At 44.1% G+C, this 57,671-nt stretch carries 51 protein-coding genes and 1 tRNA gene (1 of these 52 running past the window's edge); 31 read left to right on the forward strand and 21 right to left on the reverse strand.

Annotated elements, in window-relative coordinates:
• Positions 1 to 33: 33 nt before the first annotated feature.
• The 3 genes from QO189_RS05810 to QO189_RS05820 all read left to right on the forward strand — a co-directional run bounded on the left by QO189_RS05810 (position 34) and on the right by QO189_RS05820 (position 2,420).
• Positions 34 to 870, forward strand: coding sequence for an amino acid ABC transporter substrate-binding protein (locus QO189_RS05810; protein ID WP_075106829.1), 837 nt, complete (start codon positions 34 to 36; stop codon positions 868 to 870).
• 53 nt (positions 871 to 923) lie between these two features.
• Entirely contained in the window at positions 924 to 1,607 is a 684-nt protein-coding gene (locus tag QO189_RS05815; protein WP_178379265.1) for an amino acid ABC transporter permease, read from the forward strand.
• Positions 1,608 to 1,676: 69 nt separating this feature from the next.
• A complete protein-coding gene (locus QO189_RS05820) occupies positions 1,677 to 2,420 on the forward strand; it encodes an amino acid ABC transporter ATP-binding protein (RefSeq protein ID WP_371531927.1) in 744 nt (247 codons plus the stop codon).
• Positions 2,421 to 2,642: 222 nt separating this feature from the next.
• Here QO189_RS05820 and QO189_RS05825 read toward each other — a convergent pair whose 3' ends face one another.
• The 4 genes from QO189_RS05825 to QO189_RS05840 all read right to left on the reverse strand — a co-directional run bounded on the left by QO189_RS05825 (position 2,643) and on the right by QO189_RS05840 (position 6,281).
• Positions 2,643 to 3,596, reverse strand: a complete 954-nt coding sequence (locus tag QO189_RS05825) for a DMT family transporter (RefSeq protein WP_371531928.1) — start codon at positions 3,594 to 3,596, stop codon at positions 2,643 to 2,645.
• Between the two features lie 222 nt (positions 3,597 to 3,818).
• Positions 3,819 to 4,466: an aminodeoxychorismate/anthranilate synthase component II gene (locus tag QO189_RS05830; protein ID WP_371531929.1), complete on the reverse strand. Its 648-nt coding sequence runs from the start codon at positions 4,464 to 4,466 to the stop codon at positions 3,819 to 3,821.
• Between the two features lie 33 nt (positions 4,467 to 4,499).
• Positions 4,500 to 5,918, reverse strand: a complete 1,419-nt coding sequence (locus tag QO189_RS05835; RefSeq protein WP_371531930.1) for an anthranilate synthase component I family protein — start codon at positions 5,916 to 5,918, stop codon at positions 4,500 to 4,502.
• A gap of 87 nt (positions 5,919 to 6,005) precedes the next feature.
• Positions 6,006 to 6,281, reverse strand: coding sequence for a Trp family transcriptional regulator (locus QO189_RS05840; protein WP_371531931.1), 276 nt, complete (start codon positions 6,279 to 6,281; stop codon positions 6,006 to 6,008).
• A 489-nt stretch (positions 6,282 to 6,770) separates the two neighbouring features.
• On the opposite strand from QO189_RS05840, the gene QO189_RS05845 reads away from it, so the two are divergent.
• Both QO189_RS05845 and QO189_RS05850 read left to right on the forward strand, forming a co-directional pair.
• On the forward strand, positions 6,771 to 8,858 hold the full coding sequence (locus tag QO189_RS05845; RefSeq protein ID WP_371531932.1) for a TonB-dependent receptor domain-containing protein: 2,088 nt from the start codon (positions 6,771 to 6,773) through the stop codon (positions 8,856 to 8,858).
• A 163-nt stretch (positions 8,859 to 9,021) separates the two neighbouring features.
• Entirely contained in the window at positions 9,022 to 10,362 is a 1,341-nt protein-coding gene (locus tag QO189_RS05850; RefSeq protein ID WP_371531933.1) for a PepSY-associated TM helix domain-containing protein, read from the forward strand.
• Positions 10,363 to 10,455: 93 nt separating this feature from the next.
• On the opposite strand, the gene QO189_RS05855 is transcribed toward QO189_RS05850, so the two are convergent.
• The 4 genes from QO189_RS05855 to QO189_RS05870 all read right to left on the reverse strand — a co-directional run bounded on the left by QO189_RS05855 (position 10,456) and on the right by QO189_RS05870 (position 14,728).
• On the reverse strand, positions 10,456 to 11,226 hold the full coding sequence (locus tag QO189_RS05855; protein ID WP_371531934.1) for an ABC transporter ATP-binding protein: 771 nt from the start codon (positions 11,224 to 11,226) through the stop codon (positions 10,456 to 10,458).
• Positions 11,227 to 11,284: 58 nt separating this feature from the next.
• Positions 11,285 to 12,355 carry an iron chelate uptake ABC transporter family permease subunit gene (locus QO189_RS05860; RefSeq protein WP_371531935.1) on the reverse strand — a complete coding sequence of 357 codons (1,071 nt, stop codon included), beginning with the start codon at positions 12,353 to 12,355 and terminating at the stop codon, positions 11,285 to 11,287.
• A 113-nt stretch (positions 12,356 to 12,468) separates the two neighbouring features.
• Positions 12,469 to 13,563: an ABC transporter permease gene (locus QO189_RS05865; RefSeq protein ID WP_371531936.1), complete on the reverse strand. Its 1,095-nt coding sequence runs from the start codon at positions 13,561 to 13,563 to the stop codon at positions 12,469 to 12,471.
• A gap of 112 nt (positions 13,564 to 13,675) precedes the next feature.
• Complete coding sequence (locus QO189_RS05870; protein ID WP_371531937.1) at positions 13,676 to 14,728, reverse strand: siderophore ABC transporter substrate-binding protein; 1,053 nt, start codon at positions 14,726 to 14,728, stop codon at positions 13,676 to 13,678.
• A gap of 560 nt (positions 14,729 to 15,288) precedes the next feature.
• Between QO189_RS05870 and QO189_RS05875 the strand changes: the two genes are divergently transcribed.
• The 3 genes from QO189_RS05875 to QO189_RS05885 all read left to right on the forward strand — a co-directional run bounded on the left by QO189_RS05875 (position 15,289) and on the right by QO189_RS05885 (position 17,528).
• Positions 15,289 to 16,281: a TonB family protein gene (locus QO189_RS05875; protein ID WP_371531938.1), complete on the forward strand. Its 993-nt coding sequence runs from the start codon at positions 15,289 to 15,291 to the stop codon at positions 16,279 to 16,281.
• A 108-nt stretch (positions 16,282 to 16,389) separates the two neighbouring features.
• Positions 16,390 to 17,076 carry a MotA/TolQ/ExbB proton channel family protein gene (locus tag QO189_RS05880; RefSeq protein WP_371531939.1) on the forward strand — a complete coding sequence of 229 codons (687 nt, stop codon included), beginning with the start codon at positions 16,390 to 16,392 and terminating at the stop codon, positions 17,074 to 17,076.
• Positions 17,077 to 17,126: 50 nt separating this feature from the next.
• On the forward strand, positions 17,127 to 17,528 hold the full coding sequence (locus tag QO189_RS05885; protein WP_071002155.1) for a biopolymer transporter ExbD: 402 nt from the start codon (positions 17,127 to 17,129) through the stop codon (positions 17,526 to 17,528).
• 207 nt (positions 17,529 to 17,735) lie between these two features.
• Here QO189_RS05885 and QO189_RS05890 read toward each other — a convergent pair whose 3' ends face one another.
• The gene (locus QO189_RS05890; protein WP_371531940.1) at positions 17,736 to 18,269 is read right to left on the reverse strand and encodes a DUF2799 domain-containing protein; all 534 of its coding nucleotides are present in this window, start codon (positions 18,267 to 18,269) and stop codon (positions 17,736 to 17,738) included.
• 397 nt (positions 18,270 to 18,666) lie between these two features.
• Between QO189_RS05890 and QO189_RS05895 the strand changes: the two genes are divergently transcribed.
• Complete coding sequence (locus tag QO189_RS05895; RefSeq protein ID WP_371531941.1) at positions 18,667 to 19,266, forward strand: hypothetical protein; 600 nt, start codon at positions 18,667 to 18,669, stop codon at positions 19,264 to 19,266.
• A 253-nt stretch (positions 19,267 to 19,519) separates the two neighbouring features.
• Entirely contained in the window at positions 19,520 to 22,186 is a 2,667-nt protein-coding gene (topA, locus tag QO189_RS05900; protein WP_371531942.1) for a type I DNA topoisomerase, read from the forward strand.
• 84 nt (positions 22,187 to 22,270) lie between these two features.
• On the opposite strand, the gene QO189_RS05905 is transcribed toward topA, so the two are convergent.
• On the reverse strand, positions 22,271 to 22,828 hold the full coding sequence (locus QO189_RS05905) for a superoxide dismutase family protein (protein WP_201599544.1): 558 nt from the start codon (positions 22,826 to 22,828) through the stop codon (positions 22,271 to 22,273).
• A 339-nt stretch (positions 22,829 to 23,167) separates the two neighbouring features.
• Positions 23,168 to 25,768 carry an endopeptidase La gene (gene lon / locus QO189_RS05910; protein WP_371531943.1) on the reverse strand — a complete coding sequence of 867 codons (2,601 nt, stop codon included), beginning with the start codon at positions 25,766 to 25,768 and terminating at the stop codon, positions 23,168 to 23,170.
• 408 nt (positions 25,769 to 26,176) lie between these two features.
• Here lon and QO189_RS05915 point away from each other — a divergent pair, with 408 nt between their 5' ends.
• Positions 26,177 to 27,538 carry a Na+/H+ antiporter family protein gene (locus QO189_RS05915; protein WP_238038142.1) on the forward strand — a complete coding sequence of 454 codons (1,362 nt, stop codon included), beginning with the start codon at positions 26,177 to 26,179 and terminating at the stop codon, positions 27,536 to 27,538.
• Between the two features lie 127 nt (positions 27,539 to 27,665).
• Entirely contained in the window at positions 27,666 to 27,881 is a 216-nt protein-coding gene (locus QO189_RS05920; RefSeq protein ID WP_371531944.1) for a hypothetical protein, read from the forward strand.
• 35 nt (positions 27,882 to 27,916) lie between these two features.
• Here the strand turns inward: QO189_RS05920 and QO189_RS05925 are convergent, their stop codons facing one another.
• Both QO189_RS05925 and QO189_RS05930 read right to left on the reverse strand, forming a co-directional pair.
• Positions 27,917 to 28,165, reverse strand: coding sequence for a hypothetical protein (locus tag QO189_RS05925; RefSeq protein WP_371531945.1), 249 nt, complete (start codon positions 28,163 to 28,165; stop codon positions 27,917 to 27,919).
• Positions 28,165 to 28,815, reverse strand: coding sequence for a 5-formyltetrahydrofolate cyclo-ligase (locus QO189_RS05930; protein ID WP_371531946.1), 651 nt, complete (start codon positions 28,813 to 28,815; stop codon positions 28,165 to 28,167). Before QO189_RS05930 ends, QO189_RS05925 begins: the two co-directional genes overlap by 1 nt.
• A gap of 207 nt (positions 28,816 to 29,022) precedes the next feature.
• Between QO189_RS05930 and fumC the strand changes: the two genes are divergently transcribed.
• Positions 29,023 to 30,426 (forward strand): class II fumarate hydratase, encoded by a 1,404-nt coding sequence (fumC, locus tag QO189_RS05935; RefSeq protein WP_371531947.1) that lies wholly within the window; start codon positions 29,023 to 29,025, stop codon positions 30,424 to 30,426.
• Positions 30,427 to 30,661: 235 nt separating this feature from the next.
• Positions 30,662 to 31,186, forward strand: a complete 525-nt coding sequence (locus QO189_RS05940) for a hypothetical protein (protein ID WP_371531948.1) — start codon at positions 30,662 to 30,664, stop codon at positions 31,184 to 31,186.
• A 207-nt stretch (positions 31,187 to 31,393) separates the two neighbouring features.
• Here the strand turns inward: QO189_RS05940 and QO189_RS05945 are convergent, their stop codons facing one another.
• From QO189_RS05945 to QO189_RS05960, 4 genes are all read right to left on the reverse strand, one after another.
• Entirely contained in the window at positions 31,394 to 32,209 is an 816-nt protein-coding gene (locus tag QO189_RS05945) for a MipA/OmpV family protein (protein WP_371531949.1), read from the reverse strand.
• A 134-nt stretch (positions 32,210 to 32,343) separates the two neighbouring features.
• A complete protein-coding gene (locus tag QO189_RS05950; RefSeq protein WP_371531950.1) occupies positions 32,344 to 33,402 on the reverse strand; it encodes a rhomboid family intramembrane serine protease in 1,059 nt (352 codons plus the stop codon).
• A 106-nt stretch (positions 33,403 to 33,508) separates the two neighbouring features.
• A complete protein-coding gene (locus tag QO189_RS05955) occupies positions 33,509 to 34,696 on the reverse strand; it encodes an L-lactate dehydrogenase (protein ID WP_371531951.1) in 1,188 nt (395 codons plus the stop codon).
• 38 nt (positions 34,697 to 34,734) lie between these two features.
• Complete coding sequence (locus QO189_RS05960; RefSeq protein WP_371531952.1) at positions 34,735 to 35,046, reverse strand: glutaredoxin family protein; 312 nt, start codon at positions 35,044 to 35,046, stop codon at positions 34,735 to 34,737.
• 289 nt (positions 35,047 to 35,335) lie between these two features.
• Here QO189_RS05960 and mtgA point away from each other — a divergent pair, with 289 nt between their 5' ends.
• The 6 genes from mtgA (at position 35,336) to QO189_RS05990 (ending at position 39,917) form a co-directional block, all read left to right on the forward strand.
• Entirely contained in the window at positions 35,336 to 36,022 is a 687-nt protein-coding gene (mtgA, locus tag QO189_RS05965) for a monofunctional biosynthetic peptidoglycan transglycosylase (RefSeq protein WP_371531953.1), read from the forward strand.
• Between the two features lie 156 nt (positions 36,023 to 36,178).
• The gene (gene ppk1, locus QO189_RS05970) at positions 36,179 to 38,377 is read left to right on the forward strand and encodes a polyphosphate kinase 1 (RefSeq protein WP_371532052.1); all 2,199 of its coding nucleotides are present in this window, start codon (positions 36,179 to 36,181) and stop codon (positions 38,375 to 38,377) included.
• A gap of 318 nt (positions 38,378 to 38,695) precedes the next feature.
• Positions 38,696 to 38,866 carry a hypothetical protein gene (locus QO189_RS05975; protein WP_371531954.1) on the forward strand — a complete coding sequence of 57 codons (171 nt, stop codon included), beginning with the start codon at positions 38,696 to 38,698 and terminating at the stop codon, positions 38,864 to 38,866.
• A gap of 82 nt (positions 38,867 to 38,948) precedes the next feature.
• Positions 38,949 to 39,197 (forward strand): hypothetical protein, encoded by a 249-nt coding sequence (locus QO189_RS05980; RefSeq protein WP_371531955.1) that lies wholly within the window; start codon positions 38,949 to 38,951, stop codon positions 39,195 to 39,197.
• 81 nt (positions 39,198 to 39,278) lie between these two features.
• Complete coding sequence (locus QO189_RS05985; protein ID WP_371531956.1) at positions 39,279 to 39,638, forward strand: hypothetical protein; 360 nt, start codon at positions 39,279 to 39,281, stop codon at positions 39,636 to 39,638.
• A 78-nt stretch (positions 39,639 to 39,716) separates the two neighbouring features.
• Positions 39,717 to 39,917, forward strand: coding sequence for a hypothetical protein (locus QO189_RS05990; protein WP_371531957.1), 201 nt, complete (start codon positions 39,717 to 39,719; stop codon positions 39,915 to 39,917).
• Positions 39,918 to 40,112: 195 nt separating this feature from the next.
• On the opposite strand, the gene QO189_RS05995 is transcribed toward QO189_RS05990, so the two are convergent.
• Entirely contained in the window at positions 40,113 to 40,769 is a 657-nt protein-coding gene (locus tag QO189_RS05995) for a tRNA-(ms[2]io[6]A)-hydroxylase (RefSeq protein WP_371532053.1), read from the reverse strand.
• 727 nt (positions 40,770 to 41,496) lie between these two features.
• Here QO189_RS05995 and QO189_RS06000 point away from each other — a divergent pair.
• The 11 genes from QO189_RS06000 (at position 41,497) to QO189_RS06050 (ending at position 55,683) form a co-directional block, all read left to right on the forward strand.
• Positions 41,497 to 43,695 (forward strand): malate synthase G, encoded by a 2,199-nt coding sequence (locus tag QO189_RS06000; protein WP_371531958.1) that lies wholly within the window; start codon positions 41,497 to 41,499, stop codon positions 43,693 to 43,695.
• A gap of 611 nt (positions 43,696 to 44,306) precedes the next feature.
• Entirely contained in the window at positions 44,307 to 45,383 is a 1,077-nt protein-coding gene (locus QO189_RS06005; RefSeq protein WP_371531959.1) for a porin, read from the forward strand.
• Between the two features lie 192 nt (positions 45,384 to 45,575).
• On the forward strand, positions 45,576 to 47,210 hold the full coding sequence (locus tag QO189_RS06010) for a CTP synthase (protein WP_371531960.1): 1,635 nt from the start codon (positions 45,576 to 45,578) through the stop codon (positions 47,208 to 47,210).
• 214 nt (positions 47,211 to 47,424) lie between these two features.
• Complete coding sequence (kdsA, locus tag QO189_RS06015) at positions 47,425 to 48,300, forward strand: 3-deoxy-8-phosphooctulonate synthase (protein ID WP_371531961.1); 876 nt, start codon at positions 47,425 to 47,427, stop codon at positions 48,298 to 48,300.
• A gap of 27 nt (positions 48,301 to 48,327) precedes the next feature.
• Complete coding sequence (locus QO189_RS06020; protein ID WP_371531962.1) at positions 48,328 to 48,582, forward strand: heavy-metal-associated domain-containing protein; 255 nt, start codon at positions 48,328 to 48,330, stop codon at positions 48,580 to 48,582.
• 232 nt (positions 48,583 to 48,814) lie between these two features.
• Positions 48,815 to 49,039, forward strand: coding sequence for a heavy-metal-associated domain-containing protein (locus tag QO189_RS06025; protein ID WP_371531963.1), 225 nt, complete (start codon positions 48,815 to 48,817; stop codon positions 49,037 to 49,039).
• Between the two features lie 344 nt (positions 49,040 to 49,383).
• Positions 49,384 to 51,741: a heavy metal translocating P-type ATPase gene (locus QO189_RS06030; protein ID WP_371531964.1), complete on the forward strand. Its 2,358-nt coding sequence runs from the start codon at positions 49,384 to 49,386 to the stop codon at positions 51,739 to 51,741.
• A 325-nt stretch (positions 51,742 to 52,066) separates the two neighbouring features.
• Positions 52,067 to 53,383, forward strand: a complete 1,317-nt coding sequence (gene eno, locus QO189_RS06035) for a phosphopyruvate hydratase (protein WP_371531965.1) — start codon at positions 52,067 to 52,069, stop codon at positions 53,381 to 53,383.
• Between the two features lie 160 nt (positions 53,384 to 53,543).
• Positions 53,544 to 53,852, forward strand: a complete 309-nt coding sequence (locus tag QO189_RS06040; protein WP_058024088.1) for a septum formation initiator family protein — start codon at positions 53,544 to 53,546, stop codon at positions 53,850 to 53,852.
• Positions 53,853 to 53,982: 130 nt separating this feature from the next.
• Positions 53,983 to 54,717, forward strand: coding sequence for a 2-C-methyl-D-erythritol 4-phosphate cytidylyltransferase (gene ispD / locus QO189_RS06045; protein WP_371531966.1), 735 nt, complete (start codon positions 53,983 to 53,985; stop codon positions 54,715 to 54,717).
• A gap of 357 nt (positions 54,718 to 55,074) precedes the next feature.
• Positions 55,075 to 55,683, forward strand: a complete 609-nt coding sequence (locus QO189_RS06050; protein WP_201599519.1) for a BLUF domain-containing protein — start codon at positions 55,075 to 55,077, stop codon at positions 55,681 to 55,683.
• A 289-nt stretch (positions 55,684 to 55,972) separates the two neighbouring features.
• Here the strand turns inward: QO189_RS06050 and QO189_RS06055 are convergent.
• The 3 genes from QO189_RS06055 to pyrC form a co-directional block, all read right to left on the reverse strand.
• Positions 55,973 to 56,048 (reverse strand) — tRNA-Glu (locus tag QO189_RS06055).
• Between the two features lie 531 nt (positions 56,049 to 56,579).
• Positions 56,580 to 57,359: a ribonuclease T gene (gene rnt, locus QO189_RS06060; RefSeq protein WP_371531967.1), complete on the reverse strand. Its 780-nt coding sequence runs from the start codon at positions 57,357 to 57,359 to the stop codon at positions 56,580 to 56,582.
• A 164-nt stretch (positions 57,360 to 57,523) separates the two neighbouring features.
• Positions 57,524 to 57,671, reverse strand: the 3' end of a protein-coding gene (gene pyrC / locus QO189_RS06065; RefSeq protein WP_371531968.1) for a dihydroorotase. Its footprint extends 923 nt past the window's final position; 148 of the gene's 1,071 nt are visible here — the last part of the coding sequence; the start codon falls outside the window, past its right edge — the gene reads right to left on this strand; its stop codon occupies positions 57,524 to 57,526.

Below are 57,671 nucleotides of genomic sequence, written 5' to 3' on the forward strand. Positions count from 1 at the left end.
TCACTTATTCATTTACTCTTATAAGGACGTCTTATGAAACGTCGTACGCTTTTAGCCCTTGCTGCTAGTACTGTTTTGCTTGCTGCTTGTGGTCAGTCTAATACTAATGAAGCCGATACTACTGCCACTGACACTGCGTCGACAGGCGGTTCTGATTTGCTGCAACGTATCAATAACGGCGGCACGATTAACGTCGGTACAGAGGGTACGTATCCTCCGTTCACGTATCATGATGAGAGTGGCAAGCTGACAGGCTATGACGTCGAAGTGACGCGTGCGGTCGCGGACAAACTGGGCGTTGATGTTGAGTTTAAAGAGACTCAGTGGGATGCGATGCTAGCAGGTTTGGATTCAAAACGCTTTGATATGGTGGCCAACCAAGTCAGCTTAACGACGCCTGAGCGTCAAGCTAAATATGACAAATCTATGGCTTATAGCTGGTCGGGCGCGGTTGCACTGGCACCGACTGATGACAACCGTTATAGCTCTTGGGATAACCTAAAAGGCTTACGTACGGCGCAATCACTCAGCAGTAACTACGGTGAGCTGGCAGAAAAATACGGCGCAGAAATCGTCCCTGTCGATGGTATGGCACAAGCGATCCAATTGGTGAAGCAAGATCGTGCTGACTTCACGATGAATGACAATCTAGCGGTACTCGATTATCTCAAAAAATTCCCAGATTCTGATCTTGAGATCAAACTGACAGCCCCACCAAGTGAGCAAACAGGCTCAGGTCTCGTGCTTATCAAAGGTAACGATGAAGTTGTGGCAAAATTGGATGAAGCAATGGCAGCACTCGCCGCTGATGGTACACTCACCAAACTTAGTGAAGAGTTCTTTGGTGCTGATGTAAGTCAACAAAAATAATGTTAGCTTCTATCACATCTGTGCTCGCTGAATTATTGGCATTATTGCCATTCATGAGTCCTGATCGAGCACAGATTGTCATCTCGTCGTTTTGGCCAATGCTCAAAGGCGGTATCTATTATTCGATACCGCTGGCATTGATCTCATTTGCTATCGGTATGGCGATTGCTTTGACCGTCGCATTGATTCGGATTGTACCGCGTGCTGGTTGGTTCCATGAGATCATTTATCGCTTGGCTCGTATCTATGTATCCGCGATTCGTGGTACACCGATGCTGGTTCAGCTGTTTATTATTTTCTACGGTTTACCAAGTGTAGGCGTCAAGCTCGATCCGTTTCCTTCAGCGATCATTGCATTCTCGCTCAATATTGGTGCGTATGCATCAGAGACGGTGCGCGCCTCGATTTTGTCTATTCCAAAAGGGCAATGGGAGGCGGGTTCAACCGTTGGTTTGACGTATTTGCAGACTTTCCGTCATGTGATTTTACCGCAAGCGCTGCGCGTATCGGTGCCGCCACTATCTAACACTTTTATCAGCTTGGTAAAAGATACTTCACTTGCTTCACTGGTATTGGTCACTGAGCTATTTAAACAAGCGCAGATCATCACGGCTCGTAACTATGAATTCATGCTGGTGTATACCGAAGCGGCGATTATTTATTGGGGTATCTGTCTGTTCTTGACCTTTATCCAAGGCAAGCTTGAAACCAGATTGGATCGTTATGTAGCAAAATGAGCTACGTAGTAAAGTAAGTTATGGCTCAATAGACACTCGCAAATATAGACCAGCACAACAGGAATTTTTATGATCAAAGTCACTAATATTCATAAAGCCTTTGGTGGCAATCAAGTGCTAAAAGGCATCGACTTGACCATTAATAAAGGTAAAGTGGTCGTCATATTAGGACCTTCAGGCTCTGGTAAAACCACATTTTTGCGTTGTCTTAATGCGCTGGAGATTCCTGATAAAGGTGTCATTGCGTTTGATGATGACAGCTTAAAAGTTGACTTTGCGACTAAGCCAAGCAAAAAAACGCTGCTCGCTTTGCAGCGCAAATCAGGCATGGTATTTCAGTCTTATAATTTGTTTCCGCACAAGACTGCGATCGAAAATCTCATGCTCGGCCCGACAGTGGTACAAGGTAAAAACAAGGCTGAGATGCGTAAAGACGCGCTGGTCTTGCTAGATAAAGTAGGACTGTCTGACAAAGCTGATCTCTATCCATTCCAGCTATCTGGTGGTCAGCAGCAGCGTATTGGTATCGCCCGTGCGCTGGCGATTGAACCGTCGTTGTTATTGTTTGATGAGCCAACGTCGGCACTAGATCCAGAGCTGGTACAGGATGTCCTTGAAACCATGAAGCAGTTGGCGTCAGAAGGCTGGACGATGGTCGTGGTCACTCACGAAATTAACTTTGCGCGTGATGTCGCAGACCATGTGGTCTTAATCGAAGACGGTGTCGTTGTCGAAGAAGGCAGCGCTAAGCAGTTGTTTGAAGATTCAAAGCATCCACGTACGCAAGCGTTTCTACAGCGTATCGAGCAGTAAGCGATTTATATCGTTGCAATATGTTTAGTTAGAAAGAAGCCCATTGAGGGCTTTTTTTGTGTCTATAATTTGAGTTTGACGGTTTTGGACAAACTTTATGTAGCCTCTGCTAGCGGAGATACAGCAAGCGAGAAAAATACCTTTTAATCAAGTCTATCTATTGTGTTGTTTTTTTAATCTAGATTTAGTTATCGCGCCCTACCAGATAACCAAATAATAAAGCTAAACGGTTTGCCGTCTTTTAAGCCAGCGAGGGACACGCGTGGTTGTGCCATTAACCACTGCATTTAACAATGCCGCTAGCAAAATCAGCGTCACGCCCAGATATTGAATCCAAGACAGAGTCTGATGTAGCAGTATCATTGCCAGCGCAATCGCCGTCAACGGCTCAAAAATCGTAAAAACAGAAGCACGAGAGGCGGGCAGCTTCTCCAGTGCTTTCATATAAAGGCCAAAGGGCACGACAGTACCCAAGAGCGATAGCCCTAACACATAGCCCCAAGTCAGTAGTGGTAAGGACATTAGCTGCTCATAGGTGTGATACGTTTCGGGCAGTAATAACAGCCCGCACGCGCTGATCACTACGGAAGTGAAAAATACCAAAGGGGCAGGGTGCGCATCATGCATCGCACGCTTACCGAGTACGCCGTATAAGGAATAGCACATCCCTGCTGCCAACCCGAGCAAAACACCCCAATTGACCTCTGCTTGCTCACCCAGCATCGTCAACCCAACCCCAAAAACTGCCATGAATGCCAGCGCGATAGATTTTCGCGTAATGGACTCACTGAGCAAAAACTTTGAGAATAACAAGCTAAACACAGGCGCGGTATAAAGCAAAGCCACCGCAGGGCCTGCGCCAACATAACTGACAGCAAAAAAATAGCAGACGGACATCCCCAGTACACCAATCAAGGACTGAAGTGCCAACCCAAACCACTGCTTGGGTCGTAGTTTGATCAGCTGTGGCCATAGGGTCGGTAGCATGGCTAAGATAATCACTGCTGCCGTCACAATGCGTAATATCGTGACTTGCCAACCACTAAAGCCCATTTGATTAAGGTAGGTTGAGAAGATCCCAAGCGTCCCCCAACAGGTTGCCGCGGTAATGATTTGAACAATGCCTATCCATGACTGATGCGAGTGTATCGCCGCTGTACTGTCGATATTTGCCATAATGGTTTCTTCTTACGATCTAAATGACATTGGGTTATTGCCAAAGCGCCTGTGATTTAAGGGCACCAAGCCATATTGCAATAAGAAAAGACAACCGGTTCAAGGGCTGTCTTTTGTTTGTTCTTTCAGTCTATCATTAAAAGATCGTAAACTGCTACTAGGGCGTGGTCTAAATTTAATCGACTGTCATTTAAAGTGGAAGGCGTGGCTGGATAGTAGCGCTTACACCTGCAGTAAAAAATTACTCAGCAACCGCTTAGCACCTTCAGTGGCAAAGGATTCTGGGTGAAATTGTACGCCTTGTATCGGATAGTCTTTGTGCTTTAGTCCCATAATCTCATCCCCTGTCAGTGCAGATTCATCGAAGCTTAGGTCAGCACGGCTCTCATTGGCGACGACTGAGGTAATCGTCAGGCAGCTTGGGATCGTATCGGCTTTTACCACCAGTGAATGATAGCGCATGATCTCAAGCTCTTGCGGCAAGCCTTGATAAATACCAGCACCATCATGGCGAATCGATGAGACCTTGCCATGCATCGGCACACTGGCGCGTATTACATCACCGCCGAATACATGAGCGATGCCCTGCATACCCAAGCAGACACCTAGTAGGGGGATAGTCTTGCCTAATGTCTCAATAACCTCGCTACAGATACCAAAATACGCGGGATCATCAGGGGAGCCTGGGCCAGGTGAAATGATGATTCTATCCAGATTCATCGCTTCTACGTCTGCAAGGGTAATCTCATTATTACGCTTCACGATAACGCTGGTTTCTTTATCATCACTCAAGGTTTGCAAAATCTCGCCCACATATTGGTAGAGATTGAAGGTAAACGAGTCGTAGTTATCGATAATTAAAACATTCATGGGTCATAAACTCTTTGATAAAAATAGGGGTAATTACGGTTGCATAAAGCTGTCTAATACGACTTTCATCGCCGACAGTTTGCGCTGAATCTCTAGATACTCATCGGCTGGGTTTGAGTCGTAGACATTACCGCCGCACGTTTGCGCGTAGGCTGACTCGCCACTGATAAATAGGCTGCGAATAGGAATGGCAAAGATACAGTCACCATTAAAATTGAAAGAGCCGAGCGCGCCACCATAAGCACCGCGCCCATCTGGCTCTAGCTCATTGATGACTTTGATGGCCTCTACCTTAGGAGCACCTGATAACGTACCAGCAGGGAAATTACTGGCAAGGGCACTGAACATATCTTCGTCAGGGTGCAGGATACCAACGATCTCAGAGGAGATATGCTGTACGTGTGAGAAGCGTTTGATATCCATCAAACTACGCACTTTTACCGTGCCAAATCGCGCTACGCGACCAATATCATTGCGATGCAAATCGACTAGCATGTTGTGCTCGGCAATTTCTTTATCATCGTTGAGTAGGGCGCGAGCAAGTTTGCGATCCTCTACTACATCGACGCCGCGCTTAGCCGTGCCTGCTAGTGGGTAAGTCTCCATCTCGCCTTGACGCAAGCGGAATAGCAGCTCAGGCGAGGCGCCAATGATGCACTGCTGAGAAAATTTCATAAAATACATGTGCGGCGACGGATTGACCGCGCGCAGTCTTTCATAGATGGGCATTTTGTCGCCAGCAATACGATATTTGGACTTGAACCCAACCTCGCATTGAAAGATACGACCAGAAATGATGTCTTCTTTGACTTGCATCACTACTTTGGCATGTTCTTCTTGGCTCATACCATCGCCCAAAAACTCAACGGTGGGCGCTTCATAGCTAGGCGTTGGCTCATCAAGTAGGGCTTTGATTTGCTCGATACGATTATTTTGCTGAGCGGTTGGATAATAAAAGTAGAAAATCTCGCCGGTCATCTTATCCAGCGTCAACCCATCTAGATACACGCCAAATTTAAAAGGCTCAAAGTCTTCACTGGCTTTGGCTTCTAGACTTGGCTCAAAAAAATTCACGCAGTCATAGCCCAAGTAACCGACGAGACCGCCACTTTGATCGCGAGCAATGACGTGCTGCGGCGTGATGGCGCGAAGCAATTGATAAGGATTGTCCGTTTGATAACGAGTCGTTTCAGCCGTTTTATTATCAGTGATAGCGAGCGTGTTGCGGTCAATAGCGGCGATGGTGGTCACAGGGTCAAAGCCGATGGCATGATGACGTGAGATATGACTGTCTTCGCCCAATGACTCGAGTAAATAACAGGTATCGAAAGCGCTCTCGATACGTTTGAATAGCGCAAAAAAATCGATATCTTGCGTCAGTTTGATACGTTGTGGTTTGCTTGGGATATCGATAGGTGTAGGTTGGGTATGTATGGGCGTACTAGCAGTCATAATAAAGTCCAAAATGGTTCAAATATGTGTCAATCAACAATTAATAAAGTAATGAGGAAAAGGGTAGACAGTATTGAGATCGGTGGTTTAAGCGCGTTCTCTATGGGTCGCAAGCAATGCACTCACATCGTGGCTGTGCATGGCTCTAGCGCCGCGAGAGACAGTCGCGATACCAACACCTAGTTGCTCAGAGATGTCACGCTGTGTGATACCTCGATCAAGCAAGTCAAATATACGAATGCGGTTAGCTATATCGTGCTGCTCTTTATCCGTCAGCAGGGCACTGAGTAGCTTTTCAATCTCTGTGCTATCAGTACAGTTTGCCAGATGACTCAGTAAGCTGTGATAAGGGCCAGTACTCATAATTTATCGTCTTATAATCAGTCGTCTTAATCAAAAATAGTCAGGGTAGCCATGAAGCTCTCGACTTGTATCAGTATTCTAGTACAGTAGTACAAGGAATACAAGTGATGAGCTAAGTTAATAGCAGGCTGCTATAGAAGTGATGATTTTTAAGCTCTGCTTATACAGATTCAACTCGTGGTCAGCGTCATGTTCGATAGCATATTTATAGTTAGTACCAAGTATTGCTGCTTTTCGTCAGTGTACTAAGCATTAAAATTGAGAACTTATTATATTAATTATTGCCAAAGTGTTAATACTTCGTTATTATGCCTCTCATTATTTAAACGCTAATCATTATCATTAGCATTAATATTACTATTTGCACGATATGGTGGAGTGTTTTTAAGATTTTTAATCTTCTGATGGGCGGTATTTTAAGGGCTATTCGATGATAGGTTTTAAAAATAATTCTAATTTTTGACAGTAAACAAAGTGAGTAAATGTGTTATGCGCGAAGTAAAGTTATCTAGCAGATTGACTGTGCTATCTATGGGTGTAGCAGCGGTATTGTGTGCACAAGCGGCCAGTGCTGCCACGCCAGCAGATATGCCAAATACGACGTTGCAAACGATTACCGTGACAGCAAATAGCTCTGTCCGCGATAGTGTACAAGAAGACTCTGTCTATATAGATGACTATACGCCAGCAGCTCAAGCAAGCCATTTGAGCGATTTTCTAGACGTTGTACCGGGGGTAAGCGTAGGCGGTACCTCATCAGTCAACCAACGTATTCGTGTACGTGGTCTTGATGATACCAATCTAAAAGTAACGATTGATGGCGCACGTCAAGAAGGCGCGTTGTTCTACCACATGGGTGATGTCACGATTGATCCAGATCTGCTAAAACAAGCAGAGGTATCAGTGGGCAATAACTCAGTGACGCTCGGTAATGATGCTATCGGCGGTGCGGTTGCTTTTGAGACAGTCGACGCGGCAGATTTACTTAAGCCTGGTCAAAAAGTAGGTGCTAAGCTGCATGCAGGCTACGGCAGTAACAATGATGAACTGCTAACCTCAGCTACTGTATATGGTGCACCAACAGAAAATATTGATTTACTGGCTTATTATGGCAAACGCGATGCTAATGCTGGTGAAGATGGTAAAGGCCGTAAAATCCAAACAGAAGACAGCGAAGGCGAAAACATCTTATTAAAAGCGGGTGCGTATGTCGGTAGTGATCATCATGTAGGCGCTAGCTTTAGCCGTACCGAAAACAAAGGCAAGTTCCCATTACGTCCAGATTTTCCTGCTGGTGGCTGGAACCCAATCATTCCGCAGGAAGTCAAACGTGATACCTATGCGCTTGACTACGTTTATAGTCCTGCCAACCAGTTGGTCGATGTAGACGCCAATGTATATCAGACCAGCACACAGATTTTGCGTAACTCTGACGGCGTACCTGGGTTTGAGTTTGATGCGGAGGTCAAAACCACAGGCGGCAAAGTACAGAACACCAGTATCGTTGATAGCAGCATCATCAACGGTGTGCCAGGGGTTCATAAGTTCATCGCTGGGGTTGAGCATTACAAAAAAGAATCTGAGATGGCGCGCGATTTTGGCAAGGCGAGCACTGATGAGGCAACCAATACCTCAGTGTATCTGGAAGACCAATGGCATATGGGCAAGCTTAGCTTAACGCCAGGCGTTCGTTATGACCGTTATGAATCTCCAGAGTATGTATCGGCTGGCAAGACTTATGACAATGTCGTTGGCGCATTGGCTGCTAGCTATGAGATTGCACCGCGCACCCAGCTATTTGCGAGCTATACGCAGTTATTTAATGGCCCAGATCTTAGCCAAACGATTTTTAATTCCGATGGTGTTGATACCTATGTGAACAATGACCTAAAAGCAGAAGAAGGTGACAATGCAGAAGTCGGTATTGCGACAACGCTGCGTGGTTTGACGATGGCTGATGACTCTTTAAAACTGAGCGCTAAGTACTTTGAAACCAATATCGAAAACTATATTGAGTTCGTACGTGCAGGTGGCAGTAGAACTGGTATGAATTGTACCACTGGGCAACTAGGTACAAGTGCTGCCCCTGAAGCCTGCCAAGGTGTTATTAATAATGACGAAGATTTTAAGATCAAAGGCGTAGAGCTATCAGCCGATTATCGCGCAGATAACTTCAACATGGGTCTAAGCTATGCTCGTGCACGTAGCAAAGGCGAAGAGACGGGTTACAATATCTCTTCTGTCAGTGGTAGTGGCTCTGAGTCTGGCGACAAGTACATGGTCAACCTAGGTTACGCTCCAACCAGTACCACCGAGCTTGGCTGGCGCAGTACTTATGTCGCCGATGTAACACCAAATACCGCTGGTGATGACAACGAAAAACCAGGCTATGACGTGCATGATATCTTTATGACTTATGCACCAACTCAAATCGAAGGTCTAAAAGCCACGCTAGGTGTCTACAATATTTTTGATGAGACTTATGCAAGCCATGCATCGCGCAACTCTATCGATGATGCCTATACTGATTTTGAAATGGGACGTAATATCAAAACGTCTTTAACGTATCAGTTCTAATATAGCTTATCTGGTTTGAGTCTAATCGTACTTATAGAGTCAGCTGTCTGTACATGGGAGCTGGCTTTTTATTGCCTACTGGCTTTTGGATTGGCTATAGCAGCAATGACGTGCTAACTGATAAATACCTACCCAAACAACATATAATAAAGAACCAAGACCCATGATTACATTCAATCCTCGCCAAGCCTGCTTGTGGATTCACCGTTATACTGGGCTTGCTATGGCAGCCTTTTTGATCATTGCCAGTCTCACGGGTGTGCTGCTCGCTTTTCATCATGAGCTTGATGATGTTTTCAATCATAAGCTGGCCAGTATCGAGGCGCAAAGCACACCGATGCTGTCTATTGCTGAGCTACATGACACAGTAATAACGACATATCCAGAATATACGTTTTCTAGTATGCCAACCGCTATTGATGACGGTAAATCGGTTGTATTTGCTGTAGACAGATGGCGCGGCAATGCCAGTTCGGACGCACCTGAGCCAACCTTTCATGAGGTGTATGTTGACCCTCATACTGGCGCAGTCATTGGCACACGGAATAAAGATACTTGGGCATGGCACAACACCATGTGGAAGGTGTTTTGGTTGCACCGCGACTTATTGCTTGGTGATATTGGTAAATGGGTCTTGGGCATTGTCTCATTGGTATGGACGATTAATTGTTTTATTGGCTTTTATTTGACCTTTCCTCGAGCAGTCAAATCGAGTCAGTCAAAACAAGTCTCTAGCAAAAAACGCGCCTCACTGTTTAAGCGCTGGCTACCTGCATGGAAAATTCGACGCAAAACCAACACCTTTAAGCTGAACTATGATTTGCATCATGCTTTTGGTCTGTGGCTATGGGTGATGCTATTTGTCATCGCTTGGTCGAGCGTTGGGTTTAATCTAAAACCCGTTTATCAGCCTGTGATGCAGGCAGTGGTCGGTCTGACGCCAAGAGAAAGAGGGCGACCGCCAACCAAGCCTGAACCGAATAAAACAGTAGAAAATCAGGGTAGGGCAGATAAGTCTATAAACTCAAATACGACTGTTAACGATAGCCGCAATACAGCGGACGCCACTGCTCAAGCAGTCAATAAGAGCAATAGTATTGCCTACCTAAGTGCTAAAGCCGATATTGCGGCGCGGCAGAATGGCACGGCTGTACAGCAGTTATTGGGTATCCGCTGGGTGGAGGAAGACAAGCAGTGGCAGATGCGCTTTAAGACCGATAGAGATATTGGTACACACGGCGGCGCGTCATCTATTACGGTTGATGCTGCCACAGGAGAGGTTGCGCGCGTTAATTTTGGTTATCAAAGCGGTTTTGGTAATAAAGTAGACCAATGGCTGTCAACGCTGCATATGGGACATATCGGTCAAAGTTGGAGCCATCGACTGTATCAAGCATTTTTGGCAATGATTGGACTGGCAGTTGCGGTGCTATCAGGGACAGGTGTGTATCTCTGGTGGAAAGGCCGACAGCAACGACTTAAAGCGTCGCAAAAGCTCAAATAGATATTAAAACATAAAATTGATGTGCTCAATATAGTGCTGGTACCAATGTAGTGGCATTATATTGAGCTTTTTTATATGAGAAGAAATCGGGTTTTAAACCGTATCCACAATCACAGGACGACCCTGATGATTGAGCACAGTGACATCGACATTGTATAAATCTTTCATCGTTTCTTGAGTAATAACATCAGCAGGACGACCAACAGCCGTCACTTCTCCTGCTTTCATTGTAACAACCGTATCGGCAAACTGTGCCGCTTGGTTGATATCGTGTAGGACAATTACTACGGTTTTTTGCTGATTGTGGCTAAGTTGACGTAGCTCACGCATAAGGCGACCCGCATGATACATATCTAGGTTATTCAGTGGCTCATCGAGCAATAGATAAGGCGTGTCTTGGCAGACAATCATCGCGATCAGCACGCGCTGACGCTGTCCACCTGACAATGTCGATAAGAAGCGCTCAGCAAGCGGCTCAAGCTCAAAGCGTTCAAGTATCTCTTGTACTTTTTGCTCATCATCTACGGTTGGTTGTCCTTGATGATAAGGATAACGACCAAACATCAGCAGCTCATGCACGCGTAGGCGTCCTTGCACATGGTTGTCTTGTCCGAGCATCGCGACCGTCTTGGCCAGTGTCCGCGCCTGACAGCTGATAATATCACGTTCCTCATTATCTACAGCAAAGCTTACTTGTCCAGATTGTAGCGGCTGCAAGCGAGCCATAACAGAAAACAACGTAGACTTCCCAGCGCCGTTAGGCCCAATCAAAGCAATCACCTGCGCCGTTGGTAGGGACAACGTAATATCATGCAAGATTTGTTGTTTGCCAATATGGTGAGAGATATTATTCAGTTTAATCATAATCGTCTTATTTTAAAAAATCTTAGGGCTTTCTTTATCAACAGTATCAGTTAAGCGGTCATACTGAACGGCGCTGGGACATAAATATCAAGGCCAAGAACACGAGGCCGCCTGCTAGCTCTATCACAACGGACAATACCCCTGCCATGTCTAGCACTTGCTCAAAGAGTGTTTGACCCAGCACTAAGCAAATCATGGCAACCAAGCTGACCAATATCAGCCGCTCAGTGTGATACATATATCGCGCGATACGATTGGTCAATGCGCAAACCAATAAACCAAAGAAAGTTACAGGACCAACCAGTGCAGTGGCTGTGGCGACTAGCACTGCGATAACAGTTAATAGACCAAATGCCAGACGTTGATAATTGATACCAAGGTTGACGGCTTGAGCTTGTCCGAGCATCAGCACATCACACTGATAACGCCAGCGCCACACAAATACCGCAGTGATGACACAGATCAATAAGCTGATGCCTAGTAGCTGAGGATTGACGGTATTGAACTGTGCGTAGCTAGCAGATTGTACAACCACAAAATCATCAGGGTTAATCAGCCGTGCAATGAGTGCTGATAGACTACGAAACAACACACCAAAGATAACACCCACCAATATTAGCCGTGTCAGATCCTGACTGCTTTTAGAAAATAATAGCTTAAATAATAATAAAGATGCCCCAAACATCAGAACAATCTCTAGCGTGAATTTAACAATAGGATCGAGACTGGTAAAGCTAATCGCCCCTAAAAAGAAAACCAGCAGGCTCTGCAACAGAACATAGAGTGAATCAAACCCGAGTAGGGAAGGCGTTAGAATTGGATTGTGAGTCAACGTCTGAAACAGTAACGTCGATACGCCAATCGCATAACCAACTACCATTAGTGCCAGCAGTTTTTTGCCACGTAATGGTAGCGCAAAATCCCAATAGCCATTGACATTGAGTGTCATAAACAAGGTCATCGAGATCAGTAGAATAATAGCTGTAATGGATTTTGGATGCGCAGCTATCCATGCCCAAAGCTTTGCCAACTGACCTTGGGCAGCAGCTGAATACTGACTATCTGCTGAAGATGAGTTATCTATCGCTGTGCTAGTTTTGGTAGAAGTAAGCTTAGTTGATGAGAACATACAAAAATCCTATGGTGCCAAGCTTATCTGATAAGGCAAAAAATGAACGACGGTAAGTGAGTGGTTAATCGATTAAAGATTGCTGTTTTATTATTCAGCTTTACTGCTTAGTCTTATTGCTCAGCTGGCGCGCGCAATAATAGCCATAAAAACAGCACTGTACCGACCACACCAAATACGGTGGCAACAGGCACTTCGAATGGATAGCGAATCGAGCGACCGATAATATCGCACAGCAATACTGCCGAAGCACCAAGTAGCGCGACTGCGGGCAAGCTGCGACGCAACTTATCTCCCATCAGTCGGCTCACAATGTTTGGTACGACGAGGCCAATAAAAGGAATCATACCGACCGTCACGACCACAACGGCACTCATCATGGCGACCATACCCACGCCAATCCACGTGACTTGGCGCTTACTAATACCCAAGTTCAAGGCGATACTGTCACCCAAACCGACGATGGTTAGCTTATCGGCTATGATATAGGCGAGTACACACAGCGCGCCCGTGAGCCACAACAGCTCATAGCGCCCTGCCAATACGCCTGAGAAATCCCCAAACTGCCAGACGCTGAGCATCTGTAGCGATTCAGTTTGATAGGCGATAAAGGTAGTGACTGCTTCGATAATGCCGCCGAAGACAATACCAATCAGTGGAACCATCAAAAAATCAGTCGGCGGAATACGGTGAATGAGCAGCATAAAGAGCATCATGCCGAATACAGCGGCGATGGTCGCTACGCTCATCTTCACAATGAGCGCACTGGCAGGGAACAGTAGGCTGACCACTAGCAAACCGAGCGCGGCACTTTGGGTAGCACCGACCATGGACGGCTCTACAAAGCGATTTTTGAGCACCACTTGGATGATCATTCCTGCCACTGCCATCGCAATGCCCGTCAAAATAATCGCAACGGTACGCGGGATACGGCTGACCAGTAGTAGCGAGCTATCGGAATTGGCACTATGACTAATGATACTTTGTAAAATACCCGACCACGAAAAGTCAGCGACACCAATAGATAAGCTCAATAACACCAAAAGCCCCATGATAATGAGGCTTGCGGTGTTGATTAACCACGGTGGTATGGCGGCACGTCGATATTTCGAGCCTAAAGTATGGCTAGCGCTTCCTTGCCAATTTGATACTGGCAAAGAAGCGTTAGGTTTGAGCCTAGCACGAGCATGGTTTGAAAATAACGACATAATCTTTATTGGCTTAAAAATGAGCAGTGATAACGGTAGTAATAGCTGCATGCGTTGTGTGCAATTACTTGCGCAACGACCTAGTAGGGCAATTATTCAACAATAAGCACAGTTACTTAGCGTTAGCAAAGGCATCTTTAATTGTTGTGAGATCCTGCATCCATTGGTAATAGCCACCAAACGCTAGGTAAGAATCTGGACTCAGATAAACCACTTGCTGCTTGCTCCACGCATTGGTCTGCGCGACCAGCGGATTGTCCAATACGGCTTTGGCACCGATACCATCTTCACCAATCGCGGCACTGCGATCGATAACAAACAACCAGTCTGGATTGGCTTTTTTGATATATTCAAAAGAGACTGGCTGTCCATGAGGGGCATCAGCAATCTGCTTATCTGCCATTGGCACATCTAGCACCGTATGGATAAACCCATAACGAGATTTGTCGCCATATGCTGACATTTTATTGCCATTGACCATAACGACCAGACCCGTGCCTTTATCTTTGGTGACACCTTTTGTCTCGTCGATAAGCGTATCTATATTTTGTTGCAATCTAGCAGCCTGATCGCTTTTGCCAAATAGCGCACCCAAGTCATGCAAACGCTGCTTACTCGACTCATAAATATTAGCCGTGTCGATAGACATATCCAACGTCGGCGCGATGTTTGACAGCTCATTATACTTTTCTGCCATGCGTGAGCCCACCAAGATTGCTTGTGGTTGCATGGCGTTTAATGCTTCGAGATCTGGCTCAAACACAGTACCGACCGCTTTTGGTTCAGGCTGCGTTTTTGAGTGTAAATTGTCTAACAGTAAACTGCCTGGCATACCGTCAACAGCCACGTCTAATGCTGCCAAGTCTTGCATCAAGGTCATGTCATAAACCACTAACGGTGAGGGACTCATTGCCAACTCAACATCACCCTTGACCGTATTCACCGTGATTTTTTCAGCAGATACGGCATCGTTATTGGCAACGTTTGCAGACTCATTAGCCGTTTGATTGGTAGCTGTAGCATCAGCTGATTCAGAGGCGTCAGACTCAGGTGAGCTACAACCTGTCACGCTGATAGCAGCGACCAAAGCTGTCATCATAGTAGCCAATAATGGGCGCTTAAAAAAAGGACTGGTAGAGCGATTTGATAATAAAGTAGTAGACATAATAGACTCGGTATATCGTGTATTTAGGCAATCTTTTAACAAACTAATTGCATATGTAGGACAATAAAAAATAGGAAAATGACGAGAATTATCAAGCATGCTTTCGAATAAATTCGAGATAGGCTAATAGCAATCTCATCGGTTCTGCCTGCTAACCTTGTTCTTATAGGTTAGGCGTTTTTATAGTTTGAATATTTTTATATAAATCATTTTTTAGAATAGGACTGCTAGGCAGAACAGCCGCTATGATAAAGTAGTTGAGAGTCATTATCAATACAAATGATAATGGTTTTTATTAGCAATGGGTGGCTATCTATAAATAATTGTCTACAAGATGAGTCAATATTTGTATCACTGAATAGTTAATAATTTTTCCTAAAGACAGGCAGTAGGTGAGTCACACGTACTGAAACAGAGATGTTGGTTAATCAAATAAGCTCAGCAAAAGAAGCTTAAAAAAGTTGGTAAGCAAAGAAATATTGTAAATTATTATTGATAATAATTATCGTTTGCATTATTATCTACGCCATTCCATCCCGGACAATAAATATTAGGCTGTTATGAGTTCAACGGATTTAGAGGCCCCACCAATCAGATCGATACTACTCTCCATTTTAGTAGTGGTAGGGCTGCATGTGCTAACAGCAGTCGCATTGGTGAGCATAAAAGCGCCCAAACTACAGCCTGAGCCAAAACAAGACATACCGCCGGTTGAAATAGAGTTCGTTACGCTACCCACTAAAAGCGCAGCGCCTATAGCAGAAACAAAAGAACCTGTGCAGCAGGTCAAAAAGGTCACCGTCAAAAAAGAAGTGCAACCTGAGCCGCAGCCTAAGCCTGTACAACAGCCAAAAGCAGAGCCACCGCCTAAGAAGCGTGTCGAGACACCTATACAACCAGCGAAGCCTGTGGTGAAAAAAATATCTGAAACACCGCCGATCATCGCAACCGAAAAAACATCTACTGAGAGTAGTCAAAAGCCTGTACCAAAAGAAGCAGCACCCAAAAAGATAAGCCCAGAACCGATAGTCGATACATCGGCTGCTGATGAGCAGCGCAAAGAAACTGCTGCCCGAGCCAAAAAAGCCGCTCAAGAAGCACAAGACAGAGCAGCGCAAGAAGCTAAAAGAGTCGCGGATGCTAAGGCTGCGGCACAAGCCAAAGCTGCTAGAGAAGCAGAAGCCGCCGCCCAAGCACAAGCCGCTAGAGAAGCAGCTGAGGCTGCTGCGGAAGCTGCTGCTCGAGCACAGAGTAATGAGCCTGTGAGCTTTACTGCGAGCGCTGCCAATTGGGCCTCTGCGCCAAACTTTAGCTTCCCTGATCGTGCGGCACGTAGAGCGCGTTCAGGTGATACGCTCAACGTGGTATTGGTATTGCGTGTCAATAAACAAGGTGGTATCGATAGCGTGCGAGTGGCGCAGTCTTCAGGCAATACTTTGCTGGATAAAGAAGCCCAGCGTCAAGTACGCTCTGGCAAGTTCAAACCCTTTACCAAGAATGGCGCACCAGTGGTGGGAAATGTGACCTTGCCGATCAGCTATGCGGTTCCTTAAGCATTTATATTTTATAACAACGTATTTATTGATAATCTTTCATAATAAGACAAGGCATGATACTCACTTTAGTAGCATGTGATGGCATAAAACATTAAGGAGTCTGACATGGACTTTATGCAATACTGGCAGATCAGCGACATGGTGACAAAGACGTTGTTCTTTGTGTTACTTGCGTTATCTATTCTCTCTTGGGTGACAGGTATCGTCCGCGTATTGCAAAGTCGCAAACTGGCGACCAGTGTGGCAGATGACTTGAGTCAACAACTACAAGCAAAGCAGGCCGATTTGGTTGGCTCCGATGCCGCCGCTCGTCGTTTGGTCACTGAACAGACGTTACTCAAGCACATAGGGCGCTACCGTTTTGCGAGTGAGCGCGGCTTACCTATTCTTGGAACGACGGCCGCAATCGCGCCATTTATCGGCTTATTTGGCACAGTGTGGGGTATTTTTCACGCGCTGCATAATATTGGTATGAGTGGACAGGCAGGATTGGGACAAGTGGCAGGCCCTGTTGGTGAGGCACTAATTATGACCGGATTGGGTATCGCCGTGGCTATTCCAGCTGTGGTGTTTTACAACCTAGCAGTACGTATCAATCGCCGTGTGATGTATCAAGCCAATGATAGAGCACATGATCTGTTGTCCGGGTCTGCTGAGCCTGTGCCATCGTCTACCAACCCAAATGTAGGCGCAACATCGGTGCAGACGGTTAAAGGCAATCGCTCAAATACTATCGATGCAGCAGTAGACACACAGCAAGCGCGCCACTACAGCAGCTCTGTGGCAGAATAAAAAAGCACCTCTTGGCGGCATGACAATAAACACAAGTATTGAGAATAATTATGGCATTTCAACTGGGTGATGATGACGTTCAAGGTATGAATGAGATGAACCTCATTCCGCTTATCGATATCATGCTGGTATTGATGATTATCTTCTTATTGACAGCGACCGTGCTGAATCCGACGGTTCCTTTAGATTTGCCAAAGACCAGTGCTGAGGTCAATCAAACACCGCCAGAAGCCATTCAAATCAGTATTGATAAAGACGCGGGTATATTTTGGGATAGCGATCCCATTAGCATGGAAGCGCTAGAGGCGCGTCTGCAAGAGCAAGGCGCAACCGGCAAGGATCCTTCAGTGCAACTGCGCGCAGATAAAGAAGGTAAGTATGATACGGTTGCTCAGGTCTTGGCGGCTGCCAGTCAAGCAGGACTTACCAAGATTGCCTTTGTCAATGAATAATAGCAGCGATAAACGGTAGTAAGTATTAAGTAGTAATAAATAGCGAAATGCAATATCCGTTACAGCAAAAAATTGGCGATATAAATTAACAAGCCAATGAATAGCACGAGCACCATAACAATAATAAGAACGATTAAAATAATAAGCTTTTCTCCGACCTCAGTGACGACTTAAACCTCAAATTAAGTCATCACTGAGGTTTTCTTTTTACCAGCCATACCCAAATGGACGGTAGCCAAAGCCCAGATGTCCGTAACCAAATGGATAAGGCGAGCGCAAGTAGTCTAGATCGCGCTGACGGATATAATAGTAGCGTCCTTGAGAGTAAGCTTCCTCTAATTTCTCAATGCCTTCTAATGGACAGACAGGCTGCCAGTCATAGCCTTCGCGACCGAGCTTATAAGCATTCAGCTCGGTACAGTAGTTTTTGAGACCTTGCTGTCGTCCTTGCTCCCACTGTATGCGGTTAGGACTAGCGCCGCCGACACTGGCGCAGCTGTTGGTATAGTGCCCGAAGTAAGCCCCTGAACGACCTTGTAGACCATCAGCATAACCGACTTCTTGCCAGTTGCTGCTTTGACATTGCTGCGGCGTCAGGCTTTGGGTGGTGGCACAGCCTGACACTGTCAGCACGATTGCGCCAAGTAGTGATAAGCTCATGCCAGTTTTGCTCAGGAGTTTACCTGTCAGCTTGCGCACGTGATAAGCGCTTGATGAGTTTGATTTAATAAGATAATTCATAATAAACCTGCGCGCGTTTAAAATTATGGTTTATCATAGCACTTTTTTACGCAGACCACTTTTTGTATCTGGTTTTTGTATCTGGTTTTTGTATATGGCTATGCTACTTATGATTAGATACGCTAAATGTCTGATTTAACAGTATAACTGACAAATAAAGAGTGAGCCATACAGCCAGTTTTTGAGTAGTAGTTGAATGGCAGTGCTTGATTTTTGCAGGTTCGAGCGCATTATAAGCATTGCTATATCGTTATCTGTCAGGTGGGTAGCCGTCAGTTCACGCGCACTATTTATATAATAGCTATTTATACAGCAGTTATTTCCACTTTTAGCACAGACAGCCGTTAGCTTTATCTTGTTTAGCTTCATTTTTATTTAGTCAAAAGGCCAGAGCATCATGGGAACAGTGATTGGCGTTATCATCGTACTATTCGTCTTAGGGAGTATGATGGCGCTCAAACCGAATGGTATTGATCAGCGTTTAGATAAGCTGCGTATGACCGCGCGCCGTTTACAGCTTAATCCAAAGCTCGTTGCTTGCCCTGATTGGATCAAAGGTCGTGATAATGAATATGGTCGCGGTATGCTTGGGCAATATTGTCTGATATTAGAAGAGACCAAACTACCGCATACACGTTACCAAGTGATCGATGGACAATGGCGACCAGATAGCAGTTTTGTTGATACGAGTGTTGATGACAAAACACTGACTATTCCAAGTGCCATTCGCCCTACGCAAAGCAGCAGTCATGTGACGGTGAAAAAAACCAATTTTAGCTTAGACAAAGCGCCATTAGATCTACCAGTGAGCATTGAGCCGTCTGTCAAAGGGCTGATGACCAAAGCCAATAGTATTATTATCTATTGGGAAGATATTGCTTACGTGCGCCCAAACTCTAATCCCACGTATCATCAACAACGGATTGAGGCAGATTTGTTGGTGCTCAAAGAAAATCTTGAAAAGTGGGCGCGACAAATGCAAAAAGATACGCCCTAGTAAAGCGTTCTTTCGTCTCCATTAACGGGGCATATGCAAGCAGTTTTTCATATTGAATTTATTTAAAGTTGACAGTTTAACGCTTGGCAGTGTAACGTCTTTATAACTATATCTTTATTTTATGGTTATAATTTGTTTTATAACCTTTTTTATCAGCAGCCATTATTACTATAAATTACCTTGCTGCTGACTGTAATGTTACTTTTAATTTACTTATATTTTTTAATTTACTTATATTATGGTGTCGTCAAATATGGCAAAAACCACAACCAAAAAAGCCGCAGCACCAGCTGCTGACAGCCCGAAGGGCAAGTCTCTGGTGATTGTAGAATCACCAGCCAAGGCAAAAACGATTAATAAATATCTTGGCGATGACTTTATTGTACGCTCAAGTATCGGCCACGTCCGTGATTTGCCGGTCAGTGCGAGCAAAAGTGCAAAGAAAGCAACGACCGCTAAAAAAGATGACAGTCTGACCAAAGAAGAAAAAGCACAGCAAGCACTGGTGCGCCGTATGGGCGTAGATCCAGAGCATGATTGGGCGGCCGTCTATGAAGTACTGCCAAACAAAACCAAGGTCATTAAAGAGCTTAAAGCACTCGCCAAAGACGCTGACAAAATCTATCTGGCAACGGATATGGATAGAGAAGGGGAAGCGATCGCTTGGCATTTAAAAGAAGTTATCGGCGGTGCTGATAGTAAATACCAGCGCGTGGTGTTTAATGAGATTACCAAATCAGCCATCCAAAATGCCTTTAAACAACCGTCAAAGCTCGATATTGACCGCGTCAATGCGCAGCAAGCTCGTCGGTTTTTGGATCGTGTGGTTGGTTTTATGGTATCGCCGCTGCTATGGCAAAAGATTGCTCGCGGACTATCAGCGGGCCGTGTACAGTCAGTCGCCATGCGTCTGGTTGTTGAGCGTGAGCATGAGATTCGCGCGTTTATTCCAGAAGAATACTGGCAAATTCATGCGGATACGCATACCGCCAATGGCAACGCTAAACAAGCCTCAGACGCTGAGCAAATCGGCATACGCTTAGAGGCGACCAAGCAGGGCGGCAAAACCTTAAAGCTTGGTAATAAAGAGCAGACTGATAAAGTTCTAGAGATACTCAAAGCAAGTGACTTTATCGTTAAAGAACGTGAAGAAAAGCCAACGCAGTCGCGTCCAAGTGCGCCTTTCATTACCTCAACTTTGCAGCAAGCCGCCAGTACACGTTTGGGATTTTCTGTGAAAAAGACCATGATTTTGGCGCAGCGCCTATACGAAGCGGGTCATATTACTTATATGCGTACCGATTCAACGTTCTTGTCGGGTGATGCACTTGCTGCTGTTCGAGGTCATATCGAAGACAGCTATGGCGCAAAATACGTGCCAGAAAAGCCAAATTTCTATGGCAATAAGCAGGGCGCACAAGAGGCGCATGAAGCGATTCGTCCTTCTAATGTCAATATGAAATCCACGCAGCTCAAAGGTGTGGAGCGAGATGCGATACGTCTATATGAGCTGATCTGGCGTCAGTTTGTGGCGTGTCAGATGTTGCCTGCCAAATATCTATCAGTAAACCTGTTTGTCGGTGCAAGCGATATCGAGCTAAAAGCACGCGGTCGTACCATGGTTTTTGATGGCTATACAAAAGTCATGCCACCAGCCAAGACTGACGATACCTTACTGCCTGATGTCAAAAAAGGCGATAAGTTAAACCTAGATAAACTTGATCCAAGTCAGCACTTTACTAAGCCTGCGCCTCGCTATACTGAAGCAAGCTTGGTCAAGGAGCTTGAGAAAAAAGGCATCGGTCGTCCATCGACTTATGCTTCAATTATCTCGACCATTCAAGATCGCGGTTATGTGAAGCTTGAGAATAAGCGTCTGTTTGCTGAAAAAATGGGCGATATCGTCACCGATAGATTGACAGCCAGCTTCCCAGACTTGATGGATTATACCTTTACTGCTGCGTTAGAGGACAAACTCGATCATGTCGCTGAGGGTGAGCAAGACTGGAAAGACGTGCTTGATAATTTCTATGGTGAGTTCAAAACCACCCTTGAGCATGCCAAAGGCAAAGATGGTATGCGTCCGAATGATCCGACCGATGTACCAGATGTGCATTGCGATATTTGTGATCGTCCGATGCAGCTGCGTACAGGCTCAACAGGGGTATTCTTAGGGTGTACTGGCTATAATCTACCGCCAAAAGAGCGCTGTAAAGGCACCAAAAATCTAATGCCAGTCGAAGCATTTGCCAACTTAGATGATGCAGAAGGCGATGATGAAGCGGCAGAAGTCAAAGATTTGATGGAGAAAAAACGCTGTCCGAAATGTGGCACGGCGATGAATGGTTACATCGTCGATGGTGGCCTTAAGCTACACATTTGTGGCAATAATCCTGACTGCGATGGCTACATCCTAGAAGAAGGTAAATTTGAAGTACCAGGCTCAGATGCGCCAACCATTGATTGCAATAAATGCGACGGGCAGATGGAGCTTAAAACAGGACGCTTTGGCCCATACTTTGCTTGTCAGAACTGCGATAACACTCGTAAGGTACTCAAAACAGGCGAAGCAGCACCGCCACGTATGGATCCAATCCATCTACCGGAGCTAAAATCGACCAAGCATGATGATTACTTCATTTTGCGTGAAGGCGCGGCTGGGATGTTCTTAGCAGCGTCCAAGTTTCCAAAAGTGCGCGAGACACGTCCGCCAAAGCTCGCTGAACTACGAGAAATTAAAGACAAGATGGAAGACAAGTTTCAATATTTGTTTGCAGGACCAGATGAAGATCCTGAGGGTAACCCAACCATCTTGCGCTGGTCGCGTAAGAAAAAAGAGCAGTACATCGGCTCTGAGAAAAACGGCAAGGCCACACGTTGGGGTGTGTACTGGCGTAAAGGCGAGTGGGTAGAAGAGTAACAACTTTTCTATCGACCATAAAAAAACCTCTTAGATGCTAAGAGGTTTTTTTGTGCTATCAATGATAGCTAAGTGTAAAGGCTATTAATTCTTTTCGATAATACCACAAGCAACGCGATCGCCTGATGCGCCTGAAGGCTGGCTAGTGTAGTCATCTGCGCCTGCATGTACGATAAAGGCTAGGCGATTGACGCTATATTTACCGGCTTCATCAGCCGTAATTTTTTTGTTCACATAGTTGATCGTTGCTACGCCATCTTCATTGGCTGTTAGGTTCGGCAGGTCGCCGGCATGGCCATTCATGTCATCTGGATTAGAGTGTGGTTTGTTGTCTGGGTTAAAGTGACCACCTGCCGCTTTACCCATGTCAGCACAGCTGCCTGTCTCATGGATATGCAGCGCCACTGTTTGGCCCGGCTGTAAATTCATCAGCTTACCATAAACCTGTACGCCGCCGTCGACAGGGCGTAGGAACATTTGTCCGACTTCGTTCTTATCACCGCTTACCGCTTTGATGGTTGATTTCAAAGTAGGCTGAGACAAAGGGTTACCCGTTTGCATTTGGCTTTCTACTGTTTGGCAACCAGTCATCGCTAACGCTGAACCACATAGTAGGGCACTTGCAAGCATTGTCTTATTCATTATTATCTCCAGTTGTTTTATTCATTATTTAGAACGTGATTAAAGTCACAAATATCTGTATTTATTGTTCTGTTAAAGCTCGTATCGATATTCGTTAACATCACCGTCAGTATAGCCAAGCAAACCCTATAGTTATTCATCAAATGCGCAACAATCGGTTAATAAATGTAAGTAACGTATGGGTTTGAAAGTTTTACAAAGAACCTCAGATGAAAGGAGGTACGATCGCACCTTACTATGCTGAGCTTTAGAAGATATTTCGAGATAGGATATAAAAAAGCCGCCCATCATAGTGATGAGCGGCTTTTATGTTTTGAGCATTGACTAACGAATACTCAATTAGTTGTGTAGCGCTTTGCCTGCCGTTTTATCGACCGTCACTTTTGCAGGTTTTAGGGGTTTTGGCATATCTACCAAAGCAACCTTTAAAATCTCTTCAATCGTCGCAACTGGTTGAATGGTCAAGCCTTCTTTGACGTTATCAGGGATATCGGCCAAATCACGCTCATTGGTCGCTGGGATCAAGACATGCTTGATACCGCCGCGATGGGCTGCTAGGAGCTTCTCTTTGAGACCACCGATACGTAGGATTTTACCACGCAGAGTAATCTCACCTGTCATCGCGATATCTGGACGAATGGCAATACCCGTCAATGCAGAGACAAGCGCTGTCGTCAGTGCGCCACCAGCAGAGGGACCGTCTTTTGGCGTCGCGCCTTCTGGCATATGGACATGAATATCCGTGGTTTTGATCGTCTCGTAGTCAATACCTAAGCTATCACCGCGAGCACGAACCACACTCATCGCCGCACGAATTGACTCTTTCATCACATCGCCGAGTGAACCAGTAAAGCTAAGCTCGCCTTTACCTTTCATGCCGACTGCTTCAATGGTCAACAGCTCACCACCGACCTGTGTCCATGCAAGACCAGTGATACGACCAATTTCAGGCTCTTCTTCAGCCAGACCGTAGTCATATTGATGCACACCTAGATAGTCATCGATGTTCTTGTCATCGACGGTCACTAGCTGACGTTCCGCTTTTTTCGGAGCGCGGGCGCCATGGTTTTCAACCGAACCGCGAACGACTTTACGGCAGATTTTATTGACTTCACGCTCAAGATTACGTACACCTGCTTCACGCGTATAGCGCTGAACGATGCTATGCAACGCCGCTTCAACAATCTCAATTTCACCTTCTTTGAGACCGTTTTGCTTAATCGCTTTTGGTACGAGGTATTTCTGTGCGATATTGACCTTTTCTTCTTCGGTATAACCCGGCAAGCGAATGACTTCCATACGGTCAAGCAGCGCAGGTGGAATATCCATGCTGTTGGCCGTACAGATGAACATCACTTGTGACAAATCTAAGTCCATATCTAAATAATGGTCGTTAAAGGTGTCGTTCTGTGATGGATCCAATACTTCAAGCAATGCTGATGCTGGATCACCGCGGAAGTCTTGCGCCATCTTATCGATTTCATCCAATAAGAACAGCGGGTTTTTCACTTCTACTTTCGCAAGCGATTGCACGATTTTACCTGGCATCGCACCGATATAGGTACGGCGATGGCCACGAATCTCAGCTTCATCGCGTACGCCGCCCAGTGCCATACGCACAAACTTACGACCCGTTGCACGGGCAATCGACTCACCCAGTGAAGTTTTACCTACACCCGGAGGGCCGACGAGACACAGAATCGGGCCACGCAGTTTTTTCACGCGTGATTGTACGGCGAGATATTCTAAGATGCGGTCTTTCACATCTTGTAAGCCATAATGATCTTCGTCTAAGACCGTTTTTGCCTTGTCTAAATTGATCGAGACTTTGGTCGTCGCATTCCACGGCGTGTCCAAAATCCATTCAATATAGTTGCGTACCACTGACGATTCGCTTGATGCAGGCGGCATCATTTTGAGTTTTTTAAACTCTTGCTCCGCTTTTTTGCGCACATCGTCTGGTAGATCAGCATCTTCGAGACGCTGCTCTAGCTCAGCCACATCATCTTCGCCATCGAACGCGCCATCATTCATGTCTGAAAGCTCGTTTTTGATGGCTTTCATCTTCTCATTTAAGAAATATTCGCGCTGATTGTCTTCCATCTGCTGACGAACGGCATCTTGGATATCTTGCTCGATGTTTTGCTCAGCGCTTTGCTTAACCAAATATTCCGTCAAGGTGTTGATGTGTGTTTTGACATCGTTTTCTTCTAAGAACGACTGCTTGATATCAAGATCCATCGAGACGCGGGTTGAGATAAAGTACACAAGCTCAAGCAAATCATCGATACGCTTCGCCACGCGGGTCAGTTCACGGGCATTACGCAGACGCGCATCCGCATAGCCTTCAAACAGGGTGGTCAACGCCTGAATGGTGTTTTTCTGCTGGCTCTCATCCATAGTGACATCAAGATCAGCACGCTCAAATCTCGCCATCAATAGATCATCATGACTTTCGATGTTATCGACACGGGCGCGATATTGACCTTCGATCAATACTTTGATGCAGTTCTCATCGCTATCGTGCGGCATGGTGCTGACGATGCGGCACACCGTACCGTATTGATACAGGTTGTCCTGATCAATGTCTTCGGTCAATGAGTCTTTTTGCGCGACGACCAGTACTTTGTTGCCATACTCGGCCTGTGCCAGCTCAACGGCTTTCACCGATGGCGCACGTCCCACAAACAAGGCGATCTGCATGTGTGGATAGACGACAACATCTCGCAATGCCAAGAGTGGCAAATAGCTTTCATCTTGGTTGTCGTTTACGTCTTTGTTATTAGAATCAGTACTATCAAGATCAGTGTTTTTGACATCAGTTGACGCTGTCTCTAGCGCATCATTAGACGAGGTATCTGCCTCGTTATTTTCTGCAGTAGGCGTTGAAACGTCGACATCAATGTCGATATTGTCTTGGGTTATTTTATGTTCACTCATATATTTTTCCTCTTTCCCCAGACTTGTAAAGTCAAGTTCGTGGTTCATGTCTAGATAAATGGTGTCCACAGATAAAATTGCAAGGCTCATTGATAAAGTCAAACGCTTATCTTTGTTAAATAGTTGTCTAGGTACATAGTCATTAACAATGTGATTGGCTTATAAGTGACAATACAGACAGCAAGTATAGAGTGCTTGATAGGTGCGGATGACACTTGAATGCTGTTGATGTCTGCTTGGTTCTATACGTAGGCTTTATACCTAAAATAAGGTAAACTGGCGCGCGTCTAAAAGCGCGTCTGAGAAACGATCCGACATTAAGACATTTTAGACAGCACAGCGCTATTCATCAGTGTCAATATTTATCGGTCTCAATGAGACCAAGCTATAAAGAGCAAGGGGCAACACATGGCCATCAATGCGGTACTGCTGGCAGTTATCATTATGCTAGGACTGTCACTTTCGCGAGTGCACGTGGTGCTCAGTTTATTAATCGGGGCGCTGGCAGGTGGATTGTTAGCAGGTCTGGGTATTACTGACACGCTCAATGCTTTTCAAGAAGGCATCCGTAATGGCGCAGAGATTGCGCTATCGTATGCCTTGCTTGGGGCTTTTGCGGTAGCGATTGCGCATTCGGGCTTACCGCAATCGTTGGCAGGAACAGTGATTAGACGCATTGATGCCGCTGGCACAAGCGGGATGATTAAGTACATGCTGTTTGCAGGTCTTATCACCATGAGCTGCTTTAGCCAGAACTTAATCCCCATTCATATTGCCTTTATTCCGCTGCTTGTACCGCCACTATTATTGGCATTTAACCGCATGCAGATTGATAGACGTCTGATTGCTTGTCTAATTACTTTTGGACTGGTCACCACCTATATGTTTATTCCTTATGGGTTTGGTGATATTTACCTCAATCAGATTATGCTAAAAAACGTGGGTGAAGCGGGCATTGATGTCGCCAATATTTCTGTAGTGAAGGCCATGGCGATTCCTGCACTTGGTATGCTCATTGGTCTGCTGGTTGCGGTATTTATCAGTTATCGTAAGCCACGTGCGTATCAGCAGATTGCGATAGATCAACAAGCGCATGATGCCGTCGTAGAAGGCGATGCATTAAGTAAAACTGCGGCTGGCGCTCAGTCACAAAGTAAGCTAAAGACGCTGGTCGCATTGGCTGCTATCGTGACGGCTTTTGTGGTGCAGCTATACACAGATTCGCTACTCTTAGGCTCGATGTTTGGCTTTGGTGTCTTTATGGCGACGGGTGTGGTGAAGTGGCGTGATGCTGATGGCGTCTTTAATGATGGTATCAAGCTGATGGCGATGATTGGTTTTATTATGATTACCGCGCAAGGCTTTGCTGAAGTCATGAAAGCCACAGAGCAGATTCAGCCATTGGTCGATGGAGCGGCGTCACTGTTCGGTGGTAATAAAGCGATGGCGGCATTTATCATGCTATTGATCGGTTTGATTGTGACCATGGGTATTGGTTCTTCATTCTCGACCATTCCTATCTTAGCGGCGATTTATGTGCCGCTGTGTATCTCTTTAGGGTTTTCACCATTGGCAACCGTTGCGATTATTGGTACTGCTGGCGCGCTGGGTGATGCAGGTTCACCTGCGTCAGATTCGACATTGGGGCCAACCTCTGGTCTAAACATCGACGGTCAGCATGACCATATCAAAGACAGTGTGGTACCGACCTTCTTGCATTACAACATTCCACTACTGGCGTTTGGTTGGATTGCGGCGATGGTGCTGTAGGTTTTTGATATATGTAAAATGCTCAGTAGCTTTGTAAGGTGTGCCGTGCACACCTTACAGCTCCCATTAGTATTTAATTGATGCTAACCTTTAAACAATCTAATCTATTATATGCAGGCTAGACATTATGGACAGTCAAGGCTTTAGTCAAAGTGAAGTAGAATTATTGTTAAAAGGGCTTAGAGTTTTATTATCTGAAAAAGCAAAGAGCGATCCTGAATTAATACAATGGTCGTATGTAAGAAGTGATCCTTACATGGAAGTATTTGCTGTAGATAAGGCGAAATATGAAGAAGACCGCAATCATATAATAGATTTAATTCGTAAATTAGAAAAAGGCTAGCTCAGTAATAAAGTGATGTTAAATTAACTAGTAAATCACTCATCGAAATCTCTCAACTCGTCACTTAAACCATTCAAAAACGCATCACTGTCCGCCAGCAACGCATTTAAGCGTTCTTCATTGACGAGCCGTGTCATTTCATCAGCGCTAAATGGCTGCTCTTGACTATAGTAGCGTTGTTCTCTAGCGTCTTCGTTACCCAATGTTTGCAAATATTCATCCACACTGTCTGCACTGGAATCAGCAGCGCTAGAATTTTTTTCAGACTGTTTATTATCTTTCATCAAAACCACCTTATGCCGCTTGGCGTAATGAGGCCATCTAATGGCACATCCCACGGCTGACGTTGTAACGCTTCAACCACCTGAAAATCATAACACCAGCCAATTTTTAACGGCCTTGAATCCCCTGATCGATAGCTTTTGCCAAGCGTCGTATCATAAAATCCGCCACCCATGCCCATGCGGTTGCCGTGTTTATCGACCGCGACTAAGGGGCAAATAATCACGTCTAGTTCTGTCGCCCATAGCAGAGCGCGACTATGATTTTGCTTCATGCCGAGCTGATGAATGCGAGTGGGGATATTGACCAGTTTTGAATGATAAACAGGCACAAAACGCAATCGTTTATCATCACTGCCGAGCGAACCAACTACAGGTAAATAAGGTAAATAGCCTAAGCGCCCGCACCAATCCAGCAGTGGCTGAGTAGGTAACTCGCCAAAGCCATCGTAATATAGCCCGATGCGAGCCTTTGCTGGCAAGCGCTGTTGTAGTTTTCTCAAATGCAAGCTCGCTGCTTGTGCCAAATTTCTACGCGCGCCATCATTTAACTGGCGACGCTGGCGGGTAAAGTGTCGTCTGGGTGGATTATTTAGCGTGGGTTCTTGTGAGTTAAGCATTGTTGGCTCAGTGGGCATTATTTCAGAGTGCATAAGTAGACTATCCAATGAGATATTAGATTGATGAGGGTCGCTTTTAGACATTCGTTTTTAGGCATTGACCAAGGCGATTTGTGAATATTCAACGCGTCCTAGTCATGCTATCATAACGCCACTTTATATCGTATTTTCCTTTATGTGCAGCAGAGGTTGCATTTTTTAGAGCAGTCATAAAACAACAAACCATCAAAGAGGGTAGTTATGTCGACACAGAATCAGGCAACTCGTACCGAAAAAGACACCATGGGTAACGTAGAAGTCCCAGCTAATGCTTATTGGGGCGCGCAAACTCAGCGTAGCCGCGAAAACTTCAAAATCGGTGGCGAGACATTGCCGCGTCCAATGATTGAAGCGATGGCACTGGTCAAGAAAGCCGCTGCGATTACCAACGCAAGCCTAGAGCGTATCGAAGGCGATAAGCGTGATCTTATCGTACAAGCCGCTGACGAAATCATCAATGGTGGTCTGGTCGATCAGTTCCCATTGGTCGTATGGCAGACAGGTTCTGGCACCCAGTCAAACATGAACATGAATGAAGTGCTTGCTAACCGTGCCAACGAAATCGCCGGTTCTGAGCGTGGCAGCTATACGCCGATTCACCCAAATGACCATGTGAACCATGCACAGTCTACCAACGACAGCTTCCCAACGGCGATTCGTGTGGCGGCTGCTCGTCAGATCAACAGCTTGTTGATCCCAGCAGTCCAAGCACTACGCGATACGCTAGCTGCGAAAGCCAAAGAATTCGATAGCATCGTAAAAATCGGTCGTACGCATTTACAAGACGCGACGCCTTTGACTCTAGGCCAAGAGTTCAGCGGCTATGTAAGCCAACTTGATCATTCATTGACTCGTATCGACAACGCGCTACAAGGTCTATATGAATTGCCACTAGGTGGTACTGCGGTTGGTACTGGTCTAAACGCCCATCCTGACTATGCGGTAAAATCAGCTGAGCAACTAGCGACTTTAACTGGCTTGCCGTTCGTTACGTCACCAAACAAGTTTGAAGCGCTAGCGGCTCGTGATGCCGAAGTATTTGCCTCAGGCGCATTAAAAACGCTAGCAGCTAGCTTAAACAAAATCGCGAATGACGTACGTTGGTTGGCATCAGGTCCTCGTTGTGGTTTGGGCGAGTTGACGATTCCTGAAAATGAGCCAGGCTCTTCTATCATGCCGGGTAAAGTAAACCCAACGCAGTCAGAAGCAATGACCATGGTTGTCGCTCAGGTTATGGGTAACGACACGACTATCAGCATGGCTGGCGCATCAGGTAACTTTGAGCTAAACGTGTATAAGCCAGTGATCGCGTTTAACTTATTGCAATCTATCAAGCTGCTTGGCGATGCTTGCAACAGCTTCAACGAAAATTGTGCCGTTGGTATTGAGCCAGTAAAAGACAAAATCGATGACTTCTTGCACAACTCATTAATGCTAGTAACGTCATTGAACCGTCATGTCGGTTATGAAAATGCAGCTAAAATCGCTAAGACGGCTTATAAAGAAAACAAGACTTTGAAGCAAGTGGCGGTTGAGCTAGAGCTGCTAACTGAAGCGCAGTTTGATGAGTGGGTCATTCCTGCTGATATGGTACATCCTAAATAAGGTATCTAATAGTTTTTTAGAAAAAAGACCTTGTCATGTAATGTGGCAAGGTCTTTTTTTGTTTTCGATTGTGGATTTGACTATGCTTTCTTATCACACCTATGGTTTTATGTGAAGCGCTTGCTATGGTTTCAATCAGGATTAGGAAGTTTCGCTAGTGACATTTATATTTGAAACAAAATAATAGTGAAAGTATTATAATAAATTAAATTTTTGCACATTATAAGGAACAAGAATGGAAAGTGCATTAATTGGTTTAGTAGGGATACTACTTGGTATCATACTTGGAGAGTACTTCCATAGAAACAAAAGGATTGAGGTTTACTCTCAGAAAGTTTTTGATAGACGATTATCTGTGCATGAAGAGCTATATACAATTTTTGTTGAAGGTGGTGAGATAGTATCAGAAGCAATGACAAACACGAATTTGAATGAAACAGAAAGAAAAAGCTTAGTTAGCTCTGTAATACATTCTCTTTGTAAATTTATGGATACGAATGCTTTTTATCTGAATGAGGATGTTATGGTTCAGGTCGCAACCGCATATATGGGAGCTGAAGATGTACTGAACTACGATGACGATCTCAATATCGCAACAGCGAAAGAAAAGGTTTATAAATCCTCTAGAGCCACAAAAGAAATAATACTTCAAGAGTCGGGAGTTACTGAAGTATTTAGACATTTTTCGATAGTATCAAAATCTAAGCCTGATTCTGCTATAATTAGATACTTCAAAAGCATTAAAAAACTAAGAGGATAATAGTTTAATATTAAATATGTTTAAAATTTTTCTATTTAATCTGAAAGAGTAAAGTGCCTTATATACCAAAGTGCATCTTACACACTGCTTTCAAGAGTTGCATATTATTGATGTGCTAGGAGCCTCTTATACCTAATGCTATTAAATAAAAAAGACCTTACCACATCACACGGTAAGGTCTTTTTGTTATCAAAAATCCAAACTTATCTAAAACCTATAAAGCAAACCAAGCGTTGTCGCTGCTTCCGTACGTGAGTCGACCATTGGGCTATCGTACTGCTCATTCGGTACATAGCTCACGCTTTGATTGGCAAATCCTGCCCATTTATCATTAAAATCGTAGTTGGCACTAACGCTGACATACGGATTCAAGCTTGAGTTAGATTTATAAGCGGCAATGCCTGTCTCCGCTGACTCTTCTTCACTGACGCCATAGTAGTATTCATTGTAGGCCGCGTCATGGTACTCAAAGCCGATGCTTGGATAGACAGTCAGCTTGTTTCTCGTGATCTTGGCAAGGTAAGTTAAGCGACCAGTATTACCGCCACTTTCGTCCAACACATCGGTTGCAAACTGACCACGAAACGCACCGATAGGCGTGCGACGCTGGTAGCTTATACCTGCTTCTGCGGATAGTTTGCGCTCATCGAGACCTTGCAGGGCACCATTAGCATCATCAGGATCAAACGAATTCCCTGCGAGCTGCGCGTAAGCAGAGAGTTGATTGACACCATCATTGATCAAATACGCACCCGCTTGAGCACCGCGCGCATAGATCCTATTATTATCATAAAAAATGCCCGGTAGCACACGCACTTCAGTGCTGTCTTCGAGATCATAGGCGGATTTGACCGCCATGACATTGACCCCCACGCTCAATTCGGCATCTTTGTCAGTCGGTAGGTTTTTATTAAGAAAAGGGATGGCGCTAGACAGGCTAGACACACTGAGTAAAGCAGTAGCGGTTAACGTGCTCAGCATGACTCGCGTAGAGAAGTGAGGTTGTGCTGCAAGTTTTAACATAATTGGGTCTCGTGGGTGAGTAGAAATAACAGGATAGTAAGATTAGGTAAAAAACGAGCAAAAAGCGAATAAGTAGTCTAAATAATTCGGCTGTTATTGGTAGTTATTTAGTAATGATAGATAAATACGCGCATTTACTCAATGGCTTTTAGCACTTGTAGGATTTGCTGATGAATATCTTGCCACCACCAGACAAAGCCAATACTAATAATCAGCATCGCAAGCCATGGTAATAATTGCCAAATAAACGAAGGTTTAATAGGGTCTTTAGACTCGATTATGCTGTGAATTGCATTATCCTTCAAAGCTGAATTTACAGCAGTAACTCTTTCCATATCACTGCCGTGCATATCTGGCGTATTTATATCACGGTTGTCTAACCTAGAGTCATTGTTATCCAATTCAGAATCTTGATTGATAGAGCTGCTACCATAACGGTCTGAGTTATCGAGTGGCTCATTGTACTGGCTATTATAGTGATCGCTGCCTTGGTTACCGTAGTGATAGGTGGTTTGATAAGGATGGACACGCTGCGCTTGCTGAATAGCGGCATTTTGCATAGCGACCGCGAGACGCTGACGGTAACCAATCGCAAAAGCCAAAGCAATAACAAGCCCTGTGATCGCGCCGCCGATATGACCAGCATTATCGATACCCGGTACGGCAAAGCCATACACCAAGTTGATCGCCATGATAATGATCAAGCTCTTGAGATTGAGTACCATGCCATTGACCGATATTTTGAAAAAGGCGGCAATCAACAATGCAGCACCGATACCCATGATACCACCAGAAGCACCCGCTGATAGTCCGGGTTGTCCTGTTCCTTCTATGATACTTTGCCATGTGACATAGTTGTTGAGTAAGTTGCCACCGATGGCTGCTAGTAAAAACAAGGCCAAAAACTTGGCTGAGCCAAACATCGGCTCGGCAATCTGCCCAAAGAAATACATGGCAAAGCCGTTAAATAGTAGATGCATGAGACCAATGTGCAAAAACGCACTACTGGCCAAGCGCCATGGGTCATCCATCATCGTTAAGGGTAAGGCGTTGGCACCCCATTTAACTAACGCTTCAGTTGACGGGTTATTGGCATCGACGCCCGTGACTAGCTGCATGACAAATAGCCCAATAAAGCAGGCTAATAGCAGGGTAGTGACGGGCGCTGTTTTTAATAATTGTTGAATGGTCATAAAGGCTAACTGTCATCAAAATGTTATAGAGACAGTATAAAGGGTATGAGCAAATTATGTTATGTATAGCCAGTTTTAAACGTCGATTGCTCTACAATCAGCCGCTCTAAAAACGACCAACTTTGAGGTTCTCATATGTACCTTTTACTAAGATATTATCCGTGACGGTATTGATATCGGTATGACCACAGAATGCCATGGATATATCACACTCTTTATAGATGATTTCAAGCGCGCGGCGCACCCCATCTTCACCATAGGCTCCCAATCCGTAGAGAAAAGAGCGGCCAATCATCGTGCCTTTTGCGCCCAGTGCAATGGCCTTTAGTACATCTTGACCAGAGCGAACGCCACTATCTAGCCATACCTCGATATCGCTGTTTTCGGCTTGTACTGCCTGTACGATGTCTGCGAGGGCAGAGATGGAAGACAACGCACCATCCAATTGACGGCCACCATGGTTTGAGACGACTAGAGCATCCGCGCCACTGCGAGCCGCCATAATGGCATCTTCAGGCTCCATGATACCTTTGATGATAAGTTTACCGCCCCACATGTCTTTGATACGCGCCACATCATCCCAGCTCAAACGCGGATCGAATTGCTCTGCCGTCCAAGCAGAGAGTGATGACAGATCTTCTACATTTTGTGCATGACCGACGATATTGCCAAACGTGCGGCGTTTGGTGCCTAGCATATTCATACACCATTGCGGCTTGGTCATGAGGTTCATGATATTGGTTAATGTGGGCTTGGGCGGCGCTGATAGACCATTTTTGATGTCTTTGTGACGTTGACCGAGTACTTGCAAATCTGCTGTGAGAATCAGCGCTGAGCAATTGGCTTCTTTGGCACGGCGAATGAGATTGGCCATAAATGCCTGATCACGCATGACATAGAGCTGAAACCAAAACGGCTTACTGGTATGAGTAGCGACATCCTCGATAGAGCAGATACTCATGGTCGAAAGTGAGAAGGGCACGCCAAACTGTTCTGCGGCGCGTGCGGCATGCATCTCACCATCTGCCCACATCATGCCAGTAAACCCCGTTGGGGCAATGGCTACTGGCATCTTGACTGACTCACCAATCATATGAGTTGCCAGACTGCGGTTATCCATATCGACCAATACGCGCTGGCGCAGCTTGATACGGTCAAAGTCAGTTTCGTTACTACGATAGGTGGTCTCAGTCCACGAGCCTGAATCGACATAGTCATAGAACATGCGCGGCACTTTGCGCTCAGCGACACGGCGCAAATCTTCAATATCTGTCATTTTTTCTAGATTTATCATGGAACCCTCACTGCAAATAATAGATAGATGGCTTTATGCTAAGGCGCAAGCAATTGCTGCAAATCCATCACTGAAAACGGATAGTTTAACCGCTGTGATGGGGTCAAAATGACAGGAATAGTCGTAGCAAAATCCATCATAAGCGCTTCATCGAAGTCTGCAATATCGACATTTTGATAAGTGATTGGTTGTACCGCCTGAAACTGTGAAAGTATTTGCTCAGCGATATCACATAAATGACAACCAGAGGTACCAAGCAGCCACCATTGATTGCTGTTTTCATCGATATTGAGGTTTGGGCTTGCGGCAATAACACGCGCTCGTAATATTTCTATACTATTATTATGCATGGTGAGATCTCTGAGCTTAAAGTATGCCAAAAAATGCTGATTATTAGGCTGTTTTGATAAAAAGTAAAAAATAGTTGGGTTATTATTACATCATAAAGAAATGGTGTAAATAATGACAGCGATTGTGAGATTAGGTAAGATGACCTGCTATTGGTCGTTACTAATGACTGCCTGTTAATAAAAGGCAATGACAGCTATTTTAGGACTATTGGTTCATAGTTGCTGTTTTTAGTTATTAGCAGATGACCTATATTATCTTATTACTTTTTTAATCACTCGGATATCGCGCATGACAAGTTTTGGCAAGTTCATCAAACGTCTGTTATTGGCTATTATGTTATTGGTTGTCGCATTCCATATTCTAGTCACCGGACTACTACTGATCTGGAAAACGCAGCCGATTAACAACAGCATGTTTATGTTGACGCATCGCCTAACGGGTGGCACGGTCACGCAGACATGGGCTGAGTACGATGCCATCGCCAAGTCTGCCAAGCAAGCGGCGATCGTGAGTGAGGACTCGACGTTTAGTCAGCACAATGGCTTTGATATTAAAGGTATCAAAGCGGCACAAAAGAAAAATGAAGAAACGGGCAAAATGTCCGCTGGTGGCTCAACCATTACGCAGCAGCTGGCAAAAAACCTATTTTTGACTTCGCATCGCTCTTATGTACGTAAGGCAGAAGAGGCAGTCATTACCGTCATGATAGAAACGCTGTGGGACAAGCAACGTATCTTGACCGCTTATCTTAATGTGGCAGAGTTCGGTAACGGTATCTATGGTATCGATGCTGCAGCACATCATTATTTTGATAAATCTGCGGCCAATCTGAATCAAGACGAGTCAGCGCTCCTCATTGGGATGCTTACCAATCCGAAGTATTACGAAGACAATCAAGGCGACAGAGGCTTGCGCAACAAGCAACGCATTATCAAAAAACGTATGAAAAACGCGGTATTACCGCAAGCGTCTTAATCTTTTAAAAGAAGCCTTAACAATAAGAATAACGTAAAAGAATAATAGTTAATAACCTTTAAGACGATATATAAGATGATGGCGTATCGATAACGCAAAAGGAGTAGTAACGTGGTAGAGATAAATAATAATGAGAACAGTGGTGATATTAACGATATGATCGACGTTAACAGTGTCAGTGAAGATAACAATGAAAACTTTAATAAAGATATTAGCGTAAGCAGTAGCCATAATGATCTGGCCGACATCGACTGGCAACGCTCAGAAGACGGCAGCTATTCACCCAGCAGTTATATCAATCGAGATCTGTCTTTATTACAGTTCCATCTGCGTGTATTGGCGCAGGCAGCCAGTCCTCGCCATCCACTGCTTGAGCGTTTATTTTTTCTGATTATATTTTCGTCCAACCTTGATGAGTTTTTTGAGATTCGTGTTGCAGGTATCATGCAAAAGCTCAATATCGGTGATGTATCGACCAGTGCGCATGGTATGCGTCCAAGCGAAGTGTTAAACGAGATCTCTGCTATCACTCACGACGCCATCAATGAGCAGTATCGCATTCTGAATGAGGATATTTTGCCCGCCCTTGCGCTCGAAGATATTCGCTATCTAAAACGTGATGAGCTCAATGCTGAGCAGTCCGCATGGATGAAGCGCTATTTTACCGAGCAAGTCGTGCCAGTATTAACACCGATCAGTATTGATCCTGCGCATCCATTCCCGCGTTTGGTGAATAAAAGCTTGAACTTTATCGCCACACTAGAAGGCAAAGACGCTTTTGGCCGCGATATTAATTTGGCGATTGTGCCAGCGCCGCGCAGTCTGCCGCGTGTGATTCGTCTGCCAGATGAGCTGACGGGTGGTAAAGAGCATCACGTCATGCTATCCGCTATCATTCATGAGCATATCGGTGAGCTGTTCCCTGGTATGAGTGTGACTGGCTGTCACCAGTTCAGGTTGACGCGTAATGCGGATCTGGATTTGGCAGATGATGTGGAAGATATTGCCAAAGCGCTAGAAGGTGAGCTTGAAAACCGCCGTTTCGGTGACAAAGTACGTCTTGAGGTGACAACTGACTGCCCAGCGCACATCAGTGAGTATTTGCTCAACGAGTTTGAGCTGCATGACAATCAGCTATACCGTGTCAATGGCCCCGTCAATCTGACGCGCTTGCTGTTTGATTTTAATATCCCAGCGCTACGATATCAGCCATTTACCCATGCCATACCTAAAGCATTTCGTCGAGAGATGGACAAGTCAGACAAATCGACCAGTATGTTTGCTGCCATGCGCAAAAGCGATGTGCTCGTGCATCATCCGTTTCATGCATTTTCTCCCATTATCAATTTGCTTTGGCAGGCAGCTAGCGACCCTAAAGTGTTGGCAATTAAGCAAACACTATACCGCTCAGGTACCAACTCAGAGATCGTTAAGGCACTGGCCGCCGCCGCTCGTAACGGCAAAGAAGTCACGGCCGTCATCGAGTTACGTGCGCGTTTTGACGAAGCTTCCAATATTGCCGTCGCTAACTACTTGCAAGAAGCAGGCGCAGTCGTTGTTTACGGCATTGTCGGCTACAAAACCCATGCCAAGCTTATGCTCATTGTACGCCGTGAGGACGATCGAATCCGCCGTTATATACATTTAGGTACAGGTAACTATCATGCTGCCAATGCCAAAGTTTATACGGATTATGGCTTGTTTAGCGCCGATCCTGATATCTCAGAAGATGTTCACAAAATCTTCCAAGAACTCACAGGGATGGGCAAACCTGCCAATCTCAAGAAACTGCTGCATGCGCCGTTTACTTTGCACGAAAAATTAATGAGTTTTATCGATGATGAGATTGCTCATGCCAAAGCAGGCAAGCGTGCTCATATTATCGTCAAAGCCAATGCGCTCACTGAGCGTCGTCTGATTGACAAATTGTATGATGCGTCGCAGGCAGGCGTCAAAATCGAGCTGATCCTGCGTTCTATGTGTTGTCTGCGTCCGCAAGTCAAAGGCTTATCTGAGAATATCACCGTACGCTCACTCATTGGTCGGTTTTTGGAGCATACCCGTATTTATTATTTCTATAATGACGGTGATGAGCGTTTGTATTGTGGCAGTGCAGACTGGATGGATCGTAATCTGTTCCATCGCGTCGAAGTCGCGTTCCCGATTGAAAACAAAAAGCTGTTTAAGCAAATTTATCAGGATGGGCTACTAAACTATCTGCAAGACAATACACAAGCGTGGACACTGGATGGCACAGGCGTTTGGCAGCAGCTTCAGCCAGCAGCAGGTGAGACGCCACACGTCGCACAAGAGCACTTATTAAAAGTAATTAATGGTGTTGAAGAGTCCAGCTAACTGATTGATGGCTATCTTCATCATTTGACCAAGCACTATTTAACCAAGCAATGGTACGTACCAATGCTTGGTTTTTTTTGGTTAACGCGCTGTAAAAGTTACAAACTGTCTTGCAACCTCACATTTATTCACATATTGATACGGCAGCACACTGGTGCAGCTCACAATATCTTACCTATAATTGATACCAGTTTCTGCGCATTTTAATATATTGTATCAAAAGCTTGATAACTCTTTATCTAAAAACGCTTGAACACATATTCATATAGCGCTACAGAATATTTAAGGTAAATAAACAATAAAAACAAGGAATGCATTATGAGCACTACTGCCGATGACACTTCAGATATCAAGAAAGCAGCTGAGCAAGCAGATGGTCAGGAAATCGAAAAGAATTTAGAAGACAAAAAGACAGCTGACGCTCCTGAGTCGCTTAATCCAGAAGAGCGTACCCCTTTCATTGACGACGAATTACGCACAGACAAGTAATAGCTGACCTAGCAGTTTTAGAAAGTTAAGTTCAAATATCCAGTTAGGCAGCAATAACAAATAAAAATGTAAGGGAGACGCTATGAGTATTCCAGAAAAGCCAGCCACTGAAGAAAAAGTAATTGTGGATGATCCAGCAGCAGTTGCACCAGAAAATCCTGAGGGTAGCTATGAGGGGCGCAAGCACGAGCCGCAGATAGATGGCCCTGAACAAGACTCACAAGAAACTGATGAGATATATGCTGATCCGCGCAAAGAAGAGAATTTACCTGCCGGGGGTAAAAATGTCTCAGACCTAAATGCTTATGATCTAAGTCAAGAAGACAATTAACCGTTGATATCGCTAATACCAACGCTATGCTAATCTCTTAATGATATGAGTAATAATTATAACAACGATAAGGACAAGATAATGGAAACCAGAGATCCCGCTTTAAATGAAAATAGAATAACAGAAACTGATACTCACGAGACAGTTGATGGCTCTCAAACGATTAAGAACCATGATGAGTTAGAAGAAAATATTACTGAAAATAAAGGTACGGATACTTTTGAAGAAGGGGTAGTTGCATCTGAGCATGTTAATAGAAATGACAACCCAGCTCGTCAGCCAGATCGCCGTGATCAACCGGGTAATGGTTTTGATGATAATATCAATGAAGAGACCGTTGGTAGTGAGGCTCCGGATAGCGAAAAGATCAATAATATGAATCGCTATGCCAACATCGATAATGCGCAAACACGTACCTTAAACACTGATGACAAAGATTAGACGACAGATATTAAAAGGTCTTAAAAGGTATAAAACAATACTTTGTGAAGCAAATCATAAGAACGATGGGGGATATCAATGAATAAGCCACATGACAAGCATGTCACTGATGACTATAGTCTAAAAGATGCAGATGACAACAATGGTATCGTACCAGACGATGCGCTACAAAAAGTAAATCCAGCGGCGGCAGATAAAGCAGCTGGAGACCACGATCCGCATAATGTTGCTAAAAGTGATAAGCAGTACGACAGCTCATTGATGGAAGATAACAAGTAAGATCATAAATACAGTAATGCTCATTAGTACTTAAGTACTGGTATTCTTTATATTTATTTTCCAAGTATAAAGTTAAAGGCACTGCAATTGACTAGAGTATGTAACTCAGACAATTGCAGTGCCTTTTATCGTTCTAATAACCTATAAATTATAAGCGTATATCAGTTATAAACGTATATCAGTCATAAGTGGCTCTTAGGCAGGCGTGCCACTATGAAAGCGTAGCTCAGCGTCTGGACTATCTATCAGCTCAGCTTCTACTTCTTTAAAAAACGCAACGCGCTCATCGATATTATCATCTGATAATGACTGGGCAAGCGCAAGGTAATCCTCAAAATGACGGCTCTCTGACTTTAGCAGATAGCGATAGTATTTTGCTAAACGCTCATCATCAATGACTTCCGCCAACGCTGCAAAACGCTCACAAGAGCGCGCTTCGATAAATGCACCGATTATCAATACATCTACCATCGCTGCTGGCTCATAAGTACGCTTATGCTTCAGCATGCCCTTGGCATAGCGACCTGCACTCAGATACTTCCAGTCCTGACCGCGCTCATTCATGATGCCTAGCACTTGCTCGTAATGCAGCATCTCCTCACGTATAAGCTGTGCCAATTTACGTTGCAAATCATAAGAGAACTCATACCGAAATATCAAATTCATCGCGGTGCCTGCGGCTTTCTTTTCGCAATTGGCATGATCCTGAATGATCAGTGGTAAGTTTTCGATAGCGGCATCTACCCAAGCTTGCGTCGTGCGCGCACCCAAAAAATTATAAATAGGGGATAGGTCTACCTTTATAGGAGTACGCAGATGCGTAATATCGACGCTATCTTCCTCTACGTCCATACTGCTTTCGTTAACGACATTTACTGGTGAAAGGGTCGCTTCTTTTTTGAGATTATCCTTATGCATATCGTAGTGATCAGTACCATGCATTGATGTTTGTAAGGACGAGAGGTCGGGCTGGTTTATAGTCATAATCTAAAAGGGCTTTTTTATAAATGAGAGTTTAAAGCAGCTAATTTATAGATGCTTTTAAAATAATGGGCTACAGTTAATACGGCTAAGTAAGTTGTCTGAATAGTGGACAGTATTTAAATCTAACTATAGATGGTAATGATTACTTACAGTTTAGTCTCAACTGAGCATTCATTAATTTCTAGATAGTATTCATGGTCTGTAAGGCTTATATCTTATACGATATCATTATTATACAATCCCAATATTTATTTGCTAAATGGCGTTTGCTTGTTTATTTTATTATTTGATAGTAGGATGAGATTTTGCTCTTTAGCCACAGTGTCTTGCTATCAATAGCACTTAGTAGAGAATGGCAAGCATTATACCAATGACAATTCTCGTATTAAAACAGAAGATTTATACAGTCTATTTGAGGACTGATGAAAACATCTTTAATAAATAATTATTTATCAGCATTGAATACCATAGGTTGTCATAGGTAGCAATGATATCTTTTATTATATGAATAATTGTTGTTAAAAATAACGAGTCTTAAATAGTCGCTGTAGCAATTTAGTATTACCAATACTCACCAATAGATAAGGATAACAACATGGGCCAGTCTTCTAACGCCAATCGCATTCAAAAAGGCATTCTTGCCATCGACCAACAGTTGTATGACTTTATTGAAAACGAAGTGCTGCCAAAAGTTGGTGTTGATTCAGACAGTTATTGGTCAGGTTTTGAGAAGGTTATCAAGGAATTTACGCCACGCAATAAAGCGTTGCTAGAAACTCGAGACAAGATTCAAGCACAGATTGATCAGTGGCATTTGGATAACCCTGCAAAAGATGGCGAAATCGATTATCCAGCCTATAAGGCGTTCTTGCAAGAGATTGGTTATCTGCTGCCAGAAGGTGATGACTTTACGGTCAGTACAGAAAATGTCGATGACGAAATCGCTCATATCGCAGGGCCGCAGCTGGTCGTACCAGTACGTAACGCTCGTTATGCATTAAATGCGACCAATGCACGTTGGGGTAGTCTATATGATGCTTTATATGGCACTGATGTAATCAGTGATGATAACGGTCAAGAAGCTACAGGCAGTTATAATCCTACGCGTGGCGCTGCGGTTGTGGCCTATGCCAAAGCGTTCCTAGATGAGCATTTCACGCTCGCATCCGGTTCATACAATGATGTGACTGGTTTTAAAGTGGTCAATGGTAAGCTTGAGGTCGTACAAGGTGATAGTAGCACAGAGTTAAAAGATACTAGCAAATTTGTCGGTTTCGTCGGTGACGCTGAACAGCCTACTGGTGTACTGCTAAAAAATAATGGCTTGCATGCTGAGATTCAGATCGATAGCAATCATCCAGTTGGCAAAGATGATCCAGCAAATATCAAAGATGTGCTACTTGAGTCAGCCATGACTGCGATTCAGGATTGTGAAGATTCAGTCGCCGCTGTAGATGCAGAAGAAAAAGTGGAAGTCTATCGTAACTGGCTTGGTTTGATGAACAGCGATCTACAAGAGACCTTTGAAAAAGGTGGCAAAACACGTACTCGCAAACAAAACCCAGATCGTGAATATAATACACCTGATGGCGGTAAGCTAATTTTGCCAGGGCGTTCGCTATTGTTGATTCGTAACGTGGGTCATCTCATGCAGAACCCCGCAATTTTGGTTGATTTAGGCAATGGTCAAGAGCAAATATTTGAAGGCTTAATGGATGGTTTAATCACGCCACTGTTGTCACTCAATGATATCAAAGGCAAAAACGAGCTATCAAATTCACGCCAAGGCTCAATGTATATTGTTAAGCCAAAAATGCATGGTCCTGAAGAAGTCAAAATGGCCAATGATCTATTCAATGCATCAGAAGACTTGCTGGGTCTGGAGCGTAATACGCTCAAAATCGGTATCATGGACGAAGAGCGCCGTATGACGGTCAATTTAAAAGAAGCGATTCGCCAAGCAAAAGAGCGCGTTATCTTCATTAATACGGGCTTCTTAGATCGAACTGGTGATGAGATGCATACCAGTATGAATGCTGGTCCATTTGTGCCAAAAGGTGACATGAAGTCGCAAGCATGGCAACCTGCGTATGAGCAATGGAACGTCGATATCGGTCTAGAGACTGGTCTGCAAGGTCATGCTCAAATTGGTAAAGGCATGTGGGCCAAACCTGACGAAATGAAAGAGATGATGGACACCAAAGCGGCTCATCCTAAATCTGGTGCCAGTACGGCTTGGGTACCATCACCAACGGGTGCTACCTTACATAGCATACACTATCATCAAGTTAGCGTAGCCGATGTACAAGATAGCCTAAAGTCGCGTGAGCGTGCTAGCTTGGATGATATTTTGACTATTCCATTGGCAAAAAATACCAATTGGACCGAAGAAGAGAAGCAGCAGGAGCTTGAAAACAATGCTCAAGGTATCTTAGGGTATGTGGTACGCTGGGTAAACCAAGGCGTAGGCTGTTCTAAAGTACCTGATATCAATGATGTCGGCTTAATGGAAGATCGTGCTACCTTACGCATCTCTAGCCAGCATATCGCCAACTGGTTGCATCATGACGTGGTGAGCGAGCAGCAAGTGATGGATACGATGAAACGTATGGCAAAAGTCGTCGACGAACAAAATGCAGGCGATAGTGATTACCAGCCAATGGCAGATAACTTTGATAACTCTTATGCATTTAAAGCAGCCTGTGATTTGGTCTTCAAGGGACGCGCGCAGCCTAGTGGTTATACTGAACCATTGTTGCATCAAGCACGCCTTGATTTAAAAGCGAATGCTTAGAGAGGCTGGCTTAGCAATGGGTGTTTTAGTGTATGCTGAACCCCAAGGCATAGTATCTAATCTTGCTCGTTTGTGACTCTAAATATGTCATAAATACGTTAGTCGATTCTTCATGAGCGCTATCTATTTATCAATAGGTAGCGCTCATTTTTGGGCAATTGCTTTGTTTTTATTAAAAAATTTTAATATTATAAGTAATAATATTAATCAATAAAAGCGCTATCTACTTGAGTAGATAGCACTTTTTCTTGTGGCTATTTGGATTTTATAGGTGGCTTGTCATTTGATACTGGATGTATCGAAAAAGCGAAAAAATATGTTGCAAATTATGTCAAAGTTGTTATGCTTGTACTCGAAGTATGAGTTTGGTAACGGATGTTACGCAATGGAGTGATAAAGACAACAGGTTACACGGCAGTTACGCTCTTAATCCCAGTCATGTAAATTATTGTTCTTTTCATCTTGCTGTAATAAAGATTCGCCACACTTGTTTCTGACTAATCTCGGTAGCCAGTTACACATTATATCTTTGAGGATTTGTGACGATACCATTATGGGCGCCAGCTAATAATAGCTTGCTCATTACTACAATTGTAAAGTGGAGATACCCCATGAAAAAACTACTTTTAGCTACAGCAATCGCAGCCCTATCTGTATCAGCAGCCAATGCAGCGCCAACTCTATACGGTAAAGCTTTTTTAGCAGCTGACTATGAGAATGCTGAATTTGATGGTCCTGCTGGCAACATGTATGACGAAGATACAGTGCAGATTAACTCTCATGCTTCACGTATCGGTCTTAAAGGCTCTGAAGCCATGACTGCTAATACTGATGTTATCTATCGTTTAGAGTACGGTACAAGCCTTGATGGTGATAACGCTACTTTCACTAACCGTGATACATATCTAGGTATCAACAACAAACAATTTGGTGAGTTCCGCGTTGGTAAAAACCAATCAAGCTTAGCACGTATTGACAATGTTGTTGTTAACCAAGGTTACTGGGATAATCTAGGCCAAACTCAAAATGAAAGTGAAGTTGTTAGCGCTCTAAACATGGCGGATAGTAACCGTATCAATAGTTCAATCATTTGGACTGCACCAAAATACGATGGCCTACCATTACAGCTTTCTGCAATGTATAGCTCTGATGATCAAAATAGTAATGACGATGCAGGCTTTGGCGTTGCTATGTTATTCGATCAAGGTACTGGCTTCACAGCTGGTATTGCATACGATAAAGATCAAAACATCAATGGTGACATCATCCGTGGTACAGCGACTGTTGATCTAGGCAAATACATGGCTTACCCAGTACAATTAGGTGCATTGTACCAAGTAGGCGACTATGATGGTGGCGATAAAGACGAGAAAGGTCTAGTTGTTAGCGCTCAAATGGGTCTAAATAACTTTGCTCGTCCAGTGTCTGTATACGCACAGTACAACAAAACTGACAACTTGAATGGTTTTAACAATTCAGATTCAGATCAGATCGTTGTTGGTGGTAAATACATGTACAAAGACAACATCATTGCTCATGCCTATGCTGGCGTAAACAATGCTGATAATGTTGGATATACATATAATACTGGTAATCAAGATCCTATGACTAACGAAGATATATTCGCAACGTCAAACGGTGATGCACAAGTAGTTGTAGTTGGTGCTGGTCTAGAATACTTATTCTAGTATGAACTAGAATCTGACTATAAAAAAACTCATCCTTCGGGGTGAGTTTTTTTGTTGTATAGAGTGCGAATAACAGAAAAATGTTTATCATCAGCGTGAAAAATAAGAGTTTCAGATAGTTTGCATTTTTGCCCTATATTTTATGGCGTATTTTTAGTAAAATCCTTCTTTACCAATTACCGACAGAGTACTATGACCAAGTTTATATTCGTGACCGGTGGGGTAGTGTCCTCACTAGGAAAAGGTATCACCGCAGCCTCTCTTGCAGCGGTCTTAGAAGCACGTGGCGTGACTGTCACGATGACCAAAATGGATCCGTATATTAACGTTGATCCAGGTACAATGAGCCCGTTTCAGCATGGTGAGGTATTCGTCACTGAAGATGGCGCAGAGACAGATCTAGATTTGGGTTATTACGAGCGCTTTTTGCGTCACTCAAAAATGAGTAAGAGTAATAACTTTACCAGTGGCCGTATTTATCAGAACGTGTTGAATAAAGAACGCCGTGGTGAATATCTAGGCGGTACTGTACAGGTTATTCCGCATATTACTGATGAAATCAAAAACAAAATCCTTGCCAGTGGCGAAGGGTATGATATCGCTATTATCGAAATTGGCGGTACGGTTGGTGATATCGAATCACTTCCGTTTATGGAAGCCGTACGTCAGATGCAAGTAGAGCTTGGCCGTAATAGAGCCATGCTAATGCATCTTACTTTAGTACCGTATATTGCTAGTGCGGGTGAGACCAAAACTAAGCCAACGCAGCATTCAGTAAAAGAGCTGCGCTCTATTGGCCTACAGCCTGATATCTTAATCTGCCGCTCTGACCATCATATCTCACAAGACAACCGTCGCAAGATTGCGCTATTTACCAACGTTGAAGAGCGTGCAGTAATTATGTGTGAAGATGCACAGAGTATCTATCAGATACCGCGTACATTGCACGAGCAGGATCTTGATGATCTAATTTGTGAGCGTTTCGGTCTTGATGTGCCTGAAGCTGATTTGAGCGATTGGGACAAAGTGGTTGAAGCTCAGTTGAATCCAGAAGGAACAGTAACTGTTGCGATGGTTGGCAAATATGTCGAGCTTCCAGATGCTTATAAGTCTATTAACGAAGCATTGCTACATGCAGGTATCACGCATAAAGTAGACGTGAAGATTGACTACATCGATGCTGAACGTCTAGAAGATGACGATACTTTACTTGCTCAGTTAAGTGATGCCGATGCTATCTTAGTACCAGGCGGTTTCGGTGAGCGCGGTACGATGGGCAAGATAAAAGCCATCACTTATGCTCGTGAAAACAACGTCCCATATTTGGGAATTTGCCTTGGTATGCAGTTGGCTGTGATTGAGTACGCACGTAACGTACTTAATATTAACGCTAACTCTTCTGAGTTTGATCGTAAAACAGCTGAGCCTATTATTGGTCTTATCACTGAGTGGTTAGACGAGCGCGGCGAGCTACAGATTCGTAGCGATGATTCAGACCTTGGTGGCACGATGCGTCTAGGCGCCCAGCAAGCAGAGCTAGTTTCTGGCAGTAAGCTAAGCCAAATTTACGGTGCCAGCAATATCACTGAGCGTCATCGCCATCGCTATGAGATGAATAACCGTTATATCGAGCCGCTAGAGCAAGCAGGTATGACCATCTCTGGTTATTCTGCCAAGCAGCATTTGGTAGAGTCGGTCGAGATTTCTGAACATCCATGGTTTGTTGCTGTACAGTTCCATCCAGAGTTCACTAGCTCACCACGTGGTGGTCATCCATTGTTTAATAGCTTTGTAAAAGCAGCGAAGAACCACAGCGAAGCAAAGTAGCTCTCAGAATGTAGTATATTGAAAGCGTTTATTATAAAAAAGACTGGTCTTGAGATCGGTCTTTTTTTTTGCTCAATTTTGAGCAATGCGAATAGTTACTTAATGATTATCGATATTGATGCTATCTAATTACGCTTGCATACTTTTTTTCATCAAGCTATCCGTTACAATATGGGACAGACATATTCATAACAAAATAAGAGGTAATGGCTAAATGGAAAACCTATTAACGGCGCAATCACACATTGCACTTAACACGCCTAATAACGAGACAATCAACATTGGTAATGATCAACCGTTTGTATTGTTCGGTGGTATGAATGTGTTGGAGTCTAAAGAATTGGCATTTGAGATCGCTGAGCAATATGTAGACATCTGCCAGCGTTTGGGTATTGGCTATGTGTTTAAGGCAAGCTTTGATAAAGCCAACCGATCAAGCCTGCACTCATACCGAGGGCCGGGACTAGAGCAAGGGATTGACTGGCTGGGGCAAATTAAAGAAAAATTCCAAGTGCCGATTATCACTGATGTACATGAGCCACATCAAGCAGCACCAGTCGCTGAAGTTGCCGATATTATTCAGCTGCCAGCTTTTTTGTCGCGTCAGACGGATTTAGTCCATGCAATGGCAAAAACAGATGCCATCATTAATATCAAAAAGGCGCAGTTTTTAGCCCCTCATGAGATGCGTCATATCGTCAATAAATGTCTAGAAGGCGGTAATGATAAGCTAATACTTTGTGAGCGTGGGAGTGCCTTTGGTTATAACAATCTCGTCGTCGATATGCTAGGTTTTGATACCATGAAGCAGATGGATATCCCTGTATTCTTTGACGTGACACATAGCTTGCAGCAGCCAGGCGCGCGTAGCGATAGTGCAGGCGGCCGCCGTGAGCAGATTACCACACTGGCACGTGCAGGTATGGCAACAGGATTGGCAGGGTTATTTTTAGAGGCGCACCCAAATCCAGAAACGGCGAAATGTGATGGACCATGTGCGCTGCGTATGAGCCAGCTAGAGCCATTTTTGCGTCAGCTCAAGCAAATTGATGATTTGGTCAAAGGCTTCGATGTGTTAGATACGCATTGATAAGGTAAGTTAAAAGAGGGTGATGCAATGGCAATTCAGATGGCAAAAGTCAGTATAGAAAATATCGACGATGAAGATGGTCTAGATAGCGTAATGACCGCTCTTAAAAATATCTCAGGCGTGACCGCTATCGATCTCGATCCCGTGCATAATGTCGCAACGGTCAGTTATGATGATACGGATACAAGTATCCATGCCTTGACGGCGGCGATTAGTATGGTTGATTATGTGACTCAGCCATTTCCCATCGATGCGCCGCAAAATCCGCATCATAACCACTAAGGTGTATGGACGATCTGGATGCTAAATGAGCAATGAGTAGCGTTTACGTTTTTATCAATAAGTTGCTGTCTTGTTAATAGCATCTCGTTAATAAAGCAACAACCAAAGTGTCTTGCTGTCGCTGATGATAGGGCTTATGCTTGTTTGGTGGCGCTTTGATAGGTTTTAAAAAGTAAATATTGAAGAACAGCTATCAAGGCTACTTTTCACTAATAAAAATAAGGAGCCAACCATGATAAGCCAAACACGTATTATTCAAATCGATGGCATGACTTGTGGCGGTTGCGTGGCAAGTGTACATACTGCTACTGTCGACATTGATGGTTTAGATACGATCACCGTTGATCTAGCTGACAATCTAGCGACGGTCACCTTTGATGATAGCAAAACCAGTGCAGAGGCCATTGCTTCGGCTATTGATGATGCTGGATTTGAGGTAACAGTCGCTAATTCATAGATTGCATCATTTATTAAAAAACCAGCTATCATGTTATTACTAGCATGATAGCTGGTTTTTTAATGGTTAAAAATTCCAATTATAGATTACGTCCATGGCTGTCCTAGCTTGCTGCTATTCACTAAATGATTGAGGCTTACTTGAATAGATGATGGTTGTGACCATCTAATAGGCGCTACCTGAATATATTGCAATATGTCTGTCTATAATCACTGGACAGCCTAAACAGCGTATTCATACTGATTGTTATCGTGTTTTACTTGTTTCATTTGATTTTTTTGTCAACCCACTGATATTTTATTATGGCTTCTATGGACATATAGACGCTATAAAGAGTTATTTTTATGAATGATACTACCCATACCACTAGTAATGAGTCCTACGATGTCGAGACTGACATTCAATCAAATACGCCACTTGCACCGCAACGTGCGCATCTGCAATTGGCAATTGATGGCATGACGTGTCAGGCGTGTGCCTCACGAATAGAAAAGGTACTGAATAAAAAGCCTTCGGTGTATGAAGTGAGTGTGAATTTTGCTGGTGAGACGGCAAATGTAGATTATGATCCAACGCAAACGACGCCAGAACAGGTCACAGAGTGGGTAAACAAGACGGGTTTTGTTGCCAACCTACAGGCCAGCGACAGTTTATTTGCAAAAACAGATGAAGACACAGCCACCCAATATCCATGGCGATTGATCGGTTTATGGTTGTGTTTGGTGCCATTTTTGGTGGGTATGGCAGGCATGTTGGTGGGTGCTGGGATGGCGTGGATGCCGCCTATTTGGATTCAGTTTATTTTAGCGACGATTGTACAGTTCGGCTTTGCGTTACCATTTTATAAGAGCGCATGGGCATCTATAAAAGGTGGCCTTGCCAATATGGATGTACTAGTGGTGATTGGTACCGTGACGATATGGGCATATTCGACTTATCTGTGGCTCATGCATGGCGATGGAACGTTAAGTAGCCTCTTGCAAAGTGGACACATGGGCGAACACGTTGTCAGTGATAGCCCAGCCGTATATTTTGAAGCAGGGGTGATGGTTATTGCTTTTGTGCGGACTGGTAAATACCTGGAGGAACGTACCAAGAAGCATAGCCTCAACAGCATTGATTTATTATTGTCATTAACGCCTGATGAAGTCGAGCAGCAGCAGCCAAATGGTGATTTTCATAACATTGCACTGTCTGATGTGCAAATAGGCGATATCTTGCGTGCCAAGCAAGGTAGCCGTGTCGCGACCGATGGTATCGTCACAGATGGTAGCGGCTGGTGCGTGGAGAGTCACTTAACCGGTGAGTCAATAGCGCTCAAAAAAGAAGTGGGCGATGGATTACTGGCAGGTGCTTTGGTGGAGAATGGTAGTTTGCTCTATCGTGTGAGTGCCAAGGGTAGTGACACTAAGCTTGGTGATATGGTACAAGCATTGAGTGATGCGCAAGGCTCAAAAGCTAACTTGGCGAGGCTGGCTGACAGAGTGACCGCAGTGTTTGTGCCAATTGTAGTGACCATTGCTTTGGTTACTTTTGGCTTAACATGGTGGCTGACAGGCATGGTCGATACTGCCTTGATGCACGCCGTATCGGTATTGGTCATTGCTTGTCCTTGTGCGCTTGGCTTGGCCACGCCAGCGGCTATCATGGCGGGTATGGGCGTTGCTGCGCGTCATGGTGTTTGGTTCAAAGACGCGCAAAGTCTCGAGGCGGCAGGTAATATTGATACAGTAGTACTCGATAAAACAGGCACGCTGACCATTGGTAAGCCGACTATCATTGATCAGGTCATGGTGGATAAGTCACTTGCTGTTGACGATGTATTGCAAATTGCAGCCAGTATCGAGGCGCACGCCAGTCATCCACTAGCAACTGCTCTGATCAATACTGCTAAAGACCGCCAATTGTCTCTATTAAACGTGACTGATGTCAGTGTGATAAAAGGTGCTGGTATACAAGCGAATATCGAAGGGCTTGGACTGATAAAAGTTGGCACGGCAGAGTTTGCGAACTTGACGTTGCCAAGATTTATGCCAAAAGTATGGCAAATTGCCAGTACCGTTGCGATTAGTATTAATGATGAGCCACTAGGCGCGTTTGCACTAGCCGATGACTTGAAAGCGGACACGCCAAAAGCAATCACTGCGCTACAAGATGCTGGTATTAATGTCATCTTGATGAGTGGTGATAAGCAATCGGTCGTCGATCATGTGGCAGGGCAGTTGGGTATTGATAAGGCTTATGGCAAGATGAGCCCGCGTGACAAAGCCAGCCAAATTGCGTTATTACAAACGGCTGGGCATAAGGTGGCGATGGCAGGAGATGGCGTCAATGATGCGCCAGCAATGGCCACCGCTGATGCCAGTTTTGCGATGTTTGAGGGGACTGACGTCGCACAGCATAGTGCTTCTGCCCGTTTGATGGGTGAGTCGCTCATGCATATCGATGCCGCGCAAAAAATCGCTCAAGCAACGCTACGCAATATTAAGCAAAACCTATTTTTTGCCTTTATTTATAACTGTCTTGGTATTCCACTTGCTGCATTTGGGTTTTTGAATCCGATGATTGCGGCGGCAGCTATGGCGCTTAGCTCTATCTCAGTTTTGATGAATGCGCTACGATTGACACGCTTCAAAACAGAGGTTGAGCTAGATAATACGGTATCTGCCCCGCACACCAATAAAACGCGTTTGGTGAAATAATAATTGCTGTATTAGCGCTGATATTTCATCAACACAGACCAAACGAGTATTTGAGATATACCTATTTATGATGATATTTATGACCGCAAGTCAGTGTAAGATAAGGGAAGTTTGGTAAAATATATGCTATGATGCCAAGCACGATAGCCAACCGTTAATTTGTTCAATAAGCTTTCCATCATATACAAATATAGTCATATGGCAGAAAGGCTTGAAGGAATTATAGGTGTATTGGCTATATGATATTTTGCTTTATCTTTTTTGTATGCTAGCTGCCGTTATTTATCTCACAAACTTGGCATGACCAAAGGAATTAACAGACATTATGTACGCTGAAGAAACCAACAACGTCACCGCAATTAAAGACATTCGCGCTCGTGAAATTTTAGACTCGCGCGGCAACCCAACTATCGAAGCTGATGTGATCTTAGCTGATGGCACTGTCGGCCGTGCTGCGGCGCCAAGTGGCGCATCAACAGGCTCACGTGAAGCGCTTGAGTTACGTGATGGCGACAAATCTCGCTATATGGGTAAAGGTGTCAAAAAAGCTGTTTCTAACGTCAATAGTCAGATTCGTAGTGCTTTGATTGACAAAGATGTGACTGAACAGCAAGGTATTGATGATGCCATGATTGCGCTAGACGGCACAGAAAACAAAGAGAGCCTTGGTGCGAATGCTATGCTAGCAGTGTCACTTGCTACGGCCAAAGCGGCTGCCAAGTCACAGAATCTGCCATTGCATCAGTATATTGCTAACTTGCGTAATCAGACGTCGTTGACCATGCCTGTGCCAATGATGAACATCTTGAACGGTGGCGAGCATGCGGATAACACGGTTGATATTCAAGAGTTTATGATTGAGCCAGTTGGCTTTACCAGCTTTTCAGAAGCGCTGCGTGCTGGTACAGAGATTTTCCACAGCTTAAAGTCTGTGTTGAAATCACAAGGCTTAAATACCGCTGTTGGTGATGAAGGTGGTTTTGCACCAAATCTACGTAGTAACGAAGAAGCCATCACCGTCATCATGCAGGCAATCGAGCAAGTTGGCTACAAAGCGGGTGAAGATATTCATCTTGCGCTAGATTGTGCAGCTAGTGAATTTTATAAAAATGGTCAATATGTCTTGGCAGGTGAAGGTAACAAAGCTTTTGATAGCCAAGGGTTCTCAGACTACCTTGTTGGGCTGGCACGTCAGTATCCTATTATCTCTATCGAAGACGGTCTTGATGAGTCAGATTGGGATGGTTGGAAGTATCTGACCGAGCAGATTGGCGATAAAGTCCAATTGGTTGGTGATGATTTGTTTGTGACCAATCCTACAATCTTGCAAGAAGGTATCGATAAACACATTGCCAATGCAATTCTGATTAAGTTCAACCAAATCGGTACACTGTCAGAAACGCTAGATGCGATTTATATGGCGAAGAAAAATGGCTACGCAACCATCATCTCGCATCGTTCAGGCGAAACCGAAGACAGCACCATTGCAGATTTAGCAGTTGGTACCGCTGCCGGTCAGATCAAAACCGGTTCACTATGCCGCTCAGACCGCGTTGCCAAGTACAACCAATTACTACGCATCGAGCAGCAAGTACGTGCAAGCTACCGTGGCCGTGAAGAGTTTATTGGTCTACGTGGTTAACAGACTTACTGGCTTTTTAACGTGTAATATGCGTCAAAAAGTCTAAGCTTAAAAGCCGAACTTATCATTGAATTTAGGCGATATATAATCATTTGTGTATCGCCTAATCATCTTAAAACTTTAATCTCATTCTTTCTATGTTGTTTGGCGTTGTCACCTTATGAAATATTTTAGCCAATTTATACTACTTGCTTTAGCCGTTGCAGTGCTTTTGGGATTGCAATATCAGTATTGGCTGGGAGAAAATGGCCATTTTGAACATAACAAGTTGACGGCTCAAATTGAAGAGCAACAACGCTTAAATGACAACCAAGTGGCAGCAAACAATCTATTACGTACTGATGTGCAAGATTTAAAAACTGGACTTGAGGCGGTGGAAGAGCACGCTCGCTTAGACTTGGGTTTAATCAAACCAAATGAAACTTTTGTCCAAGTATCAACTGCACCAACGACACATAGTAGCTATTAAACTATAGCTATCGATCTGTACGATGTGATATCAAGCATTATCATTGATTATAGAGCCATCCGTCATTCTTATCATTTTCACTATCTCTCTTTAAACATATCGTCATGGGTTCAACCATGAGTATCACACTATGAATAAAACCCCTAATATACATGCCATGATCGTCGCAGCTGGTCGCGGCAGCCGTTTTGGTGCGTCTATCGCCAAGCAATACACAATGCTAGAAGGTAAGACGTTATTGCAGCACAGCGTGGCTAGGCTTAGCCATAGCAATTATATTCATAAATGTCTATTGGTCGTAGCAGCAGACGACAGTACAGCCCAGAGGCTAGAGTTTGAGCTTCCTATATATTACGCAGTTGGTGGGGCCGAGCGTTGGCAGTCAGTACAGGCAGGGGTAGAGGCCATCAGTGAGTCAGGTGCCGCTGATTCAGATTTAGTACTCATTCATGATGCAGCACGTCCCGCTGTACCGAGTGTGGATATCGATCAAGTTATTAAAGCAGCGATGATGGAGACTTATGGTGCTATCTTAGCGACACCGGTGGCCGATACGTTGAAGACATCCTATCAGCAAACCACACCTACTGAGGAAGATAGACTTATTCCTTATGCGAAATGCACTATTGACCGTAGCAACATATGGCAAGCACAAACCCCGCAAGTTTTTCGTTTAGGTCAGCTGAAACGCGTCCTACGCTATGTGTCTGAACATCAGCTCAGCATCACAGACGAAGCCAGTGCTTTTGAGCACTTAGAGCTACCCATACGTTTGGTGCCTGGTAGTCGACAAAACATCAAGCTTACGTATCCTGATGACGCCATTTTACTGGCAGCAATTCTTAATATCCAATCCTCACATTAATCAAATTTATAGATTTGCTTCGTATTTATATCAGATAGCTCAAGGTAATGACTTTCAATATCGCATCAATTTTACGGTAATTTTCAGCCTCAATAGAAGTTAAGATATATTAATTTAATATATAATATATATTTAAAACATGTTTTTTGTATATAAGCAAGGTTATTAATCAATAAGAGGTTGCTTTGATGACCAATCTAACCTATGATGTAACTAACTTAATACAATTAATATAAAAACTTATAAAATCAATAATATATCAGAGAAAATTATTACATTTAGTGATGTTTTCTCTATATTTTCTGAAGTTAGTATGATTGTTTTAGCGACATTTACCCAATAATAGGGAGAAGCTGATTGTCAACAATCAACGATTCGACAAATCCAGTAACGACAGATCTCTGCCAGCTTGTATATATAAGCCGGATTACTTCTACTGGTCTTTCAAGTCCTAGCACGCTTAATGACATCTCAGAGACCGCAGTTGAACGTAACCACGCCGATAACATTACCGGTATTCTTTGCTATGGCAATGGATACTTTTTGCAGTGTGTAGAAGGGTCAGAACAAGCACTAACAAATCTAAAAAATCGATTGCTAACAGATGATCGACATAAAGAATTAGAAATTCTAGACTTCTCGGAAATCACAAAGCGCCGTTTTGGCAGTTGGTCATTACGCTCTATTACACTTGAGCGCTGGATGACTAAAGAGTCTGAGCTCAAAAAACTGATGCCATTTAAGCCTTATGATTGGAATGCTAATGAGTGGCAGAAATTCTTAGATATTTTGCAAGAGTATTATGAAGAGCAGAATAGAACAGGCAATATCGATACGGCACCTATTAAGTACAATACTTTAGGCGTGACGTTGAGTAAGGTCGTTGGTCAACACCAAGCATTTTTTTTAATTCAGACGGTTCTCGGCTTGATGATAGCTGCCACATTACTATGGCTAATGCTGTAATCGATAGATAATATCATCATAGGAGTCAACTCTCTTATGATTTTAAGTATGTTAATACGATTGGTTATCGAGCTAAATACTAATTATATCTAGTTGAGCAGACGAACAAGAAAAAGCCAGCATTGATTTAATGCTGGCTTTTTTTATTTAAACAAATAGTTTGGATATTAAGAATAGCTTTGATGTTAAGATCAGGCATAAAAAAACCCCACTCATAATATATCATGAGTGGGGTTTTTGGTGGTACCATTGTTAGTCTTATTGAGTGCTAACAAGTGACGCCAAATAGTGGCGTCCCCAGGGGGATTCGAACCCCCGTTACCGCCGTGAAAGGGCGGTGTCCTAGGCCTCTAGACGATGGGGACTAGTAACAACACTTCAACTGCTTTCACCATTTATGCTGAAGTGGTGCGTATTTTAATAGCGTCGGCGCTTCCTGTCAAGCCTTTTTCTACGTCTTTTTAAAATTAAATATCTTTTTTTAATTGCACGGCGAGGATGGAGATCATTGCGCTTTAAATGATACCGAATCCATAGGGAAGTACAAGCACTAATAGTTAAAGCGAGCAACATATAGCCTAGGATGGTTCCCCATAACTTAAGTTGTGGATCCATAATAAAGTCCCTCCTATTAGGCCTCGATAGTATTCGCTACCAAGGCAGAGTGAGCAACTTGAACTATCTATAGGATATAACTGCATCGCTTAAGCGCGACATTCATCATAAGTAGTCATGTTAACCGTCCAAAAATATGACATTTATTATCATACAAAATAATTCCATCTGCTTATCGTGATATCAATCATATCCCTATTGATTATCAAATCAAGATGTCAAAGTCATCAAGTATTACAAATAGCACTATTATCTATGATTGGCAATATATGATATGTGACTTATTCACTATCGTTATCAGCTGATGCTTCTTTAGCCTCTTCATTGTGCATCGCATTAGCGAGCATAGGATAATTGTTGAGTATGTGACAGAACAGCTCGGCTGTCTTTTGAGTGTCATACAGTGCTGAGTGAGCATTTTTACCATCAAACTCGAGTCCTGCTGCCTTACATGCCCGTGCTAGTACGGTTTGTCCAAATGCCAGTGCAGACAAAGTTACAGTATCAAACACTGAAAAGTTGTGAAAAGGATTGTGGTTCTTACTATTGGTGCGTAGCACAGCTGCATTTAGAAATGCCAAATCGAAATGCGCGTTGTGTCCAATCAGAACACATTGACGGCACTCTTCTTCGCGGCGTACTTCTTTTAAGCCTTTAAAGATACGGCGAAGTGCCGTTTTTTCATCTTCAGCAATGGCTTTGCGCATTGGGTTGTTAGGATCGATGCCAGTAAAGGCAAGGGCACTGGGCTCTAAATTCGCACCCTCAAATGGCTCAACATGAGCATTGAGTGCCTCACCTGGATAAAATACGCCATGCTCATCAAGTAGAACAGGGATGCAGGCGATTTCTAATAGCGCATCAGTTTGAGAATTAAAACCCGCTGTCTCAACATCGACAACGACAGGCAAAAACTTACGAAATCGGTCTTTTAGACTCAAGGGTGCTTGCTCGTCGTCGCTCTTGTCTTGAGTAGCAGCACTTGGGATTACGTTCAGGTCATCATCCGTAGAATTTGAGACATCTGCGTCAGGCAAGGTTGCTGTATTTTGATTGGTCATATCAAGTTCAATCACTTTTATCAGTCGTGCTGGTATATGGAATTGCACATCATTATTTCATAACATCGATAACGCCTTTGCACTAAGGAGGTTTAGTACAAAGGTATCATTGGCATTATAGAAAAAATAATAGGTTGCTTTGTCAGTGCTAGGCTGTGTGGCTACTAAACCTTAAGCGACCAAGGTAACGTTTTACCCGCCATAAGCGGCGTTAATGATGCCCCATCAAAGTAAGGGTAGTCGTTCGGCACTTGCATAGGGGTGTTGACAAGCGTAATGGTACTCTCGTTTAGAGGTAGACCGTAGAACTGT

The sequence above is a fragment of the Psychrobacter sp. Arc29 genome (genome assembly GCF_041431175.1).
In the GTDB taxonomy this organism is placed as follows: Bacteria; Pseudomonadota; Gammaproteobacteria; order Pseudomonadales; family Moraxellaceae; genus Psychrobacter.

Bases quoted from the DNA above. Each gene is read 5' to 3' on its own strand.
- QO189_RS05810 (WP_075106829.1), top strand. From the start codon at position 34: ATGAAACGTCGTACGCTTTTAGCCCTTGCTGCTAGTACTGTTTTGCTT.
- QO189_RS05815 (WP_178379265.1), top strand. From the start codon at position 924: ATGAGTCCTGATCGAGCACAGATTGTCATCTCGTCGTTTTGGCCAATG.
- QO189_RS05820 (WP_371531927.1), top strand. From the start codon at position 1,677: ATGATCAAAGTCACTAATATTCATAAAGCCTTTGGTGGCAATCAAGTG.
- QO189_RS05825 (WP_371531928.1), bottom strand. From the start codon at position 3,596: ATGGCAAATATCGACAGTACAGCGGCGATACACTCGCATCAGTCATGG.
- QO189_RS05830 (WP_371531929.1), bottom strand. From the start codon at position 4,466: ATGAATGTTTTAATTATCGATAACTACGACTCGTTTACCTTCAATCTC.
- QO189_RS05835 (WP_371531930.1), bottom strand. From the start codon at position 5,918: ATGACTGCTAGTACGCCCATACATACCCAACCTACACCTATCGATATC.
- QO189_RS05840 (WP_371531931.1), bottom strand. From the start codon at position 6,281: ATGAGTACTGGCCCTTATCACAGCTTACTGAGTCATCTGGCAAACTGT.
- QO189_RS05845 (WP_371531932.1), top strand. From the start codon at position 6,771: ATGCGCGAAGTAAAGTTATCTAGCAGATTGACTGTGCTATCTATGGGT.
- QO189_RS05850 (WP_371531933.1), top strand. From the start codon at position 9,022: ATGATTACATTCAATCCTCGCCAAGCCTGCTTGTGGATTCACCGTTAT.
- QO189_RS05855 (WP_371531934.1), bottom strand. From the start codon at position 11,226: ATGATTAAACTGAATAATATCTCTCACCATATTGGCAAACAACAAATC.
- QO189_RS05860 (WP_371531935.1), bottom strand. From the start codon at position 12,355: ATGTTCTCATCAACTAAGCTTACTTCTACCAAAACTAGCACAGCGATA.
- QO189_RS05865 (WP_371531936.1), bottom strand. From the start codon at position 13,563: ATGTCGTTATTTTCAAACCATGCTCGTGCTAGGCTCAAACCTAACGCT.
- QO189_RS05870 (WP_371531937.1), bottom strand. From the start codon at position 14,728: ATGTCTACTACTTTATTATCAAATCGCTCTACCAGTCCTTTTTTTAAG.
- QO189_RS05875 (WP_371531938.1), top strand. From the start codon at position 15,289: ATGAGTTCAACGGATTTAGAGGCCCCACCAATCAGATCGATACTACTC.
- QO189_RS05880 (WP_371531939.1), top strand. From the start codon at position 16,390: ATGGACTTTATGCAATACTGGCAGATCAGCGACATGGTGACAAAGACG.
- QO189_RS05885 (WP_071002155.1), top strand. From the start codon at position 17,127: ATGGCATTTCAACTGGGTGATGATGACGTTCAAGGTATGAATGAGATG.
- QO189_RS05890 (WP_371531940.1), bottom strand. From the start codon at position 18,269: ATGAATTATCTTATTAAATCAAACTCATCAAGCGCTTATCACGTGCGC.
- QO189_RS05895 (WP_371531941.1), top strand. From the start codon at position 18,667: ATGGGAACAGTGATTGGCGTTATCATCGTACTATTCGTCTTAGGGAGT.
- topA (WP_371531942.1), top strand. From the start codon at position 19,520: ATGGCAAAAACCACAACCAAAAAAGCCGCAGCACCAGCTGCTGACAGC.
- QO189_RS05905 (WP_201599544.1), bottom strand. From the start codon at position 22,828: ATGAATAAGACAATGCTTGCAAGTGCCCTACTATGTGGTTCAGCGTTA.
- lon (WP_371531943.1), bottom strand. From the start codon at position 25,768: ATGAGTGAACATAAAATAACCCAAGACAATATCGACATTGATGTCGAC.
- QO189_RS05915 (WP_238038142.1), top strand. From the start codon at position 26,177: ATGGCCATCAATGCGGTACTGCTGGCAGTTATCATTATGCTAGGACTG.
- QO189_RS05920 (WP_371531944.1), top strand. From the start codon at position 27,666: ATGGACAGTCAAGGCTTTAGTCAAAGTGAAGTAGAATTATTGTTAAAA.
- QO189_RS05925 (WP_371531945.1), bottom strand. From the start codon at position 28,165: ATGAAAGATAATAAACAGTCTGAAAAAAATTCTAGCGCTGCTGATTCC.
- QO189_RS05930 (WP_371531946.1), bottom strand. From the start codon at position 28,815: ATGCACTCTGAAATAATGCCCACTGAGCCAACAATGCTTAACTCACAA.
- fumC (WP_371531947.1), top strand. From the start codon at position 29,023: ATGTCGACACAGAATCAGGCAACTCGTACCGAAAAAGACACCATGGGT.
- QO189_RS05940 (WP_371531948.1), top strand. From the start codon at position 30,662: ATGGAAAGTGCATTAATTGGTTTAGTAGGGATACTACTTGGTATCATA.
- QO189_RS05945 (WP_371531949.1), bottom strand. From the start codon at position 32,209: ATGTTAAAACTTGCAGCACAACCTCACTTCTCTACGCGAGTCATGCTG.
- QO189_RS05950 (WP_371531950.1), bottom strand. From the start codon at position 33,402: ATGACCATTCAACAATTATTAAAAACAGCGCCCGTCACTACCCTGCTA.
- QO189_RS05955 (WP_371531951.1), bottom strand. From the start codon at position 34,696: ATGATAAATCTAGAAAAAATGACAGATATTGAAGATTTGCGCCGTGTC.
- QO189_RS05960 (WP_371531952.1), bottom strand. From the start codon at position 35,046: ATGCATAATAATAGTATAGAAATATTACGAGCGCGTGTTATTGCCGCA.
- mtgA (WP_371531953.1), top strand. From the start codon at position 35,336: ATGACAAGTTTTGGCAAGTTCATCAAACGTCTGTTATTGGCTATTATG.
- ppk1 (WP_371532052.1), top strand. From the start codon at position 36,179: ATGATCGACGTTAACAGTGTCAGTGAAGATAACAATGAAAACTTTAAT.
- QO189_RS05975 (WP_371531954.1), top strand. From the start codon at position 38,696: ATGAGCACTACTGCCGATGACACTTCAGATATCAAGAAAGCAGCTGAG.
- QO189_RS05980 (WP_371531955.1), top strand. From the start codon at position 38,949: ATGAGTATTCCAGAAAAGCCAGCCACTGAAGAAAAAGTAATTGTGGAT.
- QO189_RS05985 (WP_371531956.1), top strand. From the start codon at position 39,279: ATGGAAACCAGAGATCCCGCTTTAAATGAAAATAGAATAACAGAAACT.
- QO189_RS05990 (WP_371531957.1), top strand. From the start codon at position 39,717: ATGAATAAGCCACATGACAAGCATGTCACTGATGACTATAGTCTAAAA.
- QO189_RS05995 (WP_371532053.1), bottom strand. From the start codon at position 40,769: ATGGACGTAGAGGAAGATAGCGTCGATATTACGCATCTGCGTACTCCT.
- QO189_RS06000 (WP_371531958.1), top strand. From the start codon at position 41,497: ATGGGCCAGTCTTCTAACGCCAATCGCATTCAAAAAGGCATTCTTGCC.
- QO189_RS06005 (WP_371531959.1), top strand. From the start codon at position 44,307: ATGAAAAAACTACTTTTAGCTACAGCAATCGCAGCCCTATCTGTATCA.
- QO189_RS06010 (WP_371531960.1), top strand. From the start codon at position 45,576: ATGACCAAGTTTATATTCGTGACCGGTGGGGTAGTGTCCTCACTAGGA.
- kdsA (WP_371531961.1), top strand. From the start codon at position 47,425: ATGGAAAACCTATTAACGGCGCAATCACACATTGCACTTAACACGCCT.
- QO189_RS06020 (WP_371531962.1), top strand. From the start codon at position 48,328: ATGGCAATTCAGATGGCAAAAGTCAGTATAGAAAATATCGACGATGAA.
- QO189_RS06025 (WP_371531963.1), top strand. From the start codon at position 48,815: ATGATAAGCCAAACACGTATTATTCAAATCGATGGCATGACTTGTGGC.
- QO189_RS06030 (WP_371531964.1), top strand. From the start codon at position 49,384: ATGAATGATACTACCCATACCACTAGTAATGAGTCCTACGATGTCGAG.
- eno (WP_371531965.1), top strand. From the start codon at position 52,067: ATGTACGCTGAAGAAACCAACAACGTCACCGCAATTAAAGACATTCGC.
- QO189_RS06040 (WP_058024088.1), top strand. From the start codon at position 53,544: ATGAAATATTTTAGCCAATTTATACTACTTGCTTTAGCCGTTGCAGTG.
- ispD (WP_371531966.1), top strand. From the start codon at position 53,983: ATGAATAAAACCCCTAATATACATGCCATGATCGTCGCAGCTGGTCGC.
- rnt (WP_371531967.1), bottom strand. From the start codon at position 57,359: ATGACCAATCAAAATACAGCAACCTTGCCTGACGCAGATGTCTCAAAT.